Annotated in this window: 52 protein-coding genes and 1 pseudogene (2 of these 53 cut by a window edge); 30 read left to right on the top strand and 23 right to left on the bottom strand. The window is 39.0% G+C overall.

The window, feature by feature from the left end:
• From cyoA to alr, 12 genes are all read left to right on the top strand, one after another.
• On the top strand, positions 1-60 hold the end of the coding sequence (cyoA, locus tag ACP69Y_RS10940; RefSeq protein WP_425918419.1) for a ubiquinol oxidase subunit II. 1,014 nt of this gene lie to the left of the window's left edge; only the last 60 of its 1,074 coding nucleotides appear in the window; the start codon falls outside the window, past its left edge; the stop codon is at positions 58-60.
• Positions 61-63: 3 nt separating this feature from the next.
• Positions 64-2,052 carry a cytochrome o ubiquinol oxidase subunit I gene (gene cyoB / locus ACP69Y_RS10935; RefSeq protein WP_425918418.1) on the top strand — a complete coding sequence of 663 codons (1,989 nt, stop codon included), beginning with the start codon at positions 64-66 and terminating at the stop codon, positions 2,050-2,052.
• Between the two features lie 4 nt (positions 2,053-2,056).
• Positions 2,057-2,677: a cytochrome o ubiquinol oxidase subunit III gene (gene cyoC, locus ACP69Y_RS10930; protein ID WP_424619651.1), complete on the top strand. Its 621-nt coding sequence runs from the start codon at positions 2,057-2,059 to the stop codon at positions 2,675-2,677.
• Complete coding sequence (locus ACP69Y_RS10925) at positions 2,674-3,003, top strand: cytochrome o ubiquinol oxidase subunit IV (protein ID WP_425918454.1); 330 nt, start codon at positions 2,674-2,676, stop codon at positions 3,001-3,003. Before cyoC ends, ACP69Y_RS10925 begins: the two co-directional genes overlap by 4 nt.
• 10 nt (positions 3,004-3,013) lie before the next feature.
• The gene (gene cyoE, locus ACP69Y_RS10920) at positions 3,014-3,892 is read left to right on the top strand and encodes a heme o synthase (RefSeq protein WP_425918417.1); all 879 of its coding nucleotides are present in this window, start codon (positions 3,014-3,016) and stop codon (positions 3,890-3,892) included.
• Positions 3,893-4,004: 112 nt separating this feature from the next.
• Complete coding sequence (locus ACP69Y_RS10915; RefSeq protein WP_425918416.1) at positions 4,005-6,116, top strand: hypothetical protein; 2,112 nt, start codon at positions 4,005-4,007, stop codon at positions 6,114-6,116.
• A gap of 7 nt (positions 6,117-6,123) precedes the next feature.
• Entirely contained in the window at positions 6,124-6,876 is a 753-nt protein-coding gene (locus ACP69Y_RS10910; protein WP_425918415.1) for a DUF3142 domain-containing protein, read from the top strand.
• A 150-nt stretch (positions 6,877-7,026) separates the two neighbouring features.
• Positions 7,027-7,413, top strand: a complete 387-nt coding sequence (gene rpsF / locus ACP69Y_RS10905) for a 30S ribosomal protein S6 (RefSeq protein ID WP_053578020.1) — start codon at positions 7,027-7,029, stop codon at positions 7,411-7,413.
• Positions 7,414-7,424: 11 nt separating this feature from the next.
• Positions 7,425-7,652, top strand: a complete 228-nt coding sequence (rpsR, locus tag ACP69Y_RS10900; protein WP_004676982.1) for a 30S ribosomal protein S18 — start codon at positions 7,425-7,427, stop codon at positions 7,650-7,652.
• Between the two features lie 9 nt (positions 7,653-7,661).
• Positions 7,662-8,108, top strand: a complete 447-nt coding sequence (gene rplI / locus ACP69Y_RS10895) for a 50S ribosomal protein L9 (protein ID WP_131216159.1) — start codon at positions 7,662-7,664, stop codon at positions 8,106-8,108.
• 251 nt (positions 8,109-8,359) lie between these two features.
• Positions 8,360-9,805, top strand: coding sequence for a replicative DNA helicase (dnaB, locus tag ACP69Y_RS10890; protein WP_131216160.1), 1,446 nt, complete (start codon positions 8,360-8,362; stop codon positions 9,803-9,805).
• 396 nt (positions 9,806-10,201) lie between these two features.
• Positions 10,202-11,269 (top strand): alanine racemase, encoded by a 1,068-nt coding sequence (gene alr, locus ACP69Y_RS10885; RefSeq protein WP_425918414.1) that lies wholly within the window; start codon positions 10,202-10,204, stop codon positions 11,267-11,269.
• A 54-nt stretch (positions 11,270-11,323) separates the two neighbouring features.
• On the opposite strand, the gene ACP69Y_RS10880 is transcribed toward alr, so the two are convergent.
• The 4 genes and pseudogenes from ACP69Y_RS10880 to ACP69Y_RS10865 all read right to left on the bottom strand — a co-directional run.
• Positions 11,324-12,058, bottom strand: coding sequence for a peptidase (locus tag ACP69Y_RS10880; RefSeq protein ID WP_425918413.1), 735 nt, complete (start codon positions 12,056-12,058; stop codon positions 11,324-11,326).
• A 26-nt stretch (positions 12,059-12,084) separates the two neighbouring features.
• Positions 12,085-12,864, bottom strand: coding sequence for a transglutaminase family protein (locus tag ACP69Y_RS10875; RefSeq protein ID WP_425918412.1), 780 nt, complete (start codon positions 12,862-12,864; stop codon positions 12,085-12,087).
• Positions 12,861-13,463: an alpha-E domain-containing protein gene (locus tag ACP69Y_RS10870; RefSeq protein ID WP_425918411.1), complete on the bottom strand. Its 603-nt coding sequence runs from the start codon at positions 13,461-13,463 to the stop codon at positions 12,861-12,863. Before ACP69Y_RS10870 ends, ACP69Y_RS10875 begins: the two co-directional genes overlap by 4 nt.
• A 24-nt stretch (positions 13,464-13,487) precedes the next feature.
• Positions 13,488-14,921, bottom strand: a pseudogene (locus ACP69Y_RS10865) (circularly permuted type 2 ATP-grasp protein); the annotation flags it as partial.
• A gap of 367 nt (positions 14,922-15,288) precedes the next feature.
• Here ACP69Y_RS10865 and ACP69Y_RS10860 point away from each other — a divergent pair.
• Together ACP69Y_RS10860 and ACP69Y_RS10855 are read left to right on the top strand one after the other, a co-directional pair.
• Positions 15,289-16,287 (top strand): helix-turn-helix transcriptional regulator, encoded by a 999-nt coding sequence (locus ACP69Y_RS10860; protein WP_425918410.1) that lies wholly within the window; start codon positions 15,289-15,291, stop codon positions 16,285-16,287.
• A 564-nt stretch (positions 16,288-16,851) separates the two neighbouring features.
• Positions 16,852-18,522 (top strand): FMN-binding glutamate synthase family protein, encoded by a 1,671-nt coding sequence (locus tag ACP69Y_RS10855; RefSeq protein ID WP_425918409.1) that lies wholly within the window; start codon positions 16,852-16,854, stop codon positions 18,520-18,522.
• A gap of 501 nt (positions 18,523-19,023) precedes the next feature.
• Here the strand turns inward: ACP69Y_RS10855 and ACP69Y_RS10850 are convergent.
• Genes ACP69Y_RS10850 through ACP69Y_RS10835 form a run of 4 tightly spaced genes read right to left on the bottom strand, consistent with a single transcriptional unit; the run spans position 19,024 to position 22,773 of the window.
• Entirely contained in the window at positions 19,024-20,067 is a 1,044-nt protein-coding gene (locus tag ACP69Y_RS10850) for an alpha/beta hydrolase (protein WP_425918408.1), read from the bottom strand.
• A complete protein-coding gene (locus ACP69Y_RS10845) occupies positions 20,067-21,194 on the bottom strand; it encodes a YdcF family protein (protein ID WP_425918407.1) in 1,128 nt (375 codons plus the stop codon). Before ACP69Y_RS10845 ends, ACP69Y_RS10850 begins: the two co-directional genes overlap by 1 nt.
• Positions 21,195-21,201: 7 nt before the next feature.
• Complete coding sequence (gene murB, locus ACP69Y_RS10840) at positions 21,202-22,236, bottom strand: UDP-N-acetylmuramate dehydrogenase (protein WP_425918406.1); 1,035 nt, start codon at positions 22,234-22,236, stop codon at positions 21,202-21,204.
• 12 nt (positions 22,237-22,248) lie between these two features.
• Complete coding sequence (locus tag ACP69Y_RS10835) at positions 22,249-22,773, bottom strand: low molecular weight protein-tyrosine-phosphatase (RefSeq protein WP_425918405.1); 525 nt, start codon at positions 22,771-22,773, stop codon at positions 22,249-22,251.
• Positions 22,774-22,889: 116 nt separating this feature from the next.
• Between ACP69Y_RS10835 and ACP69Y_RS10830 the strand changes: the two genes are divergently transcribed.
• Both ACP69Y_RS10830 and ACP69Y_RS10825 read left to right on the top strand, forming a co-directional pair.
• Complete coding sequence (locus ACP69Y_RS10830; protein ID WP_425918404.1) at positions 22,890-24,050, top strand: iron-containing alcohol dehydrogenase; 1,161 nt, start codon at positions 22,890-22,892, stop codon at positions 24,048-24,050.
• A 188-nt stretch (positions 24,051-24,238) separates the two neighbouring features.
• The gene (locus tag ACP69Y_RS10825; RefSeq protein ID WP_425918403.1) at positions 24,239-24,676 is read left to right on the top strand and encodes an acyl-CoA thioesterase; all 438 of its coding nucleotides are present in this window, start codon (positions 24,239-24,241) and stop codon (positions 24,674-24,676) included.
• A gap of 2 nt (positions 24,677-24,678) precedes the next feature.
• Here ACP69Y_RS10825 and dnaX read toward each other — a convergent pair whose 3' ends face one another.
• From dnaX to ACP69Y_RS10800, 5 genes are all read right to left on the bottom strand, one after another.
• On the bottom strand, positions 24,679-26,784 hold the full coding sequence (dnaX, locus tag ACP69Y_RS10820) for a DNA polymerase III subunit gamma/tau (protein WP_425918402.1): 2,106 nt from the start codon (positions 26,782-26,784) through the stop codon (positions 24,679-24,681).
• A gap of 134 nt (positions 26,785-26,918) precedes the next feature.
• Positions 26,919-27,380, bottom strand: a complete 462-nt coding sequence (locus ACP69Y_RS10815) for a copper resistance protein NlpE N-terminal domain-containing protein (RefSeq protein ID WP_425918401.1) — start codon at positions 27,378-27,380, stop codon at positions 26,919-26,921.
• A 102-nt stretch (positions 27,381-27,482) separates the two neighbouring features.
• Positions 27,483-28,733, bottom strand: coding sequence for a serine hydrolase domain-containing protein (locus tag ACP69Y_RS10810; RefSeq protein WP_425918400.1), 1,251 nt, complete (start codon positions 28,731-28,733; stop codon positions 27,483-27,485).
• 93 nt (positions 28,734-28,826) lie between these two features.
• Complete coding sequence (locus tag ACP69Y_RS10805; protein ID WP_425918399.1) at positions 28,827-29,681, bottom strand: MaoC family dehydratase; 855 nt, start codon at positions 29,679-29,681, stop codon at positions 28,827-28,829.
• Between the two features lie 221 nt (positions 29,682-29,902).
• Positions 29,903-31,294, bottom strand: a complete 1,392-nt coding sequence (locus tag ACP69Y_RS10800; protein ID WP_425918398.1) for a 3-oxoacyl-ACP reductase — start codon at positions 31,292-31,294, stop codon at positions 29,903-29,905.
• Between the two features lie 241 nt (positions 31,295-31,535).
• On the opposite strand from ACP69Y_RS10800, the gene ACP69Y_RS10795 reads away from it, so the two are divergent.
• A complete protein-coding gene (locus ACP69Y_RS10795) occupies positions 31,536-33,044 on the top strand; it encodes an acetyl-CoA C-acetyltransferase (protein ID WP_425918397.1) in 1,509 nt (502 codons plus the stop codon).
• A gap of 87 nt (positions 33,045-33,131) precedes the next feature.
• Here the strand turns inward: ACP69Y_RS10795 and ACP69Y_RS10790 are convergent, their stop codons facing one another.
• Both ACP69Y_RS10790 and aceI read right to left on the bottom strand, forming a co-directional pair.
• Complete coding sequence (locus ACP69Y_RS10790) at positions 33,132-33,659, bottom strand: hypothetical protein (RefSeq protein WP_425918396.1); 528 nt, start codon at positions 33,657-33,659, stop codon at positions 33,132-33,134.
• 262 nt (positions 33,660-33,921) lie between these two features.
• Positions 33,922-34,362, bottom strand: coding sequence for a chlorhexidine efflux PACE transporter AceI (gene aceI / locus ACP69Y_RS10785; RefSeq protein ID WP_425918395.1), 441 nt, complete (start codon positions 34,360-34,362; stop codon positions 33,922-33,924).
• A gap of 84 nt (positions 34,363-34,446) precedes the next feature.
• Here aceI and ACP69Y_RS10780 point away from each other — a divergent pair, with 84 nt between their 5' ends.
• The 4 genes from ACP69Y_RS10780 to ACP69Y_RS10765 all read left to right on the top strand — a co-directional run bounded on the left by ACP69Y_RS10780 (position 34,447) and on the right by ACP69Y_RS10765 (position 38,462).
• On the top strand, positions 34,447-35,337 hold the full coding sequence (locus tag ACP69Y_RS10780; protein WP_425918394.1) for a LysR family transcriptional regulator: 891 nt from the start codon (positions 34,447-34,449) through the stop codon (positions 35,335-35,337).
• 85 nt (positions 35,338-35,422) lie between these two features.
• On the top strand, positions 35,423-36,412 hold the full coding sequence (gene tal, locus ACP69Y_RS10775) for a transaldolase (RefSeq protein WP_425918393.1): 990 nt from the start codon (positions 35,423-35,425) through the stop codon (positions 36,410-36,412).
• Between the two features lie 83 nt (positions 36,413-36,495).
• Positions 36,496-37,146, top strand: coding sequence for a leucine efflux protein LeuE (gene leuE, locus ACP69Y_RS10770; RefSeq protein ID WP_425918392.1), 651 nt, complete (start codon positions 36,496-36,498; stop codon positions 37,144-37,146).
• 134 nt (positions 37,147-37,280) lie between these two features.
• Positions 37,281-38,462: a benzoate/H(+) symporter BenE family transporter gene (locus tag ACP69Y_RS10765; RefSeq protein WP_425918391.1), complete on the top strand. Its 1,182-nt coding sequence runs from the start codon at positions 37,281-37,283 to the stop codon at positions 38,460-38,462.
• Positions 38,463-38,602: 140 nt separating this feature from the next.
• On the opposite strand, the gene ACP69Y_RS10760 is transcribed toward ACP69Y_RS10765, so the two are convergent.
• Positions 38,603-38,947 (bottom strand): DMT family transporter, encoded by a 345-nt coding sequence (locus ACP69Y_RS10760; RefSeq protein ID WP_425918390.1) that lies wholly within the window; start codon positions 38,945-38,947, stop codon positions 38,603-38,605.
• A gap of 81 nt (positions 38,948-39,028) precedes the next feature.
• Positions 39,029-40,036: an alpha/beta hydrolase gene (locus ACP69Y_RS10755; RefSeq protein WP_425918389.1), complete on the bottom strand. Its 1,008-nt coding sequence runs from the start codon at positions 40,034-40,036 to the stop codon at positions 39,029-39,031.
• 272 nt (positions 40,037-40,308) lie between these two features.
• On the opposite strand from ACP69Y_RS10755, the gene ACP69Y_RS10750 reads away from it, so the two are divergent.
• Both ACP69Y_RS10750 and ACP69Y_RS10745 read left to right on the top strand, forming a co-directional pair.
• Positions 40,309-40,752 (top strand): universal stress protein, encoded by a 444-nt coding sequence (locus ACP69Y_RS10750; RefSeq protein WP_425918388.1) that lies wholly within the window; start codon positions 40,309-40,311, stop codon positions 40,750-40,752.
• A 133-nt stretch (positions 40,753-40,885) separates the two neighbouring features.
• Positions 40,886-41,329 (top strand): universal stress protein, encoded by a 444-nt coding sequence (locus tag ACP69Y_RS10745; RefSeq protein WP_425918387.1) that lies wholly within the window; start codon positions 40,886-40,888, stop codon positions 41,327-41,329.
• A gap of 222 nt (positions 41,330-41,551) precedes the next feature.
• Here the strand turns inward: ACP69Y_RS10745 and ACP69Y_RS10740 are convergent, their stop codons facing one another.
• Together ACP69Y_RS10740 and pepN are read right to left on the bottom strand one after the other, a co-directional pair.
• The gene (locus ACP69Y_RS10740) at positions 41,552-41,764 is read right to left on the bottom strand and encodes a hypothetical protein (RefSeq protein ID WP_425918386.1); all 213 of its coding nucleotides are present in this window, start codon (positions 41,762-41,764) and stop codon (positions 41,552-41,554) included.
• Positions 41,765-42,064: 300 nt separating this feature from the next.
• Complete coding sequence (gene pepN, locus ACP69Y_RS10735; protein WP_425918385.1) at positions 42,065-44,671, bottom strand: aminopeptidase N; 2,607 nt, start codon at positions 44,669-44,671, stop codon at positions 42,065-42,067.
• 421 nt (positions 44,672-45,092) lie between these two features.
• Between pepN and ACP69Y_RS10730 the strand changes: the two genes are divergently transcribed.
• From ACP69Y_RS10730 to ACP69Y_RS10715, 4 genes are all read left to right on the top strand, one after another.
• Positions 45,093-45,356, top strand: a complete 264-nt coding sequence (locus ACP69Y_RS10730; protein ID WP_425918384.1) for a hypothetical protein — start codon at positions 45,093-45,095, stop codon at positions 45,354-45,356.
• A 231-nt stretch (positions 45,357-45,587) separates the two neighbouring features.
• Entirely contained in the window at positions 45,588-46,751 is a 1,164-nt protein-coding gene (locus ACP69Y_RS10725; protein WP_425918383.1) for a hypothetical protein, read from the top strand.
• A gap of 72 nt (positions 46,752-46,823) precedes the next feature.
• Positions 46,824-47,645 (top strand): hydroxyethylthiazole kinase, encoded by an 822-nt coding sequence (thiM, locus tag ACP69Y_RS10720; protein WP_425918382.1) that lies wholly within the window; start codon positions 46,824-46,826, stop codon positions 47,643-47,645.
• Positions 47,646-47,738: 93 nt separating this feature from the next.
• Entirely contained in the window at positions 47,739-48,632 is an 894-nt protein-coding gene (locus tag ACP69Y_RS10715; RefSeq protein WP_425918381.1) for a LysR substrate-binding domain-containing protein, read from the top strand.
• A gap of 15 nt (positions 48,633-48,647) precedes the next feature.
• Here ACP69Y_RS10715 and ACP69Y_RS10710 read toward each other — a convergent pair whose 3' ends face one another.
• Entirely contained in the window at positions 48,648-50,399 is a 1,752-nt protein-coding gene (locus ACP69Y_RS10710) for an FAD-dependent monooxygenase (RefSeq protein ID WP_425918380.1), read from the bottom strand.
• 867 nt (positions 50,400-51,266) lie between these two features.
• Positions 51,267-52,793: a TerC family protein gene (locus tag ACP69Y_RS10705; RefSeq protein ID WP_425918379.1), complete on the bottom strand. Its 1,527-nt coding sequence runs from the start codon at positions 52,791-52,793 to the stop codon at positions 51,267-51,269.
• Between the two features lie 515 nt (positions 52,794-53,308).
• Here ACP69Y_RS10705 and ACP69Y_RS10700 point away from each other — a divergent pair.
• From ACP69Y_RS10700 to ACP69Y_RS10690, 3 genes are all read left to right on the top strand, one after another.
• Positions 53,309-53,626 (top strand): hypothetical protein, encoded by a 318-nt coding sequence (locus ACP69Y_RS10700; protein WP_425918378.1) that lies wholly within the window; start codon positions 53,309-53,311, stop codon positions 53,624-53,626.
• 180 nt (positions 53,627-53,806) lie between these two features.
• Complete coding sequence (locus tag ACP69Y_RS10695) at positions 53,807-54,271, top strand: MarR family winged helix-turn-helix transcriptional regulator (protein WP_425918377.1); 465 nt, start codon at positions 53,807-53,809, stop codon at positions 54,269-54,271.
• Positions 54,272-54,421: 150 nt separating this feature from the next.
• Positions 54,422-54,886, top strand: a complete 465-nt coding sequence (locus tag ACP69Y_RS10690; RefSeq protein ID WP_425918376.1) for a MarR family winged helix-turn-helix transcriptional regulator — start codon at positions 54,422-54,424, stop codon at positions 54,884-54,886.
• A gap of 7 nt (positions 54,887-54,893) precedes the next feature.
• Here the strand turns inward: ACP69Y_RS10690 and ACP69Y_RS10685 are convergent, their stop codons facing one another.
• Positions 54,894-55,553: an SOS response-associated peptidase family protein gene (locus ACP69Y_RS10685; protein ID WP_425918375.1), complete on the bottom strand. Its 660-nt coding sequence runs from the start codon at positions 55,551-55,553 to the stop codon at positions 54,894-54,896.
• A 789-nt stretch (positions 55,554-56,342) separates the two neighbouring features.
• On the bottom strand, positions 56,343-57,671 hold the 3' portion of the coding sequence (locus ACP69Y_RS10680) for a malate synthase G (RefSeq protein ID WP_425918374.1). The gene runs 837 nt beyond the window's last position; only the last 1,329 of its 2,166 coding nucleotides appear in the window; the start codon falls outside the window, past its right edge; its stop codon occupies positions 56,343-56,345.

Below are 57,671 nucleotides of genomic sequence, written 5' to 3'. Positions count from 1 at the left end.
GCTGCTTCTGATGCTCATGCCAATGTTGAACATGCGACAGCTGCTTCTGTAGAGGAATAAGACATGAGCTTATTAGGTAAGTTAGGTCCGGATTCAATTCCACTCGATCCAATTGTATTGGTGACTGTTGCGATGATGATCCTAGGTGGCCTTGCAGTCGTTGCAGGTATCACCTACTTTAAAAAATGGAACTACTTGTGGACTGAATGGTTCACCTCTGTAGACCATAAAAAAATTGGTATTATGTATATCTTCGTATCTGTAATCATGTTAGTTCGTGGTTTTGCAGATGCGATCATGATGCGTCTTCAACAGTTCCTCGCTCGAGGTGGTGGTGAAGGTTATTTACACCCTGAACATTACGACCAGATCTTTACTGCCCATGGCGTAATCATGATCTTCTTCGTAGCAATGGGTCTTGTAGTCGGCTTAATGAACATCTCTGTACCTTTACAGATTGGTGCTCGTGACGTTGCCTTCCCATTATTGAACTCTCTAAGCTTCTGGCTATTTGCCGGTGCTGCGGGTCTAATGATGGTTTCTCTTGCGCTGGGTGAATTCGCTGCAACGGGTTGGATGGCTTATCCTCCATTATCAGGCATTGAATATTCTCCGGGCGTAGGTGTTGACTACTATATCTGGGCACTTCAGATTTCAGGCTTGGGTACGCTTTTAACAGGTGTTAACTTCTTTGTTACCATCATTAAAATGCGTGCACCTGGCATGACACTGATGGATATGCCGATCTTTACCTGGACATCTTTATGTACAGCAGTATTGATCATTGCAGCTTTCCCGGTGTTAACTGCAACTATTGCAATGCTTTCACTTGACCGTTACTTCGGTTTCCACTTCTTTACAAATGACTTGGGTGGTAGCCCAATGCTGTATGTAAACTTGATTTGGACTTGGGGTCACCCGGAAGTGTATATCTTGGTATTACCAGCATTTGGTATTTACTCAGAAGTTGTTGCGACTTTCTCGCGCAAAGCATTGTTCGGTTACAAATCAATGGTGTATGCAACTGTAGCAATCACAGTATTGTCTTTCGTTGTATGGGTTCACCACTTCTTTACCATGGGTGCTGGTGCCAACGTTAACGCGTTCTTCGGCATCATGACCATGATTATTGCCATCCCTACTGGTGTGAAAATCTTCTCGTGGTTATTCACCATGTACAAGGGTCGCATTACCTTTACAACCCCAATGCTTTGGTCACTTGGCTTCCTTGTGACTTTTGGTATCGGTGGTTTAACAGGTGTATTAATGGCAGTTCCACCAGCGGACTTCCTAGTACATAACTCGTTATTCTTGATTGCTCACTTCCATAACGTAATTATTGGTGGTGTAGTATTTGCAATGTTCGCAGGTATCATTTTCTACTGGCCAAAAATGTTTGGCTGGAAACTCAATGAAACTTGGGGCAAAGCAGCGTTCTGGTTCTGGTTCTTCGGTTTCTACTTTGCATTCATGCCACTTTATATCCTCGGTTTCATGGGTATGACTCGTCGCTTGAATACATATGACAACCCAGAATGGGATCCGTATGTGTCGATTGCATTGTTTGGTGCCGTTCTAATTGCTATTGGTATTGCATGTTTCTTAATGCAAATCATTGTTGGTTTCTTACAACGCAACAACAATATCGATCACACTGGCGACATCTGGGATGGCCGTACTTTAGAATGGGCGACATCTTCACCTGCTCCGTTCTATAACTTTGCTCATCTTCCTAAGATCAATGGTATTGATACTTTCTGGACTGACAAAGAAAATGGCATCGCATATGCTAAACCAACCAAGTATGAAGACATTCATATGCCAACCAACCGTGCGGCTGGTTTCGTTATTGCAATGCTGATTACTGTAATGGGCTTTGCTTTAATCTGGCATATCTGGTGGTTAGTAATTGTTGGATTCATTGGTGCTATCGTTTCGTTTATCGTAAGTTCATTCACTAAGAAAGTGGATTACTATGTGCCTGCTGCTGAAGTAGAACGCATTGAAAACGAACGCTATGCGATTCTTGAAAAACACTTGAAGAAGGACTAAGACAATGGCTGAAGTACTTCATCACGACAACCATGGACACGATGAGCATCATCATCACGATGATACTGACATCACAGTCTTTGGTTTCTGGACTTACTTGATGAGTGACTTGATCCTATTCGGGACACTCTTCATCGCGTTCGCTGTATTAAGCAGTCACATTCCTCTTGGTACTCCAAGTGCTAAAGAGCTTTTTGGTGATTCTTTAGGTTTCGTTTTAACTGAAACTTTCGCCCTCTTGATCTCTTCTGTGACCTTCGGTTTTGCCGTACTTGCTTCATACAAGAAAAATGTTGGCCAAGTTCTAACTTGGTTAGCAATTACTTGGGTATTTGGTGCTGCCTTCATCGGTATGGAACTTTATGAGTTCAACCACCTTGTACACGCAGGCCATGGTCCGACCACAAGTGCGTTCTTATCTGCGTTCTTTACCTTAGTTGGTACGCACGGTATTCACGTAACTTCTGGTTTGGTATGGATGCTTGTGTTGATGTATCAAATCAAGAAAAATGGTTTGACACTTCCAAACACTCGTCGTCTTGCTTGCCTAAGCTTGTTCTGGCACTTCCTTGACATCGTTTGGATCTGTGTATTCAGCGTAGTTTACTTGATGGGAGTTCTATAATGAGTCATGACCATAACTCTGCTGGCGCAGCGCACGGCAATACCAAGCAATATACAATTGGCTTTATCCTTTCAGTTTTGCTTACGATCATTCCTTTCGGTATGGTTATGGCAGGCGGTTTTGGACGTGGCCTCGTTATTGCAACGATTGCCATCACAGCTGTTGCTCAGATTCTTGTACAGTTAGTTTACTTCCTGCACATGAACTCTTCTTCAGAGCAGCGCTGGAATGTAATTGCGTTCATCTATACAATTCTTACAGTGGCAATTTTATTGGTTGGCTCTGTATGGATTATGAACTACCTTCACTACAACATGATGATCTAAACTGATTGTCATGCTGAAAAAGTATTTATTCCTGACTAAACCAGGAATTCTCTTTGGTAACTTTGTTACCACTTTGGGCGGCTATTTTCTAGCCGCTCAAGGTTCTGTAGATTTCCTTTTATTGCTTATTACCCTCCTTGGTACAACTTTGGTTGTTGCCTCTGGTTGTGTGGTCAATAATATTATTGACCAAGACATCGACCAAAAAATGCAGCGCACACAAAATCGTGCGATGGTTAAAAAATCGATTTCTGTTCCTGGAGCTTTGGTGTATTCCTTGGTACTAGGCGTGATTGGTTTTAGCATTTTATGGTTCTGGGTAAATGCGTACGCTTTTTTATTTGCAGTGATTGGTTTTGTGGTCTATGTGGTGTTTTATAGCCTCTGGACAAAACGCACAACAATTCACCAAACAGTTGTTGGAAGTATTTCTGGTGCAAGCCCACCAGTGATTGGATATACCGCTGTTAGCAATGAATTTGACTTAGCTGCACTGCTTATTTTTATTGGTTATGCACTTTGGCAAATGCCCCATTCATGGGCAATTGCAGTATATCGTTTTGATGACTACAAAAATGCAGGTATTCCGATTCTCCCTGTAGCACGTTCTGTTTTACGTACTAAAATTGAATCATTGATTTATGTTGTTTTATTTACCCTCGCCATGAATGCCTTATTTGTATATGGTTATACAAACTGGTTATATCTCGTTATTTTAAATGGGCTATGTATTTATTGGTTTTATATTGGTGTACTTGGCTTTAAAGCTGAAAATGACCAACTATGGGCAAAACGCTTTTTCCTATTTTCAGTCATTTTAATTACGATTATTAGTATCTGCTTTAGTTTTACCTCCCAAGCACCACCCACACAAATCGTATTTTTCTAAAAAAGATAGAGTTCTACTCTATCTTTTTTTTATTTTTTGCTCCTAGAATTATTTCACTACAACAATCCAGTTGCTAATATTGCAACCAAAATTATAAAGTTACTTTTTTCATATGAACTCTAAACTTAATATATTACGCCACACTATTTTTACTTCTTTATTTCCTGTATGCATTTTTTATTCGAGCTTTGGTCATGCGGGTGCTGATATTTACTGCGAACCAAGCACCATACTTCAGAACAACGAATATACTGCTTGTAATAATTTACCCGCACTTACTCCTGCCAACGACAACCAAACCAATCTATTATTATTACTCAGTGATTTAAATTTAGTCAGTATTTCTACTACAACTCAAAAAAGATCTCTTTGGGATACTAATTATAGTCATGTGCCTTTTGAAACCAAACAACTCACGTCATCTGCTCAAAATAGAGCATTCAATGCACGTAAGTTTGTGGCAACAGATATAGATCCTTATCAAGAACATTGCAATTCCATGACTAAAGGTAGTTTTGATTTTATTCAACAGGTGAAAAAGGATCGAACGATACCCAATGCTGAAAAGGATATTTTAATTCGTGAACGTAACAAAATTTCTGAATGTGAAAAACAAATTAGTTTAATTAATGTTAATCCAAACTGGACAATTAACACGCGTCAATATGCATCCTACTTAAACGCAACGATTGCTTTTTATAATACTAACTTTTCTACAGCAACTAAAATTTACTTTCTACTCACCAATGTAAGTAATCCTTGGTTAAAAGAAACAGCTCAATATATGTTAATTCGCAGCAATCTAAATGCTGCTTTTCAAAGTGGTGTTGGCGAGTATGGAGATCTTCAACGAGAGAAACTTAATCAAACCCTGCTTAAAGAGCTCTTTAACAGTATTACTCAATATCTACAGCTATATCCAAAAGGAGAATATGCCGCTAGTGCGCGTGGTCTATTACGTCGTGGTTATTGGTTAAATGGTCGACATGATTTATTGGTTAATGAATTTATATGGCAAATCAACAACCCAAAATCTAAGTTTTATAATCTTGAAATGAATAATGTTGCTTATGAAATAGATCGTCACGTTTTTCAAAATAGCAAATTTAACGTTCAAAATTTAAAGGACCCTCTCTTTCTGGCCATTTATGACTTAATGCAAATGCGTAAGCCAGAAACAGCAGATGATAAAGTCATCACATGGACACAGCTCAACAGTCAAAAAGAAGCATTCAAAAACCAACCTGAACTGTTTCAGTATTTACAGGCCAATCATTTATTCTTTATTCAAAATAAACTGCAAGAGGCCTTAAATTTACTCCCTAAAGATAATCCTAGTGCTATAAACAACTATCTGCAACTCAGTCAGATTTTTCTAAAAGGAAGAATTATTGAAAAATTGGAGAAATCTCAATCTACGCAACACTATTGGGAATCCTTCCTCACAAAAGCGAAAACAGCTGATCAACGTGGATTATTTGAGTTAACGTTATATCCTTATTATTTAAAGCAACAAAATGTAGATGCTTTTATCGGTTCAAATGCCAAAATTAAACAAGCCTCTTTACAAAAAAGCTTTATTTCTAAATCTGCCAATGAAAATAGTCTGATGAAAATCATTCAGACCACAACAAGTACAGAGCATAAGAATTTAGCCCTATACACAACCCTGAATAAATCTTTAGTCCATCAAAACTACAATTTGTTTAATCAGGCTTATGCAGCCCTACCAAGCAATGTCAACCAGTTTAATCACACAGAAAATGCTGCTGAAAAATTTCGTAGTCAGCCCCCTTTGGCCAATTTTATTTGGAAAGGGACAACCATTACCCCGCAAATCAAATGCTCCGATTTAAAAACCTTGACTGAAAAACTGGCAGACACCCCTAAAGACGTAAATTTACGACTATGTTTGGGTGAATATTTTAGAAATGAAAATGGTTATATGCTCAGCACATTCACTTATAATGAAAAGGAAAGCCCAACTTTCCAAGGTCCGATATTTACTCGTGGACAAGTCTATAAAGATATAATTAAAACTCAGCCCAATGGTGAATTAAAAGCCTACGCACTTTATCGTGCTATCCAATGTTATGCACCGTCAGGTTTAAATGATTGCCAAGATCAAGAGATTGAAAAATCCGTAAGAAAGCAGTGGTTTGATCAAATCAAACGTGATTACCCCAATACAACTTGGGCAAAATCATTAAAATTCTATTGGTAAATTGCAGATGCTACAGCAGATTCACTCGATTATTATTATTTTACTTTGTGGTTTGAGTTTAATCGCATGCCAACCGAGTCAATCTGCTTCAGCTAAAAACATGGTTGATGCCAATCAATACGCTAGTTTTTGGATTTGGGGAGATATTTCCACTGCCGCTTATTTAAAACAAGCCAAAGAGCTTTATATTTTACAAGGCGAAATCCGTTTAGATCAATCTACACAAAGCTCAATATTCACTCCTCAAGGTGTCTCAATTCTAAAAATACCGCATCAAAAAGTTTGGCTGGTATATCGAAACCATCACTTAAACTGGCAAAAATCTGAATTAGAAAAAATTTTAAACCGTATCAAACAATGGGAAAATGCGGGAAATAAAATTCAAGGCATTCAAATTGACTTCGATGCAAAGACAAAAAATCTAAAGCAATATGCCTTATTTCTTCAAACATTAAGAAAGCAATTACCTAAACAATATCAAATCAGTATCACAGGTTTACTCGACTGGACAAATATTCAAGATCCGCAAGTTTTGGATTTGCTACGACAAAATATTAATGAACTGATCATCCAAACATATCAAGGCACAAGCACAATTCCAAATTATCAAAGCTACTTAAAACGAATTTCCGCTATGCATTTACCTTATAAAGTGGGACTGGTACAAAATGGTCAATGGACTAACCCTGCCTTTATACAGCAAGATCCTCAATTCAAAGGCTATGTTGTTTTTCTATTACGCTCAAAACCACGTATATAAATTCAGTATTTCAGAAAACTGCTCTTGTAATTTTAGCTTAAAACCACTAAAATTCACGCTTCGCAATTTTTTGCGACACAACTTTAGTTGTGACTCCTTGCTTCTGACTTTTCAAAAGTTAGGGGCTGCATAAACCGTAAGGAGCTGACAATGCGTCACTACGAAATCGTACTTTTGGTACATCCAGACCAAAGCGATCAAGTTGTGGGTATGGTAGAACGTTACCTAACTCACATCAAAGAAGCTGAAGGTCAAATTCACCGTTTAGAAGATTGGGGCCGTCGTCAATTGGCTTACCCAATTAACAAAATTCATAAAGCTCACTACATTTTAATGAATGTTGAATGTGGTCAAACTACGCTTAATGAATTAGAAGAATTGTTCCGTTATAACGATGCAATCCTTCGTAATGTTATTATTCGTCGTGAAAACGCAATCACTGAAGAATCATTGCTTGCTAAAAGTGCTGAAGAAAAACGTGCGCGTAAAGCACAACGTGAAGAAGCACAACAATCTCAAGACTCTGCTGAAGCATAAGGAGAACATTAATGGCACGTTTTTACCGTCGTCGCAAGTTCTGCCGCTTTACAGCTGAGAAAGTTGCGTACATCGACTACAAAGATATCGATACTTTAAAACAGTACATCACTGAAAACGGCAAGATTGTTCCTAGCCGTATTACAGGTACTAAAGCTCGTTACCAACGTCAATTAGCGCTTGCTATTAAACAAGCTCGTTACTTGGCTTTGATCCCTTACACTGACAATCATAAGTGAGGTTGAGCTGTGGATATTATCTTATTACAACGCATTAAAAACCTTGGTAAATTAGGCGATAAAGTTTCAGTTAAAGCTGGTTACGGCCGCAACTACCTTATCCCTCAAGGTCAAGCAGTAGCAGCGACTGAGTCGAATACTGCTGCTTTTGAAGCTCGTCGTGCAGAACTTGAGAAAGCTGAAGCTGATGTTTTAGCTGCTGCTCAAGCACGTGCTGATCAATTGAACGAAGTTAACATCGTAATCACTGCTAAAGCTGGTGACGAAGGTAAACTATTCGGTTCAATCGGTACTCGTGACATCGCTGACGCGTTAACGAATGCTGGTCTTGAAGTTGACCGTGCAGAAGTTCGTTTACCAAATGGTGCGCTTCGCAACACTGGTGAATTCAATATCGCAATTCAATTGCATCATGATGTTACTGCTGAAGTTCTCGTTACTATCGTATCTGAGTAATTTTCTGCAAGAAAAAGAGCATGCTTTTGCATGCTCTTTTTTTTATCTGTAAAAATAGGCAAAATAGCTTATCCAGATTTACTAAAAGTAGTGAATACAACTTATTTTTACTGTTTTTAGCTCAATGAAATTTTCGATTCGCATTTTTTTTAAGAACAGGTATCATCTGTCTAGACGAAAATCGTTGAAAATTCACTATTCGTCCCAATTTTCAAATTACTTCTTTATCGCATTTAAAATCAGGGTTTTATATGTCACAGGCGAATGCCAATGCTATGCTTAACTCATCTAAAGTAGATAATAAAGGGAATGAGTCAGGCCAATTAAAAGAGTTTCGTACTCCACCACATAACTTGGCGATCGAGCAAGCGGTGCTTGCAGCGCTAATGACCGTGGCTGAGTCTTTCGAACAAGTGGGTGATGTACTCAGTGAAAATGATTTTTATGCGACACGTCATAAGTATATTTTTCGCGCCATTGAAAAATTAACTCAAGAAAACTCACCTTACGATGCAGTCTTAGTTAATGATTGGCTAATCAAACAAAATTTATTGGATGCTGTCGGTGGTGAAGAATATTTAATGCAACTCATGGCAGACTCGCCTTCTAGTTTTTATAACCTGGAAACCTATGCCAATAAAATTAAAGAATTTTCAACTTTACGCAGCATGATTAAAGTCAGCTCTGAAATTTTACAGAATGCTTATGACACCAAAGGTCGTAGTGTCAGTGAAATTTTAGATCTTGCTGAAACCAATATTTTTTCTATTGCTGAACAACATAATAATAATGCCAAAGCTCAAGGTCCAAAACCAATTAATGCTGTAGTTGCCGATGTTTTTGACAAGTTAAATGAATTGTCGCAAATGGAAGGCAGTATTACCGGTTTAACTTCAGGTTTTATGGAGCTGGATAACAAAACCTCGGGGATGCAATCGGGTGACTTGATTATTGTCGCTGCACGTCCATCTATGGGTAAAACCACCTTTGCCATGAACTTGGTGGAAAGTGTGCTATTTAACTGTGATCTACCTGCCCTTGTTTTCTCCATGGAGATGCCGGCAGATTCGATTGCCATGCGTTTAATCTCGGCTTACGGTAAAGTTCACCAAGGTCATTTACGTTCCGGGAAACTGGATGGTGATGAATGGTCTAAAGTGACAGGTACGATTTTACAGCTTCAAGAAAAAAATCTGTATATCGATGATTCGTCTGCCCTCCCCCCAACAGAATTACGCGCCCGCGCACGTCGTATTGCCAAAATGCATGGCGGTAAAATTGGCTGTATCATGGTCGATTACTTGCAGTTAATGAAAGTACCCGGTATGGGCGACAACCGTGTCGGTGAGATCTCGGAAATTTCACGAAGCTTAAAAGCTTTGGCAAAAGAAATGATGTGTCCGGTGATTGCCCTTTCACAGCTTAACCGCTCACTGGAAAACCGACCAAATAAACGTCCTGTGATGTCTGACCTTCGTGAATCCGGTGCGATCGAGCAGGATGCCGATTTAATCATGTTTATTTACCGTGATGAGGTTTATAACAAAGAATCCAAAGAAGCAGGCACTGCCGAAATTATTATTGGTAAACAGCGTAACGGTCCTATTGGTACGGTGCGTCTGGCTTTTGAAGGTCAATACACGCGATTTAGTAACCTTTCACCAGAGTTTTATGCTCAATATAATGATGAAGAGTAAGTAATAAAAAACGAGGTGATGACCTCGTTTTTTTAGCTGCCCATTTTTCTCCAAGTCTGCACTTTAATCCTTTTAAGTGAAACCTGATTTTAGCTCCGCATATCTTTCTACAACTTAATCAACTTTAAATATAGGAAGAGATAAAAAAGTATTATCAGCTACTGTTAATATTTTAATAACAGAACAAGCAAGGCTATCTAAAATTTAATTGAAATATACTTTAAATTAGTGTTTATTTTCAGCCATAGGAATACAATATGGCCCTCTATTCTGCTTAAGTTCCTCACTCCCTTTTGAGTGAGATCAAAAGCATACCCATAATATTCTGATTGTAGCTTATAAGTGATTGTTTCAAATTGCTGTAATGTTTCATTGTAACCCCAAGGAGTCACCAGGGTGCGCCAAGCAACAGTTTATATTGACAAAGATGCTCTGCAATATAATTTAAACCGTGTTAAACAACTTGCAACAACTGCTCAAATTGTAAGTATGGTTAAAGCCAACGCTTACGGACATGGAGTCAAAGACTGTTTAGCAGCCTTAAGTGGAACGGATGCCTTTGGTGTTGCCTGCCTCGAAGAAGCACTTGAAATTCGTGAACTCGGCTATCAACACCCGATTACCCTCATCGAAGGTATTTTCTCTGAAGATGAAATGCGGGTTGTGGTTGAAAATAACATTGAATGCGTCGTACATCAGCAACAACAACTCGACTGGTTGCGAACATATAAAAATGCTTATATTGGCAAAAACTTAAAAGTTTGGGTCAAACTCAATAGTGGTATGAACCGTCTAGGTTTTAAAGTACCTGAGATTATTGAAGTCATTAATTCCCTTAAAACGGAAGGTTTTACTTGTGTTTTAGCGATGCACTTTGCCAATGCTGATGCAGAAAATCACCCGTTAAATGAACAACAAAAAAATCAATTTCTTCAGGTTAAAGAAGCTTGTGCGCCAGTAATGGCTTCTTGCTGTAACTCAGCAGCCATTTATAACTGGCCTGAATTAAATTTTGATTTTGTTCGTCCCGGGATCATGCTTTATGGTGCATCTCCATTTGCAGATAGATCAGCACATGATTTAGACCTTAAACCAGTGATGACCTTTACTGCTGAAATCATTGCTTTAAACCATATTCAGGCGGGTGAATCGGTAGGTTATGGTTCAACATTTACTGCTGAAAAAGAAATGGATTTAGCCATTGTTTCAATTGGTTATGGTGATGGCTACCCGCGTGCTTTCCCTAAACAGAACTATGTGGCTATTAATGGTCAACAAACTCGTGTAATTGGTCGTGTTGCCATGGATATGATTGCCATTGATGTTACAGGCTTAAACGCAAAAATTGGTACAGAAGTTGAGCTTTGGGGTAAAAACCGCTTGGTCGATGATGTGGCTGAAGCCAATGGTACGATTGGTTATGAACTCTTGTGTCGCCTCAGTGCTCGCCCAATAAGAAAGTAACGTGCTGGCTCATAAAAAAACCCAAGTTTGTACTTGGGTTTTTTATAGCTATATTTAATCTAGATAATCATCTGTTGGAATAGGCAGTTTCTGCAAGCCGCGGCGTAAAGTGTCTGACCACTGTTTACTCAGTTGCCTAAAATACGGATCTTCTTCATAGATACGTTTGCCGTTAGGAATGTGTAATGAATCTTTATGATAAACGATTGTATCTAATGGCATTCCGACTGAAACATTAGAACGTAAAGTAGAATCAAACGAGATCAAACAACAACGGACTGCCTCATCTAAAGGCATTTCATAAATTAAGGCCCGGTCCAATATCGGTTTGCCATATTTACTTTCCCCAATTTGAAAATAAGGCGTGTCTTCAGTTGCACTAATACAGTTACCTTGTGGGTAAATATTATAAAGTTGCATGGCTGAACCTTTAATTTGTCCACCTAGTAGAAGACTACAATAATAATTATTAGGTTCGTGAACATCTGCTGTAACATCGGCAATCACTTTTCTTAAGGTCTGTCCCACCAACTCCGCCATTTCAAACATAGTATTGACACTATATAAGTTGGGTTCTTGGCTCAGTTCCAAGTGATTATTCAAATGACCAATAACAGCTTGTGTTGTCGCTAAATTTCCAGAAGTTTGTATCGTGATAAATCGCTCACCCTCCACACCAAAGGTATAGAGTTTACGAAATACAGAGATGTGGTCTACACCCGCATTGGTACGAGTATCACTCACAAAGACCAAACCATCTTTTAAACGTAGCGCACAACAATAAGTCATGAGAGCTCCTTATGACTTTTAAAATTTCAGCAAGCGAGCACTTGAACTATAGAATTCATCGACTCAATACCACCGCGCTCTCTTATGCCTCTTACTGGTGCAACATCCCAATAATCTCGACCGATTGCCACATAGATATGTGAATTAGGTGTAAATAACTGGTTGCTGATATCAAAACAATACCACGAATTTTCAAAAAATACTTCTGCCCAAGCATGACTTGCAAGGTGAGAGGTATTCGGTACAAATAGATAACCTGATACATAGCGTGCAGGCACGCCTAAATATTTACACATCGCAATAAACACATGACTATGATCTTGACATACCCCTTGTCGACATTGAAAGGCATCAATGGCAGAGGTTTGTACAGAGGTCTGATCAGGTACATACGGGATATAATTGAGTATAGCTTCAGATAAAACGATTAAGTTTTCACGATTAACCCGAGGCACATAAGACTCTGCAAAACTTTTCATTTCTGCATTACATAAGGTACTAGGCGTAGGTTGTAAAAACAATTTGGGATTAATTGAGCTCTCAATTCCAAATTGGGTATTCGGGTTCATCTCTACAATACCTTGCGCCATAATGGTCATCTGGCTATAAGGCTTGCGCTGCGAACTGGTAATCCAGATATTATTAAAAGCATCAGATTTAATTTCTTTTTCACCTGGCACACTCACATTCCAAGAATACACGTGCTGATGCGCATTGCTGGATGGAGTCATTTTAATATACTGAATGCTGTTACGCGCTAAATCAGTATATTGATAATGTGTTTGGTGATTAATCATCAGCTTCATACATCTACCTCAAATAGGTTTTGGATATGGTCACTGAAGTGGTAAAAATTCATACTGTCTGGATTTAACTTAAGCTGCTGCCATGCACTGTCCACGCCTTTCCAACCAATCTTATTTAACAGCTCTACTGTTTTATCAATATTCTCCAAAGTTGTGCTGCGATCCTGCTTAAGTCGAAGTTGTCGATCTAACTGCTCTATGTTCTGCCCCAAAGTAAAAAACAGGAAGATATCTTCAGATTCAGCTTCTAAAACATCCTGACATTCTCCCGCTACATCACAAATATAAGCCGCATTTTCAGTCGTATTTTTAATGAGTTGATTGAGTTCTGCATACGCTTTTGCGGAGAATATTCCCCGTAAATCTTGGACATTATCTTTGGCATGTTGAAATTGCTTGTTAAAAGATGACGGTTGTTTTGCATCAAGTAATAAAGTATTCAGCGAGCTTGCATCAAAAGCCGGCAAGCAAAATGCATGCGCATATTCCAATGCATCCTGGTTATTCTGAAATGGAAACTGACTACACAAATATTGAATACGGGTTAAATATCGACCTAACCAAAAAATATGCTGAGCATTACTATTTAATAAAATCATGACTTCTTTCCCATGGTTAGATGTTTAAGAATGAAGATTATCGACCACCCATGTGTCTTTAACTCCACCACCTTGTGAAGAATTCACTACTAAAGATCCTGCCTGCATTGCCACACGTGTCAAACCACCGGGTACGATTTCTGTCCGATAAGGTGAACTGAGTACAAAGGGACGTAAATCGATATGACGCTCTGCCACCCCAAAATCACTTATCGTTGGACAGACTGATAAATCCAGAGTCGGCTGCGCAATATATAAATTCGGTGCAGCAATAATTTTGTCTCTAAATGAGTCAATTTGACTTTTTGAGGCTTGAGGACCAATCAACATGCCATACCCACCCGAACCTTGGGCTTCTTTCACCACCAATTGCTCCAAGTTAGATAGGACATAATCCAGGTCTTGAGCTTCGCGACATTGATAAGTTGGCACATTTTTTAAGATTGCTTGTTCACCTAAGTAAAAATGAATCATTTTATCGACATATGGATAGATGGATTTATCATCCGCCACACCAGTACCCGGTGCATTTGCAATCACAACATTGTGACGCAAATAGGCAGACATTAAGCCGGCCACCCCTAAAGTACTATCAGGCATAAAACATAATGGATCTAGATATGCATCATCCACTCGACGATAAATTACATTAACCTGCTGTCTTCCACGGATGGTTTTGACATAAACCTTATCGTTTTCTACAAAAAGATCACGTGATGTCACTAAAGGCACATCCATTTCTCTTGCCAGAAAAGAATGCTCATAATATGCGCTGTTATAGCGTCCAGGCGTTAACACCACAATAAAAGGCTTATCGACATAAGCATTTTCAGCCAAGACTTCTTTAAGTAATTGCGGATATTGTTCAATGCTCAGAATATTGTTTTGCTGGCATAAATCGGGCATGAGTTTCTGACTGATTTTGCGGCTTTCTAGCATATAAGACACGCCTGAAGGTGTTCTTAAATTATCTTCCAGTACATAAAACTCGCCATGACGGTCACGAACAATATCAATTCCGCTAATTTGACTGTAAATTTTACCTTTTAAGTCATGTGCATACATATGTGGCTGATAGGCTTCATGCGTCAGCACTTGTAATTCAGGCACAATATTGGCTTTTAAAATATCTTGCTGATGGTAAATGTCGTGTAAAAACAAATTCAGCGCGTGTACCCGTTGTGCACAGCCCAATGCGACTTCATTCCATTGCTTTTTCTCAATCACCCGTGGAATGAGATCATACGGAATCGTTCGTTCAATCCCTTCTGACTCCCCATAGACTGTAAAAGTAATGCCCTCATACAAAAAGTGATCTTTCGCTGCTTGGTTTAATGACTTTAATTCATCAATCGTATGTTGTGATAACCAATGTTCAATCTTGTTGCAAGTTTCTCCTGATACGGTTTGATCATCTACTAATTCATTAAAAAAATGTGATTTAAACTGTTGAAATAAGCCATTATTTTTAGAGTGGTTGTTAACTTTTACTGCGATTGGCGTAGGAGTATCTGTCCCCAAAGTATTAGGGAAATGTTCAATCGTAGAAACTGGAGGTATCCGATCATTTTCTTTAAACATATTACCCTCATAATTGTTATCTATTCTTAAATAGTGCAAAGCAAAATATATGCCAATAAAAAATCCTTTTATCGTTTTTCTATTTACACACTAAAGTTATGTACAATCAATGGCATTTTGAGACTTAACATGTTTCAAATTATTGACAGAGAGGTAGAAAAATTTGAGAAAAATATTCAGTTTTTTTATTGTTTTCCTGATTTAATGCAGCTATAAACAATCTACTCGATTTTTAATGTTAGTTATGTCTTCACAAGAAAAAGAAACGTCCAACAGCCTATACCGACAGTGGCAAATTTTATCTCGTCTTTCTACTGGAAAGTGGATGGGTACCCGAGAATTACAAGAAATTCTGCAACGTGAAGGTATTGATATCAGCTTGCGTACTATTCAGCGTGACTTAAATCAGATCTCGCTGCGCTTTCCTATTGAAAGCAGTAAAACTGTACCTCAAGGCTGGCGTTGGCGTTCAGATGCACCCATTCAAAGCTTACCGCATATGACCAGTTCTCAAGCGGTGACCTTTATGATGGTCGAAGAACATTTAAAACACTTGTTACCCCCTAGTCTGATTGAGGAAATGAATCCCTGGTTTGACTTGGCACGCCGTAGCTTGTCCACCCAAAATAATGTTCGACAATGGATTAATCGGGTGCGTATTGTTCCGGCCACTCAACCTTTAATTCCGCCTGTAGTCGATAAACTGGCGCAACAAGCAATTTATGAAGGTTTACTGCAAGACAAACAACTGGAATGTGTTTATCAGGGGCGTAGCCACTTAAGTGAAGAAAAAACCTATATTTTAAACCCCTTAGCTTTAGTACAAAAAGGTGCAATTATTTATTTAATCTGTACCCGCCATGATAAAACTGATATTCAAACTTTTGCCCTGCACCGTTTTAAATCAGCTATTGTTTTAAATTCACGTGCAATGCATCCGGTTAACTTTGATATTGATGCTTATATCGATTCTGGTGCTCTAGGATTTAGAGTCGACTATAACCAGCCGACCGAAAATATCGCTTTAAAACTTACCATGACTGAAGAAGATGCTCATTACTTTGACGAAAGCCAACTCAGTAAAGACCAGACCATCCAAAAACTGGACCATGGTTTAGCCCAAATCACCGCAACCGTACCTTTTACTTCACAGCTGGTATGGTGGTTAAGAGGATTTGGCAACAAGATTCAGCAGATCGAACCGATTGAAGTTTCGAATGCAGTTCGTCAAATTACTGATTAAATAAAATAACTGAAATAAAAAAGTCCCAATGATTGGGACTGGAGAATATTTCTATTTAGATCTATTTTTTATTATCGTATTGTGGCTTCAAGAACATCAGGCTTTATTTTCTCACCCCACCACAAAGCTTGATGGCTATGGATCTCATTTATGGAGTGAAGAACATTGAGCTTTAGCACGCTAGATCTCCACTGTTATATCGGATTGATTTCATCGTCATATGAATTACCTCTGTTGCTAACGTAAAATCAATGTACTCCATAATCTAAGTATTGAGAAATCATAAGATCAGAAGCCTTAAGCAGATTTTTTATTAAGCATTTATTCTGGATTTTAATTATGCTCAATTCATATCCAATACAATCAAACCCCTCTTAACTTATTTTTTTTAGAATAAGTCTTTTATTTAAATTCAATAATTATTTAATAAAATAATTAATAATGACCATATTGACCTACTGTTGGCCATTTCTAGCACCAGCTTGAGTTTTACAAATCAGAACTTGCAGCATGTACGCAAAATAGGCAAATTCAATTGATTCATAATAATTTGGAAAAACTAGAATGCCAGGTCCCGTTCAGATTGTTAGACATAAGCTTTTAAATACTTTTTTCTCACGTTACTCAGTCTGGTTCACTTTTATTTTCACTGCCCTTACCATTAGCTGGTTCCGGATTGTTTACGCTCCACATTATATTTATTATTTTATTTCCGACACCTTGCTGAATTCTTTATGGCTGATTTCAGGCGTACTGAGTTTAGTCGGCTTATATGATGTCCTGCAAAACAAGCATTCAATCCTAAAAAACTATCCGATCATGGGACATTTCCGCTTTATTTTTGAAGATTTCCGCCCCGAAATTCGCCAGTATTTTATTGAAGCCGATCAAGATGCCCTGCCATTTTCCCGGATGCAACGCAGCTTGGTCTATCAACGCTCAAAGAATGAAAATGCAGATAAACCCTTCGGTTCGATTATTAATGTCTATCAACAAGATTACCGTTTTATTACCCATTCCATTACCCCCTGCAAGCCTGCCCATCCTGACAGTTTTCGGATTCAGATCGGTAATCATCAATGTCAGCAGCCTTATAGTGCTTCGATTATGAATATCTCTGCCCTGAGTTTTGGCAGCATGAGTGCCAATGCGATTCGCGCTTTAAATTTGGGAGCGAAAATGGGCAACTTTTATCATGATACAGGTGAAGGCAGTATTAGCCCTTATCATCTGGAAAATGGTGGAGATATTGTCTGGGAACTGGGCAGTGCTTATTTTGGCTGTCGTACTGTAGATGGACACTTTGATCCTGAAAAATTTACCCGACAGGCCCTTTTACCGCAAATCAAAATGATTGAAATTAAGTTATCGCAAGGGGCAAAACCGGGTCATGGCGGTATTTTACCTAAAAGCAAGATTTCAGAAGAAATTGCCCGAATTCGCGGTATTAGTCGCGATCATGACTGCGTATCTCCTTCAAAACATTCAACCTTTAATACCCCCATCGAAATGATGCATTTCATTCAGCAACTGCGCGAGCTATCTGGTGGTAAACCGGTTGGGTTTAAGCTGTGTATTGGTCAGCCCTGGCAATTTATGAGTATTGTTAAAGCCATACTGGAAACTAAAATTGTGCCCGACTTTATTGTGGTGGATGGTTCTGAAGGTGGCACAGGTGCAGCCCCGATTGAACTGATTGACCACGTGGGTACGCCTTTACGCGAAGGCTTGCTATTTGTGCATAATACTTTGGTTGGTGCAGGTTTGCGTAATCAAATTAAAGTCGGTGCGAGTGGTAAAATTATCAGTGCTTTTGATATTTCCAGCAGCATGGCGATTGGTGCAGATTGGGTGAATTCAGCACGTGGATTTATGTTCGCAGTCGGTTGTATTCAAGCGCAAAGTTGTCATACCAACCAATGTCCCGTTGGTGTTACAACTCAGGACAAAGAGCGGCAAAAAGCCCTGCATGTTCCAACCAAAGCCGTACGTGTATTAAATTTCCATAAAAATACCATGCTGGCTTTGTCTGAAATGATTGCTGCGGCTGGACTAAAACACCCAGCGGATATTAAGGCTCATCATCTGGCGCAACGGATTAACGACCGAGAAATCAAAAATTATGCGCAATTACACTTTTGGTTAAAAGAAGGTGAATTGCTCAGCTGTGAAAATAAAGATGCTGAAAACTTTTACTTTCGGATGTGGAATTTAGCGCATGCTGAGAAATTTTAACCCTGCTTTGAGTGATAGATATGCGGGTATTTAGCAAAAAAGAGCTTATAACGACTAATCTCGATTGATCGTTATAAGGTTTTCAACCCACTCTTTAGCATTTTGATCATTCACGAAGAAGTCTTACTATTTTTGAATCAAATGTCTGAAGCTCATTTGTTCCTTGCGAAACAGTATTTCTTATTCGCCAAATGAGAAGCCTCAAAATATATTTTGAGTTCGCAAAAAAAGCATCTTGCGGTGCAATGCACCTCACCGCAAAACCTGTTCAATTTCTGCACTTAAAATAACTTTTTGCAAAAACAGTTTAGATAAAATACCTCTGCTTTGCCTTGCGCTACAAACAAAACAGTGTTTCGTTTTTGCTCAGGTTGCGGATGACATGTCCGTATATCAAACACTCAAACACTATGTGGAATTTAAAAAGAAAAGCCAGCTCATTATTTAACTGACTTATCTTTGCTCATACGACCTTTTTTGATTCACTGATTTTTATGAAATTTAATAATAACCATCTGAACTTTGTGCATGTAAAAATGCCGGAATGAGTCCAGTCAATGCCGCACGAATATCCGCACGTTCATTGATTAACTGATGTGAACCTTCTTCAAGCATCAACAAGGTCTGCAAACGGAACTTGCGACGAATAAACTCAATGTTATAACGCCAGTCCACAGTTTGATCTTGGGCACCTTGCGCCAACCATACCGGAATACGGCATGCTGGACGTGCCTCCATTTCCTGCATCCATTTGGACATGGCCAAAATCCAGTCCATACCCATCATACGTGGCTGCAAAGGATCTTTTAAACGCACAAAGCGTAGAAACTCTGGATTGTGGTTATTGCGTCTAAAATGACGTGGCACTTGACGCTTGATCCGTCGAATAATGCCCAAACCCACAGAATTATGCCACCACGCCGATTTCGCAGGTCGAATCAGTGGAGAAAGTAATAAAACACGCTCCACATATGGATTTTCACGACGCTCCGCAAACTCTAATAGATGATGCAGCAAAATAGCACCACCGGTACTCTGGCCAATTCCCAACCATGGTTTGGGTAATTGACTGGCATTTTTAACATAGTGATAAACAGCATGTAAAACCTGCTGATAATGATCAAAGTTCTTGATGTTTGCGGGCGAACCATCACTTAAACCATGACCAGGCAAATCATAGGTAATGACACTAAAACCCTGTTCCAGTAATTCGCGAATAATCGGCTGGTAAATACCGCTGTGTTCCAAATAGCCATGCAATAAAAATACGGTTCCGCGTATTTTATTAAAAGCAATATTGGCTAAATTGGGTTGGAATACCTGTACATGCAATTTAAACAAAGGCATTTGCACATAGCCTTGCCAATGCTCACAATCCAGCAAATGCAAACCATATAACTTACGATAAGCCTGGATTTCCACTGAAGGTTGATAAGGCTTACTCAGGTTTAAGGCTTCAAGCAGTTGAGGTGTGGTTTCTCGACTCGGCACCGGCAAATCCAGCTGTTTTAAAATAGTTGGATTTAAAAATGGGATATCTGGCATTAAGGCACCTCCCGACAATCACTGGAACCAAACCAGACATCACGAATCGTGGCTAAAATTTCATAATTGGCACGGCGGCTATGATCATAATTTTGTTCGCTTGGACGCCAGTGTGTCAGACGTGTCGGCATAGGTGCTTCAACAGGTACAGTTTCAATCCCATTTAAGGCAAATAAACGACGCGTACGCGGCATATGATAACGGTCGGTAATTAATATCACCCGTGGTGCTCCACCCTTTTTTTGCAATAATAACGAGCTAAACCGCGAATTTTCGCAGGTATTCATGCTTCGATCTTCCAGTAATTTCGCGTCTACCTGATGTTCTTTCAGCCAGCGCTGCATATACGGTGCTTCTACACCACTGAGTACAATCGGCAGTTGATATTCTTTTTCGATGGCTAAAGTTTTTTCTAAGCGTAGGCGTGTATAGTCGTTCACCACAATATCTTTGCCATTTTTATCCAAAGTGAGTCCGCCACCCAAGACCACAATCGCATAAGGTTTTGAACTTTGCAGCGGGGGTTGTTCATTTTGTTCTTGAATCAATGCGATATCTTGGTAAATGGTTTCATCGACAGGTTCTTGAGCGACTTGTTCCTGTTCAATTTTATGCGTGTGAAGAAATTCTACATATTTTTCCATCAACGCCTTATTTTCAGTGCTGTTCAAATCCAATAAATCTTTAACTGCTTGAGTAGGATCTTCTTGTTCTATCTCATTATCCATGGGTTTTGCAAGCAACGGAATACGCGGCTTTTCCTCTTGCTCATTTTCTTGCTGTTGTGCGTCCTCAATCATGTGTTGCAAGGCTTTATATCGCGCTTGAATCACCGTCAAATTCTCTGAATTATGGCTTTGGATCGCTTCTTCCATCAACTTTAAATAGGCTTGTCGAGCAATCCATAATCTAGATCCTGGCTCCAGACTTTCATGTTCACTCAATGCAGCCATTTGTTGACTTTTCGCAGCAACCTGATTGACTTCAACTGGAACAAAACTATTCAGGGCTTTCACCACCCAGCCTGAATAAAATGGCGAATAAATCAAAACCATGAAACAGCCGAAAAGAACAAATAACACGGATGCTACTTGTACCAATCGAACCATCCAATGCGATTTCACCATAATTTTCTTATTCCAAATGTGAGCGAATTAAACCTGTTTCATCAAACAATACCGGTTCAGGTTCTAATAAAATGTTAAATTTTTGCTGAACATCCTGTTGTACGGCATGATAAGTCGCTTTTACATCCGCCAAGGTCGCCTGATCATAATTTACTAAAACCAAGGCCTGTTTATGAAACATCCCCACCATACCCAGCTGCTTACCTTTCCAACCCGATTGATCAATCAACCAACCTGCTGCAATTTTAATGCCACCTTGAGCTTGAGGGTAATGGGGTAAATTCGGAAATGATAGTGCTAAATGGTCATAAAGCTGTTCTGAAACAATCGGATTTTTAAAGAAACTTCCTACATTCGCATATTCTTTTGGATCTGGTAATTTGCTTTGACGGATTTGAATCACTTGTTTTTGCAAGTTTTCAGCAGTCTGTTGATCGCCTACGGCTTGCTTGAGATCACCATAATTCAGCATCAAATGTGCGTGCTTAAGCAATTTAAAAGTCACATGAGTAATCACAAAACGATTCGGATCATCTTTAAAAATACTATGCCGGTATGAAAAATCACAATCTGCAGCAAGAATAATGCTAAATTTTTCTAATTGGCGGTCATAAACCTCAACCGACTCAATAAATTCACCTGCTTCAACCCCATAAGCCCCGATATTTTGTACCGGAGAAGCACCCACCAGCCCCGGAATAAGCGCTAGATTTTGCAAACCGTATAAATGATTTTCTGTCGTCCATAGTACAAAGTCATGCCAGACTTGCCCTGCGCCTACACGAACAGTCTTGCTATGTTCATCTTCAGCAAGATATTCAATACCCTGAATATCCATATGAAGCACGAGCGCATGAATATGTTCAGGTAGTAACATATTGCTGCCACCAGACAGAATCAGAACGTTTAACTGCTGCTGCCTGGCATAATTTAAGGCATCCACCAATTCTTGTTGAGATTGAACTTTAAGGTAATGCGATGCAGTTGCATCAAGACTTAAGGTATTAAAAGGCTTAAGTTGAATTTGAGTTTGAATATTCATGTGCTTAAACCTTTATTTCACATCTATCTGTTGTTTGAACTGTTGTTTAAAAATAGTGACCCACGCCAAACTACTCGACTCACACTGATCGAGTACACGCTCAAAACCCTCTACCCCGCCATAATATGGGTCTGGCAAAGCTTGCTTGAGATAAGTTTGATCATGTTCACTCATCAATGCAATTTTTGCCCGAATTTGACTTGCACCATACTCGCTATGTGCTTGTACTAAAAGTGATTGAATATTCGATAAATTTTCATGATCCATTGCCAGAATCAGATCAAATTCAATGAAATCTTGAGGCTTTAATTGGCGTGCACGCAAGGCTGATAAATCATAGCCACGTTTTAACGCATGTTTCTGACTACGTTCATCAGGTGCTTTTCCGGGATGGTAATTACTGGTTCCAGCTGAATCAATCACAATATCAAGTTGTTTCTTATCACAAAAATGTCTAAGAACAACTTCTGCCGTGGGAGAGCGACAAATATTTCCTAAACACACACATAACACCTTATATGGCGTTTTGGATGACATAACAACCTCAATAACTACTTTATTTTCAGATGCCTTATGTTAAGTTATTTATAGGAGGAATCCTATAGAACGCTAAAACAATAATCTTGAATTTGATATAAAAAAGGATGCAATAGATGAGCCATTTTCAATTTCAGACTGTCTCGAATATTATTTCAGGGCTCGGCTCAATCTATGAGTTAAAGCAATTATTCCAACAGCAATCCTATAAAAAGCTGTTATTGGTAACCGATGCAGGTATGATTCAGCAACAATTACACTTACCGATTATTGAAATTTTAGAAACCATTCAACTTGATTATGTGATTTATTCTAGCGTTCAAGCGGACCCACCCGAACATATTGTTCTAGATGCAGTTCAATTCGCGAAAAATGAAAAGACAGATATCGTGTTAGGTTTTGGGGGCGGCAGTTCATTAGATGTCGCAAAAGTGATCGCCATTTTGGCACATCCCGAACAACAACAAATGTTGCAAGATCTGTACGGTATCAATAATGCTAGAAATCCAAGACTGCCATTATTTTTAGTTCCAACCACGGCAGGTACGGGTTCTGAAGTAACGCCTATTTCTATTGTTACCACCGGTGAAACCACCAAAACCGGGATTGTCTCTCCAGTTTTATTTGCTGATGTCGCCATTTTAGATGCGACCTTTACCCAAAACTTACCGGCTCACATCACGGCGGCAACAGGTATAGATGCAATGGTGCATGCGATTGAAGCCTATACATCAAAAATAAAAAAGAATCCCTACGCAGATATGTTAGCCAAACAGGCATTACGTTTACTCAATAACAACTTAAGCCTGGTATTGGCAGATGGACAGAATTTAGCAGCACGTCAAAATATGCTGGTCGGCTCAATGCTTGCCGGTCAAGCCTTTGCTAACGCTCCAGTCGCTGCGGTACATGCACTGGCTTATCCCTTAGGTGGGCATTTTCATATCTCGCATGGGCATAGCAATGCTTTGGTCTTAACCGAAGTTTTAAAGTTTAACGCCCCTAATGCAAAACAACTTTATGCTGAATTGATGTGTTGGATAGATCCAAAAAGTACCGGCAGTACAGATGGTTTATGCGATTTATTTATTGATCATATGCAAAATCACCTTGATAAAAGCGGCTTGATTTTAAAACTAAAAGATTTAAATGTGCCGGAAACCAAGCTTGAGCAATTAGCCAATGATGCCATGTTGCAAACCAGACTTTTACAAAATAATCCGCGTGAACTCAAATTGCAGGATGCCCGATACATTTATCAAGCTGTTTATGCATAATTTGTATTTTATTGATCTTAATATTATTTTTAAGCGATTTTTTAATGTAATCGAAAAATCTTATTAATAAAAAAGCATATCGCAAAGTCATTTACTTACCCGTAGATGACCTTGCTTTTAACCTCTTGCATTCATTTATTTTTAACAGTACAACTGAATATAAATGATCGATAGAAAATGAAATCACAATGAAGCAAATACCCAAACAACGTGCTGATTTCTCATACTTCTTACCCATACAAACGCGCTGGTCAGATAATGATATCTATGGTCACGTCAACAATGTTACCTATTACAGTTATTTTGATACTGCAGCCAATGCCTTATTGATTGAAAAGGCAGACTTTGATATTCGATCTTCCCCAGTCATTGGATTGGTGGTCGATTCAGCCTGCAGTTTTTTTCAGGAACTTTCTTATCCTGAAATTATTGAGGTCGGTGTAGTGATTTCCAAACTTGGCAATTCATCCATGCAATACGATTTAGCGATTTTTAAACCATTTCACGATGTCGCCTCTGCACAAGGTCATTTCGTCCATGTATTTGTTGATCGCCAGACACGAAAAAGCACCCCGATTCCAATCGAAATGCGGGATGCTTTATCTCAATATTGTGTGAATGAATAAACTTATTTAAGCTGGATATTCTGTATTTCACCATCAAAGTTTTGCAGAATATCCTTCACCGCTGCTTCTGCATGAAGTAGCTCTGAAGCACGTGCATAGGCTCTCTGTTTACGTTCATTCTGCATGTTATACGGCGTCGCTGTTTCAACTTCAGCATATTTGACCTGAAAATGAGTATTCGGCCATTCAGTTTTCAAAGCTTGCTCTAATGCATGTTGTAACTGATTTAACAACTGTTCATATTGCGGTGGAATATGAAATAACGATTCGCCATCAATCTGACCCGTCATCACACCTTGTTGTGCCAATTCCTGTACCGCGGGTGATAATGTGCTATTTCTAAACCAGTATTCCCACTTATCTATCGTCCAATCCCCTTCAAGCTGTTGAGGGCTTAGTCTTAAAATATCTTGTGGCATTAACCCGGAATCTTGTGTGGATACAGCTTTAACCGCTACTTTAGTTTCTTCAAGACTCGGTGGTTCTAATTCAAGAACCGGCTCATCGATAACTTTGACTGGTGCAACTTCAACGTGCACAGACTCAATCGGCATCTGTTCTTGGCTTAACAATAAATCTTCCGCTTGATCTACCACAGCAATATTATCTTGAGGCTTTGCAGTTTCAGTATCAAAAGCATCATTTAACGGTGCAATTTCATCGAATAGAAAATCATCACTGCTCGCTTCTGCTTGATCAGCGTTCTCTGTTACAACATTAACCTCATCATTCGACTCATCTAAATCGAACAATGCATCTTCCGCAGCAGGATCAAATACAATTTGATTCGAGCCTGTTGTTGAATTCGGCTCTATAACCTCAAGCATCGGTTCGTCCAGGAAATCATCCGAAGATGGTTCATGAATCTGCGTACTTACTGATGATTGAATTTCAGAAACGGGGGCTGCTGGTTCTTGATATTCTTCAACGTGTGGTTGTGCATTTTGTACGGGCGCTTGAAAAGCGACCTGTGGTGCTTGTTGCTGAAGCTGCTGTGGTGCCGACACCAAAACTTCATTCGGTTGTAATGGACGGAACGCGAGTAAGCGCAATACGCACATTTCAAAGCCTTGTTCTTGTGTCACTGCAAGTTGCAGATCGGCACGACCTTTACATGCCACTTGATAATATAACTGCAAATCTTGCGCTGAAATGATCTGCGATAATTGCATAATTTTTTTATTAATTTCAGCACTATATTTCAAGCTTAAATCTGGTAAATATTGCAGTAAAGCCAGTTCATGCAGCGTTGAAATCAACTGATCTAAAACCAGCGAAACATCTAAAGCCTGTTGTCTAAATTGCATCAACAATTCACTGACACGCTGCTTTTGATTTTGATGGATGGCTAAGACCAGATCATAAATAATGGTTCGGTCAATCAAGCCCAACATCTCTTTAACATCTTGATGCTGAATTTCGCCCTGACCATACGCAATCGCCTGGTCAGTTAAAGACAGCGCATCACGGAGTGAGCCTTGTGCAGATTCAGCAATTTGCCAGATTGCATCCTGTTCTGCCTGAATTTCTTCTTTCTGTAAAATATGAGTCAGATGTTCAGTAATTTCATCCACTGCCAATGGACGCAAAGTGAACTGCAAACAACGAGAAATGACGGTAATCGGCAGCTTTTGTGGATCGGTCGTCGCAAAAAGGAATTTAACGTGTTCAGGGGGTTCTTCTAGTGTTTTCAGTAACGCATTAAATGAATGCGTAGACAGCATATGCACTTCATCGATAAGGTAAACCTTAAAACGACCCTGCGTTGGTGCATACGGAACGTTATCCAGTAGTTCACGAGTATCTTCAACTTTGGTCCGTGACGCCGCATCAATTTCAATCAAATCGATAAAACGACCTTCATTGACTGCGGTGCAAGTTGCGCACACTTCACACGGCGTAGAGGTTACACCCGTTTCACAGTTCAAACACTTTGCCAAAATACGCGCAATCGTGGTTTTACCTACCCCACGTGTGCCGGTAAATAAATACGCATGATGTAAACGACCACGTTCTAAGGCACTGGTCAGTGCTCGTGACACATGGTTCTGTCCAACCAGTTCAATAAAATTGCGTGGACGATATTTACGCGCAAGTACTTGATACATGTATGCTCCTATTTACAGGTCTAAGCATACTGTTTTTTTGACTAAGAGTGAATGAACAATCTGCAAAAGCTTTCAATCAAATACGAGATAAGTAGAACTATTTTTCCAATATTGCGAGAATCTCAAGAAATTAATTATCCATTCTTTTCTAAAATAAAATCATCTTCGGAATTATAAACATTCCCCGTCTGATCTTCCAGAATTTCAAGCAGTTGCTGATCTAAATCCACATAGATTAAATTGCGGGTCTTGACCTGTATTAATTCCAGTTTATTTTGATCGGGATTACTAAACCGGAAATGACCTTGAATGGTTTCAATCTCATTATGGCCACTTAAACTTTCCCGTTTTAAAGTATAAGTCCTGTCCGGATTGAGCACTAAATCTACAGCCATGCCCGGACATTCCTCGCAACGTGAAATACAGCCCATGCATGGTGTAGTGCCTTGATATTCCCCGACCCATTTCGCAACCGTAACTTTTTGCTCGGAAACCTGATCAACTTGCTTGTTATTTTCACTATTTGACTGGGTAGAATCCTGGCAACCCAACAAGACAGAAGAAGCAATCAGGGGAATAAGAAGCGGCTTTTTCATCAGGACAACCCAATGTAGAGATTTTAGTGTAAGGAAAATATCACATTTTTACCGAATTTACGCCTTCAGAATATGCGCTAACATTTTTAAATGATATACCGTTTAAAACCATCCCTTACGCCCTGTTAATGCTGCATCTGCGCAACGTAAAGTTGCTTGAGTTAAACCCCACAGACGATAATCACCCGCAATCGAACCTGTAGCAAAATTATGAGTATAAGCAAAACTTAAATGACGTTCCGGATCACACCACGCCCCAGAACCATTGAAGCCCATATGCCCAAACCCTCTTGATGATTTCCCTAAGGTTAAAACCCGATGATAGCCCAAACGCCAATGCATAGGTAAAGGCATAATACGGTCACGCTTGGTATATTGAACTGCACTCAAATTTTTAAAAATATTTGGGCGAATCAATTGCTGACCGTTCCATTCTCCACCATTTGCCAGCATGGCATAAATTTTCGCCAGACTATTTGCAGTAAAAACTCCATTTGCAGCAGGAATTACGGCTTTTAAACCTTCATCGCTAAAGAAACTGAATTTTTTCATTCCCTTGGGAATCATAGCATCCTGGAAGTCTTGGGGGTTTTGTCCTGACCACTCAACTACTTTGTCAAATAGTGAAGCTTTTTTGGGTTGCGGTTTTGCTTGCAATGAAGGCTTTGCTTCTGTTTTTAATTTTACCAATGGTCTTGCAACCCGAGCCAACTCAGCTTCAGCAATACCAAAGTACGCCCCATCTAATGCCAATGGTTCAACCAAATACTGTTGCATTAAATCTGACAGCGGTTTTCCTGTGGCCTTTTCAAGCGCGCCACCCACTTGCCAGCCAAAAGTTAAGGGTTGATAAGCTGCATCCACGCCTAATTCAAAACGTGGTTTTGCTTTTGCAATGACATCAAGCATATGTGACCAGTCTGCCATCTCCGATGCATCAGCAATATGATTGCGAATGTCATACAAACCACTTTGATGGCTCAGTATATATCTTAACGTGATTTTCGCTTTACCATTCTGTGAAAATTCAGGCCAATACTGTGCAACCGGCGTGTCGTAATCTAAAAAACCTTCGCTCACTAAAATATGAGCCAGTGTCGAAAGTACACCTTTACCCGTGGAATAGCACACGGACAGAGTATCGGATTGCCAGTTTTCAGTTGTTGATTTTTTACCTGTGTAAATATCAACGACTTTTTGCCCTTGGAAATAAACGACTAGGGCTGCCCCACCTAAATCTGTCCGTGCATCCTGCATACGGCTAAATTGTTTGGCGAGGTCTTTAAAACGCTTATCCACCTGACCTTGATAATTTTCTGTATTGGCGAAGATATATTCTTTTATTTTGTTCATTAAACTGTGCTTTCCCTAAACCAGTCATTATTTGTTATTTACCCGAAGCTTAAAATAAAAAAGCCTAAATCAGCAGTGACTTAGGCTTTGCAATTATAGAGCTTTAATACTACCCAATACATGCGGTTTTTGGTTCTTGGTATTTCGAATCAGGAATTCGATGTCTTTACCTTTATTGGCAGTTAAAAACTCAACTTTAGATGGCAAGTACATTGGCAACTTAAACCATACATCTGCTTCATAGCTGTCTGGAAGCGTTAAGCTTGCCAGTGCTTTGGCTTTGCTCCACATGCCATGGGCAATAGCTTGTTTAAAACCAAAGGCTTTTGCGGTAATGGCATGAATGTGAATCAGGTTAAAATCACCCGAAGTTAAAGCATAACGGCGACCGGTATTCTCCGATACATTCCACTCTGCTTGCACTTCATATGCAGGTACTTTTGATTCAGCGACTTTAGCTGCAACTTTGCCATTGGTTTTTTGGCGCGCAAGATAAGTGGTTGTACCTTCCATAACCACTTGATTGCCTATTTTTGCAGTGGTAATGAAGTCAAACTGGACGCCTTTGTCATGTGCTTGTAATTCACCAAACTTGCAAGATAACGTCAGCTGTTCATTTACCCCAACTTTACGGGTTTGCTTAATCTGGTTACGAATATGCACCAGCCCTAAAATCGCAAATGGAAACGCTTCTTGCGTCATCATGTGCATTTGCAGGCTTTGAGACAGCACCGCCAAATAAATGGCTGGAATATAACCGTTATTCTTAAAGCCACAAACTTCATTGTAAGCTTTTAAATGTTTTTGATCGACCTTGAATGAATCCACCACATATTCAACTTGCGGTAGTACTTTTTCACCCTTCGGCTTTTTAAAAATTAGGCCTTGAATCACTTTCGGATAGGCTAAATAAGGTTTTGGAAGTTGACTAAAATGGCGAGTATTCATTCTGGACCTTTATAAAATTCTTTCTTATCTGAAAAGTCCTCTCTCCCTTGAAGGGAGAGAGTTAGAGAGAGGGTAATTATTAAAATAAGTTACCTCTCCTATCATTAATCCCTCCTTGCGCAGCAGTGCTGCTCACACTTTAAAAAGGGAGGAGTTCTCCATTATCTAAACTTTTGGAGAAAGTCCTTCTTTAATAAAGGAGAAATGAGGACGATTTTAAATTAAGCACCCAACAAGCTTTGACCACACACACGAACCACGTTGCCATTTAAACCTGTAGAAGCAGAAGATGCAAATAATGCAATCGTTTCAGCAACATCGATAGGTAAACCGCCTTGACTCATCGAGTTCATGCGGCGACCTGCTTCACGAATCGCAAATGGAATTGCAGCAGTCATTTGCGTTTCGATAAAACCAGGCGCAACAGCGTTAATGGTTACGCCATTTTTCAATATTGGTGCAGTAAATTTCACTACACCAATTACACCCGCTTTAGATGCTGCATAGTTGGTTTGACCCAAATTACCTGCAATACCTGAAATTGAAGATACGCAAACAATACGACCATTGGCATTAAAGCCGTCATTTTCAAGCAAGTAATCATTCACACGTTCAATTGCAGACAAGTTGATGTTGATGACCAAATCCCATAGCTCAGGCTTCATGTTTGCCAAAGTTTTGTCACGGGTAATTCCGGCATTATGAACGATAATATCCAGACCACCTTGAGCAGCCGCAGCGGCTTTAATTTTTTCACCAGCATCATTGGCTGTGATATCGATTGCTAAAGTCGAACCACCAATTTCACCCGCAACACGATCAAGATCCGCCTGTTGTTGTGGCACATCCAAACAAATGACATGCGCGCCATCACGTGACAATACATGTGCAATTGCTTCACCGATCCCACGGCTCGCACCCGTGACTACTGCAGTTTTACCTGCCAGCGGTTTTGCCCAATCGATATCGACAGTTTCAGCTTTAGAGACACGAATAACTTGACCAGACACATACGCTGAACGTGGAGACAAGGCAAAACGAACTGTAGATTCAAGATTGGCTTCAGCGCCTTCATCGACATAGACCAGCTGCGCAGCAATACCTTTTTTAAATTCTTTACCCACAGATTTTACAAAACCTTCAAGCGCACGTTGTGCAATCGCCTGTTTTACTGTTTTTGCAGTTTCAGGGGTAATACCGACAACCACTACACGACCAGAAGTCTGAATTTGGCGTGCAATCGGATTAAAGAAGTTATAAAGCTCTTTGAGTTGTTCAGAATTTTGAATACCCGATGCATCAAAAATCACAGCTTTAAACTTAGATTCTTTGTCACCTTCATTGAACGCACTCAGGCTTAAACCTGTTTTTGCTGCAGCTTGTTGTAATTCAGTATTGTTGCCTGCATAGCTGTTGGCGTGAATGTTTGCAAGAACTTGCGCAATTGAACCCGATAAAGTTGAAGATGATGCAGCACCAAATAAAACTGCTCCCTTAACGACCGGAGTGGCCGACTCAAAACGGTCTAAAGAAATCGGTGCTGGCAAACCTAAATTTTTAATGACAAATTTACCAATAGGAGATTTCGCGAATGTTTGGTATTGGTCAGTCATGTTTATTATCTCTCATACAAATTAATTTTTGATGGGTTTGAAGATATTCTTTTAACTTCAATATGATGTTTAGAGTCTTATATTTCAATACATCCATCAGTTTCTATAGAATCATACTTGAGTTAAACCATGGATGTCTTGACCTGAATGCTTTGTATAATGTCATTGTAGTCAATTCAGCTATTTTTAGATTGTGTTAATGTACACGCCAAGAATACTGTAAAATGCTTGGAAAAGCCTTATGAGCAATACCACTCAAGAAAATCCAACAGTTGAAAATTCTGCGACGGAAACTGTGTCAAATACATCAAAAAGTACCGCGCGTACAACTAAAAGTTCTGGCACTGCCATTAAGTCAGCAACCAAGACGACTCGTACCCGTTCAACGTCGCCTCGTGGTAAAAGTACTGCTTCAACTCCAAAAAAATCTGAATCTACCACTCAAACTGCTGTTTCACAGGATAAATCCATGAGTCAAAACACTGTTCGTCGCGTTGCTATTATCGGTGGTAACCGCATTCCTTTCGCTCGTTCAAACGGCGCTTATTTCACTGCCTCTAACTCAGACATGTTTACAGCAGTATTGAATGGTCTGGTTGAGCGTTTTAACCTGCAAGGTCAACGTCTGGGCGAAGTCGTTGCAGGGGCAGTTTTAAAACACAGTCGTGACTTTAACATGACTCGTGAGTGTGTGTTAAACACTGAACTTGCTCCAGAAACACCTGCTTACGATATTCAGCAAGCATGTGGTACTGGTTTACAAGCTGCGTTCCTTGTTGCAAACAAAATTGCCTTGGGTCAAATTGAAGTGGGTGTTGCAGGCGGTGTAGATACCACTTCTGATGCACCAATTGCGTTCGGTGACGGTTTACGTAAAGCTTTACTTGAATTGAACATTGCAAAAACGGCTAAAGACCGTTTAAAAGCGTTAACTAAAATTAATCTGAAAGATTTGATGGATGCCCCTAAAAATGGTGAGCCACGTACAGGTCTGTCTATGGGTGATCATCAAGCAATCACAGCGCTTGAATGGGGTATTGCTCGTGAAGCACAAGATGAACTTGCTGCATCTTCACATCAAAAAATGGCGGCAGCTTACGAAGAAGGTTTCTTCGACGACCTGATTACACCATTCTTAGGTCTAGAACGTGACAATAACTTGCGTGCGGACTCATCTGTAGAAAAACTGGCAAAATTAAAGCCTGCTTTTGGTAAGGGCGATGCACGTACCATGACTGCGGGTAACTCTACTCCGCTGACTGATGGTGCTTCTTGTGTACTTTTAGCTTCTGAAGAATGGGCGAAAGCCAATGGTCATGAAGTTCTTGCTTACTTAACATTCCAAGAAACTGCTGCAGTAGACTTCGTTGAGAAAAAAGAAGGTCTATTGATGGCGCCTGCTTATGCAGTTCCACGTATGCTTGAGCGTGCCGGTATCACCTTACAAGATTTTGACTATTACGAAATTCACGAAGCTTTTGCATCACAAGTGCTTTCTACATTGAAAGCTTGGGAAGATCCAAAATTCTGTAAAGAACGTTTAGGCTTGGATGCACCACTCGGTTCAATTGACCGTTCTAAATTAAACGTAAAAGGCTCATCTTTAGCAGCAGGCCACCCATTTGCAGCGACTGGCGGTCGTATTATTGCCACTGCAGCAAAACTGATTAACCAAAAAGGTTCAGGCCGTGTGCTTGTTTCAATCTGTGCTGCGGGTGGTCAAGGTGTAACAGCGATTATTGAAAAATAAGCTCGCTAGGTCTTTCTGAACAAGAAGCCCTCGGAAGTTAAACTTCCGAGGGCTTCTTAATTTTATAAATTGACTAGAATTTAAAGCTTATCGTGTAGCACGATTCCAAGCTTCCTTAACTGCAATTCTAGCTTCATTCCACGTAAGACGAGACAGTCCCTTCTCATGATCCCATTTAATTTTTAGATCGCTTTCAACATCTTCAAAACGCGTATTTGATTCATATTGAGGGCGGGCTTTATAACCAATTCGATAAGCATTTTCATAATCTCGCTCATAATCTAAGTCTGAATAAGTGGTAAGCGTTTCTGCATAGTAAGGAGTAGTGTGCGCTGTTTCTCTCCAATAGGCCTCTTCTTCGGTCGGGTTAACTGCTTCAGCAGCTCCTTTACCCGCTAAGCCACCGACAACTGCTCCCACAGCACCACCAACTATTGCTCCAACTGGACCACCCATTGCTCCAACTGCTGCTCCAGCGACTGCACCTCCAGCTGCACCCACACCAGTTCCTACTGGATGTGCACCTGGCTCACCTGTAATTGGATCTGCATTCAAATCATCTCGAGCATCTTTAGGAAGGTTTTTTACAACGTCACGATCAAAATTGTCATTCATCTTCGTATTATCCTTTTATCATGCTTTTAAAATTAGGTTTAAAATAACTTTTAAGAAAAAAATATGCACTTTTCTCATATTTAAGCAGTGCAATATTTAATATAGAGGAGATGAGACCGCTTATATGCTTCAAAATGTCAGTTTTAAGTTAAGGTATGTACAATGTTGTATATAAAACATTTCACTCTACTTACCTAGACCGATAACAATTATTTTTTGAATATATGCTATTAAAAATAATTATTTACTTGTATAGCAATAATTAATTCTCTATAAATTGCTGATGAGTTCGCTTAAGTCTTAGATGATTTTCAATAGCGTCATAACACCATTGGAAAATAAAGGTATATACCAAAATACACATGGTCATACTTAAATCGAGCAAAATAGCCTGTCCAATGCTCATCTCCAAAGCATAAGCCACCATTGGAATGGTGGCTAACATCAGCCCACCTTCAAAACCGATCGCATGCAGAATACGCACACCTACCGTCCTTTTTAAATAACGCTTGGCTTCAAACTTTTCAAAGAAATGGTTAAAAATCATATTCCAGAATACTGAAGTTACTGCCATCACAACACCAAGTGTTCCAGTCACCTCCATCGGCATATCAAAAATAAAGCTCAAGGCAATCGCAATGATAACCAACAGGATGATTTCATAGCTCAGCGCATGGACAATCCTTCTTTTGGAAATCAACATTTTAATACTCATTCATTTGGGTAAATGCATTTTATTTTGATATTATTGATTAATTGAATTAGATTCTTTCAAAAGTTTTGATAGATGAATATTAACCAAGAACAACTGATTATTTTTAAGACTGTCATCGAAAGTGGTTCATTTTCTGCTGCCGCAAGAAAGCTGGGAAAAGTTCCTTCTGCGGTGAGTATATCGATTGCCAATTTAGAGATAGATTTGAATTTATCGCTATTCCAACGTGTTGGACGCGAGCCGGTTCCCACGCCTCAGGCGCTTACCTTGTATGAAAAAACAGAACAACTCTTAATCGAAATCAATCAATGGAAACAGCATGCTTTTGCTTTAAGCGAAGGCTTGGAATCTTCTTTAAATATTGTGGTGGTAACCGAACTGTTACACACTCACTGGACAGATTATATTTCACTGATTGAAAAACAATTTCCGGAACTGCAAATCAATATTTTTTCAGCACCGCAAGAAGATGCTTTAAAAATGCTGCTCAATCAGACGGCACAATTGGCACTAATGTTTGAACGTGAACAATTGGAAAGTCGTGAACAGTTTGTCGAACTTAAACGTGAAGCGTTGGTGCCGGTAGCCGCAATTGACTCGCCGTTAGCTGCATTTGAACAAGTAAGCTATGAGCAAATTTTGCAAAACCGGCAAATTGTGGTGGCCAGTCGTGACCGGACCATTAAACCTGAATTGCTATTTTCAAAAAAATACTGGCGTACTGACAACAATCATTCCGCCTGTTCCATGATTATGCAAGATTTGGGTTGGGGGGTGTTACCTTTGGAAATGTTGAATCAAAATCCTCATATTAAGCAGCAACTTAAAATTTTAAACTTTTTAGATTTCAGTCCTAAATTTGAATATTTTGTTGATTTGGTTTGGAGTCGAGAAAGTCAGCTGGGTGCGGCTGCTCATTTTTTGATTAATCACATCCGAAATTCGCGGAAAAACACAAAATAGACAGGCCTTATACATGCTTTTTACTTGGGTTAAAAGCAGATTGTGATATAACCAATGCAGGGAAATAACTTTAAGAACTAGACCAATGACTCAATCTGCCTTAAACCAATTAAAAAACCTAACCACACTTGTTGCCGATAGTAGTGACCTTTCCGCTATTGAAAAATTCCGTCCACTGGATGCAACCACTAATCCTTCTCTAATTACAGCGGCTGCAAATCAGCCTGAAAACAAGCAACTGATTGAAGATGCATTTGAACAAGCAAGGTCTGAAGATTATAACGGTGATCTTTTAGTTGAACGTACGATTGATATACTTACGGTCAAGTTTGGAGTTGAAATTCTTAAGCTGATTGAAGGTCGTGTCTCGACTGAGGTTGATGCGTCTTTGTCTTATGACACCGATGAAACTGTCGCTAAAGCCAAAGAACTACTTGCACTCTATAAAGCCTATGGCATTGACCAAAATCGTATCTTGATTAAAATTGCTTCGACTTGGGAAGGCATTCAAGCGGCTAAAATTTTAGAAGCCGAGGGCATTCACTGTAACCTCACTTTATTGTTTGGTTTACATCAAGCCCAAGCCTGTGCAGAAGCCAATGTAACGCTGATTTCACCTTTTGTCGGTCGTATTTTAGACTGGTACAAGAAAGCAGAAAATGTAGATCATTACCCGATTGATAAAGATCCGGGTGTACTTTCAGTGAAACAGATTTACCATTTCTACAAACAGCACTGTATTAAAACGGAAATTATGGGCGCAAGCTTCCGAAGTATTGATCAAGTTCTCGGATTAGCCGGCTGTGACCTGCTTACGGTTTCGCCTAACCTTTTGGCAGAACTTGAACAAGATCAACGTGAAGTCGTCCCTCAACTTTCAAACAATCATGCACAAGCCCATTGTCAGCGTATTGTTACAGCTTTAACCAAAGAAACCTTCAAGCAACAAATTGAACATGACTTGATGTCTTCGCAGCTTTTACAGAGCGGCATTGACGGCTTTATTAAAGCGCGTGATCAATTAAGTACATTACTTCGCCATTCTTTTGGCTTAGATGCTGAAATACAAGCTTAAAATACCAATATTGCGCCATCGAAAAGCCGATTTTGTTATAGTGAACAAGTCGGCTTTTTTCATTGTTTGAGAGTGTATTTATTGTGTTCGGCATAACCGATCTTCCTACCTATATTATTGGCACAACCTTAATTGTGCTGTTGCCGGGACCCAATTCTTTATACGTGATGTCTATTGCTTCACGTTTTGGCATTAAAGCCGGCTATAAAAGTGCCTTTGGTGTTTATACCGGTGACCTCATTTTAATTTTACTCACCGCACTTGGCGCAGCTTCATTACTGCATGCTTTCCCGTGGTTATTTATCTTACTAAAAATTATTGGTGCCTTTTATCTCAGTTATTTGGGCATCAAATTGCTCATAGCAGCCTATCACACTTGGAATGCTGTTCACTCACAGAAAGAAATTGCAATCGCTGAAAAAAACATTGAGCAATTGCAGCCATTTAAAACTGCACTCACGATTAGTATTTTAAATCCAAAAGCGATTCTGTTTTATTTGTCCTTCTTTGTTCAGTTTGTAGATCCTGCTTATCCATACCCTGCAATTACCTTTACCGCCCTTGCCGTAGTATTACAGATCATTAGTATGAGTTATTTAACTGTGCTGATTTTTTCAGGTGCAAAACTCGCCACCTATTTTACTCACCGTTATAAAGTGACTGCATCCTGTGTTGCTGCTGTTGGAATTTTATTTTGCGGTTTCGGATTTAAGCTTGCGACAACGACTTTGTAAATTTCGAGTCCTGTTAAATAATTAAACCTATAACAACGCTATTTATTATTTCAATTATGCCTTTGCGCTTAAAAATGAAAGGCGTATGATTATTACGCTTTTCAACCATTAAAAATGATCATTGCAAAGGATTTATGCAAAAATTTCTTCAAGACTTTTCTATTCCTGCTGTATTTGCAGGTTTCATTACTTTTCTGATTGGTATTAGTGTTTCTGCGGTTTTAGTGATTCAAGCCGCGCAAATATTAGGTGCGACACCAGAACAAATCACCTCCTGGTTTTGGGCATTAGGCTTAGGAATTGGAATATCGGGTTTAATTTTATCGTGGAAGTTTAAATATCCTGTTGCAACCTCTTGGTCTACTGCAGGGCTTGCACTCATTTTAGCGACAGGTAGCGGCTACAGCTTATACGAAGCCATTGGTGCATTTTTTATCTGCGGGCTACTCACTGCAATTTTAGGCTTTTTAGGTATCTTTCAGAAAGTCTTATCCTATATTCCGCAAAGCCTAACCAGTGCTATGCTTGCTGGGGTATTGCTCAAATTTGGCATCGCACTTTTTGCCAGCATGCAAAATGATTGGGGTTTTATTCTTTCACTTTTGGCCGTTTACATTCTATCTAAACGACTGTCACCACGTTATAGCATCGTGATTACGGTCATTGCCGGGTTAATCCTTTGTCCCCTGTTTATGCAGTTTCATACCCCAGTTTTACAATGGAGCCTAGCCAAACCTGTATGGATGATGCCTGAATTCACCTGGTCAGCTCTTTTTGGGTTAGCCCTGCCTTTATTTGTGATTAACATGGCATCTCAATATTTGCCGGGAATTGCCATGATCAAAAGCTATGGCTATCAACCGCATGTCAACCAGCTTATTGGTTGGACCGGGATCGCTCAAACACTGTTTGCGCCTTTTGGTTGCTATAGTGTCAATATTGCTGCCATTAGTGCTGCAGTCAGTTTAGATGATCAAGTGCATCCAGATCCTCAAAAACGCTATATTGCAGGAATAAGCTGTGGCTTTTTTTATATTGTGATGGGTATTTTCGCAGCAACACTGACCAGCTTACTTATGTCATTTCCACACATTTTTATTGTGGCTCTTGCGGGGATTGCTTTGTTTGGCACTATCAGTCACAACATTGCCATTGCCTTTCAAGATGTTAGTGAACGAGAGGCTGCTTTAATGACCTTCTTATTCAGTGCTTCAGGCATACAGTTCTTCGGGATTGGTTCCGCGTTCTGGGGATTATTATTTGGTTTTGCAGTGTCAATCATATTGAAGTTTAGGGCACAGCCTTCATCCAAATAACGTAGGTTCTCACAACTTATATCCCTGAATTGGGATATAAGTTATTTTAGCTACTGGTATTTTTCCTACAAATTTCGGTATTTGATCGCCCGATCATTTTTAAATAAAGTTATTTTTTAAAATGAAGTCATTTTTTAAAATTAATGTCCTACTGATTTAGAAAAGACATTCATTACAATTACACCACCCACAATCATGGCTATTCCAATCACAGCAGGCCCATCCAGACTTTGCCGGAATATGAAAAAACCAATTAAAGCGGTCAAAATAATACCAACTCCTCCCCATATGGCATAAGCAATGCCTAAAGGAATAGTTTTAATCACCTGAGACAATAAATAAAATGAAATGACATAAAAGATAAAAACTAAAAGGCTTGGACCCAATTTAGTAAAACCTTCAGATTTCACCAAAAAAGTTGAGCCTGTCACTTCAGAAATAATGGCTAAGGCAAGTAAAGCATAGGCAATAAAAACAGGATTCATATCCGCCTCCTAAAACTATACTCATCAAAAGAGTAGCTCATGTATTTTAATAAAATTTTTCAAATAAAATGACAGTAAGCCTTATTTAAAAACTGAAGGACTATATTTTTGAATAAATTGAATAGTCTGTTGAAATGTCTGCTGACTGGCTTTTTTACTCATTATGAATTGATATTCATGTACTAAGAACTCTTTGGAGTTTGGATAAAATACTTCGGTAACAGGTATGTTCTGATTCATCAAAGCTTTTACAAAGGGTACAGATTGTGTGTTGGTTAAAAAGTCTTTATTCCCGCCACTAATCAATACCGGTGGATAATTCGCTGTTAAATATTGAATTGGAGATATACCCTTTAAAAATTCTGCATCGTCTTTTTTATTGCCTGTATAGGCTTGAACCAGGTTAAATATGCCCCACTGGATTAATTTCAATTCATCTGGCGCAGTATTAACAAAAGCATTCATATCATAAATACCGCAATGTAAAATCAGGCCTTTAATCTGGGCACGTTGAATCAATGGCCTAACACCAGACTGCTGAGCAAAATCTGGATGACTGATTAAAGCTGCATAATGACTGACTAGATTCGCACCTGCCGAATCACCCGCCAAATATAATTGATTGGCATTAATATGATATTCCTGCGCATGCTCGGTTATGAATTTTAAAGCCTGATTAATTTGTAGCAGCTGATTTGGATAAGTCACTTTGGGTGCAAACTGATATTGCACTGAAACCACGTTATAACCTTGGTTAGCTAAGAGTTTAAAATAGCCACGTGCATGTTCTTTAGAACCTGAAACCCATCCACCCCCATGAACCCAAACTACGGTTGGACGTGGCTGAAGTTGCATCACATTTTTAGGCTGATACACATCCAAGGTTAATGAGGGTTGCTGCATATACATAATATTTTTCTGCACCAAAACCTCTTGGGGTGCATATTTATCAATCATCTTCTTTTGCATATTAGTAGAAGCATTAAAAACACTTGCAATCACTTTGGTACTACTTTGTGTATTCTGACAACCGCTACTGTGTAGAGCAGCAATTAAACACAGACTTAAACCGAAAAATTTTGAATACACAGGCTTCCCTTATTGAACTTATTTCGCCTGCAATTTGTTGGAGACGGTAATATTTTTGAGCATTTTAATACTTGTCTAAACATTTAGAAATATTTATGTAAATGTTGAGTTTTCAACTCAGAATTATATGCAAAACAGAACACACTTATATGCATGATTTTTAAATAATTTAGTGAATTTTAAATCATTTATCACAGTCTAAATTGATCAAAGCATGACAATGTGCTATCTATAATTAATAGCTACATAATAAACACCAAGGAACAAGTCTTATGTCTTATCAAAATATTTTAGTCCCAGTTGACGGTTCTGACATTTCATTATCTGCAGTTAAAAATGCAGCTCAAATTGCCCAAGCTTTTGGTGGTCAATTAACATTAATCAGTTTAGTCACTGAAGATCCGTTTTCTGATGCAGACTTTTATTATCCATCTCCCATTATGAAAGAATATTTCGTCCAGGCGTATGCCAATGCTGAAAAAGCATTGAAACAGGCTCAAGCCATTGCCAGTGAAAATGGTGTTACTGCCAACATTCAGGTCGTTAAAGGCAATGTCTCTGAAGAAGGGATTATTGAAACTGCAGAAAAATTAAAAATTGATTTGATTGTTATGGGTTCACATGGCCGTAAAGGTTTTCAAAAGTTCTTGCTGGGGAGCTTTGCTCAAGATGTTTTAAAAGGCACAAAACTTCCTGTTTTAATTGTTAAAGAATAAGGATTTATCAATAAATCCTGCAGTTGATGTAGGGTTTATTTGGGTCTTTTAATGATCCTCGCATTTATCATAATGACTGACTATCACAATTAAAAAATCTTTCCAATTCAGCTATATTCATAAGGATAATTTCATGACCTATAAACATATTCTGGTTCCAGTAGATGAATCTCCTATTTCTTATGCAGCTGTTGAACAAGCATTATCTTTAGCCAAAGCGCTCCATTGCCAAGTCACGATTACCAGTGTGATTGCTGTAGATCCATTTGTCGGTGTGGACTTTTATAAAGTCGCGCCTGCGATTACAGATTACTTTATACAAGCTGAAAAAAATGCGCAGTTGCGCTTAGCTGAGATCAAGCAATCTTTTATTCGAGATAGCATTAATGTAGATACCAAAATTATTCGGGGTGTCTCGCCTGCTGAAGGAATCATTCATGTGGCTGATGAAGTCGGTGCTGATTTAATTATTATGGGCTCGCATGGTCGTACAGGATTTAAAAAATTAGTGTTGGGAAGTGTGGCGCAAGCCGTACTGACCCAATCGCCTATTCCGGTGCTGATTATAAAAGTTTAACCATAAGAGTCCCTAGATTTAGGGACTTTTTAACCAAGAGTTAAAGTAAAATATTGTTTTAATCATAGTCTTGCCTTATTCATTTTATAGTACGTGTCTCACTATAAAACAATAGATTCACTTCTAATGCTCAATAAGCCTTTTATTTAGCTTTGTATTTCTAAACCTACCGAAAAAATTCTTAATCCTTTTACAGCAATACTTCAATAATGGGTAAAAAATTTATTTGGAAATGTGTTGATGCAAGGTTTGAAGATAAATTTCTGCTTCAATTTTGCTGTCAAACGTTTTTTGATACGTGCCCATTGCTTGAATATTATTCGGCGTATATTCAATCACCACAATAAAATGTCCATCATTTGTACTTTTTGAAACTCGAATCGCAATAATATGTTGGGAGTTTAAATAAAAACCATCTTCAATTTTAACTAACAAAATCAATCTCCAGTCTACTTAATAAAATGACAGACTTAATCCAATGGCAATCTGCCTAAATAACAAAAGCTCATCTTGAGATGAGCTTTAATAGCATTATTTTACGCTATAAACGTGATTTAATCGACACTTTAAAAATAATCATTCCATAGAAAATATGTCTGATCCTTTTATCTTTTTAATTTAGTTATTCTAAACACCTGATCATTTATTCTTCCGTAAAATTACATTCTAAAATAAAAAAGCCTTTTCTCGGTTTTAATCAGGAAAAGGCCTTTAAGTCATTTAATGAAGGCTAAGTTAGATACTCAACATACCATTTAAAGTTTCCACTACATTTTTAGATTTCACTTGTGGTTTTAAAGCCTCTAGTGCAGTTTTTACTTCTGTCCGTTGTGGCTCTGCCAAGGTATACCAGCGAGAAAGCACTTGCAGTAAACGTGAACCCACAATCGGGTTTTTCTCATCCAGATATTTAGCCAGATCAATATAGTGTTGAACACCAAAACTCCAGGTATTGACTGGGTTGGCATTTAAACCACCACTCACTGAACGAATACGGTTTGGTGTACCCAAATCATAATCCGAATGTGAGGTTAGATATTTGATGGTTTCTACATTTGCTTTCGGATGCGCTGCTTGAACCATAAACCATTGATCTAAAGACAAGGCTTCATCTTCAAAGCGGCTGTAGAAGTCTGCCAACACTTCTTGGGCTTGTGGTGCATCATTCCAAACCAGGACTTTGAGCGCACCCAAACGTTCAGACATGTTGCCTGTGTGATATTGCTCATAAGCCAGATCAAAGGCAGAGGCATCACCTTGACGTGCAATCATACTCAGCATGATGTTTCTGAGTGCACGAACACCCATCGCCTGAGAGAATTCACTTTGATTATCTGGATCTAACTCTAAGTAAATCTCTTTACAGAATGCACCCAATTCACGTGCCAAGGTGTCTAGCAAAGCATTACGCTGTTCCTGGATTTTGGTAGGACGATAATCAGCATCAATACGGCTACCTAAATAACCTTCGGTCGGTACATCAAATAAACGCGAAGCCAATAATGGATCTTTTAGAATGACTTCAGGCAAGGTGTTTTTTATGGCTTGGATATAAATATCAGCATCATGACCGTTTAATAAAATACGTTCCAGCAAAGTTTGAGTGGCTTGCCATTGGTTGAAACCGTTGGTTTCATGTTGCAACAAGAATGCAAGCTCTTCGTCCGTGTAGTTGAACTCAAGATTGACCGGTGCAGAGAAATTACGCAGCAATGAAACTACCGGTTTGGCGGTTACACCGGTAAATTCAATAGTTGTCGAATCTGTATCAAATAAATACACGCCATCTTTTACAGCATTTTCAAACAGTGCTTCAGATTGCAACGTATATTGCTCACCTGTTTCCGCATTAAATAGTGCCAAAGCAACAGGAATTGGCACAGCTTTTAAGTCTGGATATTTAGGATGATCTTTTAACGATTGTTTCAAGCTTAAACGATAGGTTTGTTTCGCAGCATCGTACTCGCCTTTTGCTTTCAGTTTAGGCGTACCCGGTTGGTTGTACCAAATCAGGAATGCAGATAAATCCACACCAGAACCCGCAGTCAATGAAGAAATCCAGTCTTCAACCGTTACTGCCTGACCATCATGACGGCGGAAGTATTCGTCCGTGCCTTGACGGAATTTTTCTTTGCCAAGCAAGGTCGCCATCATGCGGTTAATTTCCGCACCTTTTTCATACACAGTTGCTGTATAGAAGTTATTAATTTCAACAAAGTGATCTGGACGTGGCGGATGCGATAACGGACCTGAATCTTCAGGAAATTGGTGCGCTTTCAAAACGGCAACATCATCAATACGTTGTACTGCAGCGGACTGTAAATCTTCCGAGAAAGACTGATCACGGAAAACGGTTAAACCTTCTTTTAAGCACAGTTGGAACCAGTCACGGCAAGTAATCCGGTTGCCAGTCCAGTTATGGAAGTATTCATGCGCAATCACAGACTGTACCCGCATAATCGCAGCATCAGTGGTGAATTCTTCATCGGCAAGGACACATGAAGTATTGAAAATGTTTAAGCCCTTATTTTCCATTGCACCCATGTTGAATGCACTCGTCGCCACAATCATATAGTTGTCCAAGTCATACGGACGACCATAATGTTCTTCATCCCATTGCATTGAGTGTTTGAGGGCTTCCATGGCAATGTGACATTTTGGAATATCTTTTTCTACCGCATAAATTTCGAGTGCGACGTTACGACCTTCCGAAGTCACATAAGAATCTTTTAGTACCGCCAAATCACCAATCACGCAGGCAAACAAATAGCTTGGTTTCTTGGTCGGATCTTCCCAAATGGTATAGTGACGACCTTCACCCGCTTCACCCGCTTCCATCAAGTTACCATTAGCTAAAAGTACAGGAAATTTTTTATCCGCTTCAACACGCGTAGTAAAGATAGACAGGACATCCGGACGGTCTGGATAGAAAGTGATTTTACGGAAACCTTCTGGTTCATTTTGAGTCACGAATAAATCGCTGCCCGCCTGATATAAACCTTCAAGTTGGGTATTGCTTTCAGGATGAATGACCACTGCAGTTTCAAGAATGACTTCATTTGGTGCATTGGCAATCACCAACTGTTCAGCATCCAATGTGTAGTCTGCTTCGGTTAACAGCTTACCGTTTAAAGTAATTGATTTTAATTCCAGGTCACGACCCAGCAGCACCAAATCCCCCGCTGTTTGGCGTTTCATCACCAATGTTGCATTAACATCGGTACGATCTGTATGAACTTGAATATCTAAGTTGATTGAATCAACCAAAAAAGAGGGTTTTTGATAGTCTTTTAAATAAACAGTTTGGTCTGCTTCAACCACTGGGTTTGCCGCGATATTCATATTATGTCCTAATCCTGCCGTTCGTAAGCCAAAACTTTGTTATTGTGAAACGTTTCGATCATACGACAACTTTCACAATCTGTCTGTGCGATTGATTTGAGTTATATATGGGCACATTGCTCACAATTTTCAATTCACTCGGTAAACATCCGTACAATTAATATTTCAGTTGCCTACTTAACATACGTGCAGTTAAAAATTATGCGGCATTACTCAAATAGCTTTCAGCAATGTAAATAGAAAATAACTGTATTTTGATATCTCTTTATATTATTTGAGCAAGATTTAACTGGCTTATAAACTGGCTTAACTCAAAGTGACAGATATTTTCAAGATGACTACATTTTGAGCACGTTTCTTGCTTGTATATATTTGTGTAAAGCGCACTATAAAATTAAGTCAAAATTAAAAGAGGTGTCCCATGTATCTAAAAGAACATATTGTCCGTGTGGAAAATATCAAGACCATGCAAACACTCGATGCTGCCGGAATTGATCACAAAGTGATTGCGATGTTTATGAGCTGTGAAGGTATTCCGATGCAATCGCCCGATATTTGCGCAATTTTGAATAATTACGATTCATTAGGCAGCAAAAAAATTCCATCTAAAAAGGTTCAGGCTTTAATTCAGGCAAAGCACTTAGGCGAGGAGGATGAGTCATTACCTTGCCCTGCTTCTTATTAATTAAAGAATTTAAATCCCCCCGATATTCTCTGATCTTATGGAGATGGAAGATTTGCTTTTCCATCTCCAGATAAATGAACAATAAATGCTTAGGCTATTTTTCAGAGCAAAGTTGGCCCATATTTTCCTGCTCACATTTATTATTCATTCAGCGCTATTCAATCACGTTACAATAAAAGAGATGTGTATAATCGTTTGAATGATTAACCAGACTTGTGATTGACTTTTTCCATGCTCCTTCAGATTCTGCAAAAACAGTTAGATGAAAGTACATCATGCCCTTTGTGTCAGGCATCCATGTTCTGGATTGAAGCAGAACAGTACGATCAAGCGCTTAATTTTCATGAATGTAGTCACTGCCAGCATCGAGTTTTTCAAGACGGACGCACCAACTGTCATTGTGACAAATGTCTAGTCAATCGAAAAAAGATGCTCACTGAAACGCGTCTGCAAGAACAACGCAAACTTAAATCAAAAAATAAAGATACGGTTGAATACCGACTGGATCAAATCAGTTTTCTGAATAAATTATTTTTACTGAGTATTTTGGACAATCAGGTTCAGGAACACACCACGCATCATGAATATATTGATTGGGAAAGCATTAAATACCATTCCATTACCCCGAACTATTTGTTCCAAAATTATTTGGTCAAGCAATTGGTAAAAGAACAAATCCTGATTGCCAAAGATTTTGCCGTTGAGGCACATCATTACTATGTCAATGTGCGTTTGGATGGATATTCTGAACCGAGTCTTTTTAGCATTACCCAGCAACTTCGCAACTGGTTTTATGAAAATTTAACTATGGGTGTGCCCTTTAAAAATGCCGATGAAGTTAAAAATGTGCTTTATTTAGCGCTGTATCAGGAAATTATTCAGTTTGCCCAGTTTTATTGCCGGACTTGGGGCATTCAAATTGCCGGAAATAACAGTTTTCAAACCTTTTGCTATCGCCTAATGGATTCATTGGCTGTGGGGCAAATTTATTATCTGGTGCAAACTGCATTGGAATATTTGCATCAACAGAAGGTCCTGCAAACACGGAATGAAAACTTTATTAATACCAATTTATTAAAGAAAACCTTACAGCAATATCGTGAACGCGCCGTGACAGAAAAATGGGAAACATCCACCCTGCCGCGTCCTCACAATATTCCTTTTAGCAAGATGAGTGAAATCCTGTTTTTCCGCTTTCTCGGCTATGATGAAAGTATTTTTTTCCAGCCGATTTGGCGGATATGGAAAAAGATTGAACCACGCTTAAGCTTCTATTCGCAAAAACGCTGTATGTATTGTGGTTCTAATGAGCTTACTGTCGATTATGATGCTGAAAATTATGTGACCTTATGCTGTCGCACCTGTAAGCATCAAGACCACTATTTTACCCAATAAAGTTTCACCCAATAAACGGTGATCAATATGTCTAGTCTCACCAACCCTCTATCTAACTTAAGGAATAATCCTATGGATCAAACTTCAACATTGGTCGGACATATTGTTGAAGCATGGACACAGTTGCAAACGGAGCAGCCTTTAGTGCAATGCATTACCAATAGCGTTGCAGCCAATTATGCAGCCAATGTTTTGCTGGCCGCCGGTGCTTCTCCTGCCATGATTGATAATCCATTCGAAGCCGAAAGTTTTACCACTATTTCCGCTGCGCTCAGCATTAATCTGGGCACACCAACCAATGAACAGATGCAGGCGATGCAAATTTCTGCACACACGGCGCAGCGTACCAATACCCCTTGGGTGCTTGACCCAGTCGGCTATGGTCCAATTTTAAAATGGCGTTCGGATATGGTGGATGAATTACTGCAATACAATCCAACGGTTATTCGTGGTAATGCTTCAGAAATCAGCACCCTTGCAGGCAATCAGGTGTCATCCAAAGGTGTCGACAGTACTTTAGACAGTGCCGATGTGTATCACCAGGCAAAAGTGCTATTAGCACATGCTGAATGTATTGCCATTTCAGGTGAATCTGATTTTATTTTAAGCAAAGAACTTGATGCCGTGATTCAAGTCAATGGTGGCTCTTATTTACAACCGAAAGTCACCGCGACTGGCTGTGCGCTCGGTGCTTTAATTGCTGCTTACTGTGCCGTAACCACACCGACTATTGCCACTATTGCTGCACATACCCATTTTGCCATTGCAGGAAAATTGGCGTTTGAAAAAGCACAAACGATTGGTCAGTTTAATGTTGCATTTATGGATTACATTCACAGTCTAAATCCAGATTTAATTCAACAATATGCTGATATCAAAATACTGGAAATCTAAGCCATACCCTTATCCGTATTGATAATTCTGTACAGATCTTTATTTTAGTTTTCAAGCAGCAGCGTAGAATCGTTTTACAGCAGGACATACTCAATGGAACTTAGACATTTACGTTACTTTGTGGCTTTGGCTGAAGAACTCAATTTTACCCGTGCTGCGCAAAAACTCTGTACCGTTCAACCTTCCCTCAGTCAGCAAATTAAAGATTTAGAGGAAGAAGTGGGTGTACAACTGATTGACCGCAGTGCACGCAAAATTGCTCTGACTGCAGAAGGTCAAGGTTTTTTAAAATATGCCCTGGAATCCATTAAATACGCAGAACTTGCCGTCGCTCATGCACGTCAAATCGCCAATCAAGGTCAGCAACAGCTGTTTATTGGCGTATTGCATGTTGCGGAAATGACCATTATTCCTCAAATCATTCAACGGGTTCGCGCTCAATTTCCACAAGTCGATCTTAAAATTAGGAGTTTATCCTGTAGCGAACAGGTCCAAGCGTTAAAAAATTCCGAACTGGATTTAATTTTTAGTCGCGTGTGTATTGATGATCCGGTGTATACCAGCACGATGCTGTTTGAAGAAAAATTATTATTCGTCGCCCATCAAAACTATATTGCCCATCGTAAGATTCAAGACTTAAGGCAAATTCAAAACGATGACTTTATTGTCTGCGACCAGCTATTTTCGCCATTTTTCTACCAGCGAATTGAAGAGTTCACGCAAAAAGAAAATTTAAGACTGCAATATAAATATCAAGTTACCAATGCCTTACAGCATATTAATCTCATTAATATGGGTTTGGGTTGGAGCTTTATTCCTGAATATGCACGGCAGTTACTCAACTCGAATGTACAGTCGATTGAACTGAAACAGAACTTGCCGACCTTACCGCTATATGCCAGTTATCGAACAGATGCTGAAAATCCGATTTTGCAATTTACCGCAAAAATCATTCAGCAATCTGTTCAACAGCAAGTTTCAAAATAACTTTTAAAACCTGCATTAAGCGATTTGATAATTCATTTGTTCGAGCACATGCGTTAATTTCTGCAAGGCGATTGCTTCATCATACAATGCTTCCTGATGACGCCATGCCACATAACCATCTGGTCGAACCAGCAACATGCCTGCTTCAGCAATTTCACAGGTTTTTTGCCAAATACCGTAAACATCTTTCACTTCTTGCCCAATAGTCACGACATTCAAATAAGGCAGCTCTAATTGATCAGCTGCCTGTTTCCACGCATTACCGGATAGACCAGTCACCAAGGTTAATTTGCCATTCCCCACAATATCCAGGGTGGAAACCTTTTGACCATTTTTAGTATCAATTAACCAGCAATGTGGAATTTTCGCTCCAGGACGAGAGCTTGCCTGTAAATATAATTGTGGATCAGCTTGCCATTGTTCTTCACATTCATCCTCTAAAACTACAGCAACCGATTGATAACGCTGATTCAGCTCCACACCTTGTGCATTAAACTCAAAGTTTTTAATCTCTAAGGCATAATTTAACTGAGTACGTAATTCAGCAGCATCTGCTGTCGGTGCATTCAGTCGATCTAACAATTGTTGTGTGGTGGCAACACCTTGATCAAAACCAAAAACATCTTTGAGATGCTTATAATCCATTCGAGACTGGTTGGCACGTGCAACAATTTGCTGTCCAACCGGTACGCGTTCATCACTATAAGAGCTCAATAAATCTGCCTTCGCCCAATCTTTAATCACAAAAGCCAGTTTCCATGCCAAGTTAAATGCATCTTGAATGCAGGTATTTGAACCTAAACCACTGGATGGCGGATGACGATGTACGGCATCGCCACCACAGAAAACCCGACCTACAGAGTAGTGTTTTGCAAAAGCCTGATTTACATACCATGCCGATACATTTTGAACTTCAATATCGACATCATCCGTACCAATAAAAGTATGAATACGCTGAATAATTTGTTCTTGAGTATATTGAGGTTCGCCTTGAGCAATGTCAAAACCCCAGCCTGCAATCCAGTCATTCCACGGAGAAATGGCGCGCAGCAAGCCCATACCAATTTCACCAAAACCCGCAGCAGGATTGACAATCCAATGCAAAATACTTGGGCGATGTTGCACATACTTAGTCAAGTCAGCTTTGAAACGCACATAGGTCGTACCCGCACGCGCCATCTGACCTTCAATCGGAAGACCGATTTTTTCAACAATTTTAGAGCGTGCTCCATCCATACCCACCAGATACTTAGCACGAACCGAATATTTACGGTTTTCCAATCGGTCTAAGAACCAGACTGTAACACCCTCATCATCTTGTTCATGATCTAAATATTCAGTGTTGTAAAATAGATTTGCACCACGTGCGACTGCATGTTTGACCAGTAGTGCTTCCATTTCTGGTTGCACCAAATCGAATAAAGGCGAAGGACTTCCCTTTACATAATCACCATGCCGTAAATCGCCTGTTCCCCACGCCTGAATACGGGCAATTTCTTCGCCAATCAAACTGGTCGTGATCATACTCTCCCCCATGTGTTGCCATGGGGTCGCTCTGCTTTTGGCCTCTTCTTCTAAATCAAATTCACGCAATACTTCGACTGCACGCTGATTGGTAATGTGTGCACGTGGAGAATTTGCCAAGCCATTAAACTGGGTATAAAAACGGACTGAAATCCCATAAGTGGCCAAGGCTAAAGCCGTCGTGGCACCTGCAGGACCTGTACCAATCACCACAACATCCGTATCAAAAGGCTGATTTGACATCACATTTCCTTATTCAATTCACTTAAATGTGCATATCCAAATGATTGGATGTGCTTTTATTGAACTATAAGGAAAATATCGAGTTTATTTAAAAACTATCACAACTAACTATAGCGATATGCATCTGAGCTATAGAAACTCAAAGGATGCTGATATTTTTAAGCGTGATGAGCATTTTTGCCTATGCTTTCTTTATATAAAATACAAACTGAGAAATTTAAAGTAGAGGGTTCAGCCAGTCTCTAGAGAATAAAATTTAATACACTTTCCAGCCTAAAAATAAATGCAATATGGTTTCCAAAATCGTTTTTTAAATCCAGTTTACAGATACACAGCAAACCCATGTCATCAAAATAGTCAGGTACATGTTGCATAAAAAAATTGATATGTGGCGTTGCCTTAGTTCTTAAACGTTGAATGTCTGCAAGCATCGTTTGCTGCATTACACTTGGATGGACAAAAATATCTTCTCGGCGCTTTTATACCTCCTTTTTAACCTGCTAAATCATATTTAAAACTTTTAAATATTCCTCAGACATCTACCTTTCTTCACAGAGAAAAAAATCTGAGATCTTTTTGTCATACGCATTAACCTAATTTAACCCTTGTTTCTATATTCCGAGATTCTTATTTTCAGCATTTTATTGATCTTAAATATCCCTAAAAATAGCGATTTTCAGGATTGATTAAGTTACTTGCGCTCTTCATTTTAATAGCATCAAATCAGAATTTAACTTATTCCTACCTTTGAAAAGCTAAATTAAAATGATAAAAAACCCAACAGCACCTGTCTGTTGGGTTATTAAAGCGGTTAAAAAGAAAACTGCAAAGATATTAATATCTTTTCCCAGTGTCCTTAATCACTTTCTAGCGATGCACAATTAAAACGGATTTAATTCGATTATCATCCAATTCTGTCACCTCAAAGTGCACCCCCTGATACTCAAGCTGAGTACCTAAGTTCACTTCTCCATGAGTTTTATCTAGAATTAGACCTGCAAGACTGATATAGCCTGCATCTTCTTCGACCAAATCCATCATGCCCAACTCTAATTCAAGCTGATATACATCAAGCATGCCGGATGCTTTCCAAGTGTGCTCATCAATTTTGACTAAATCGAGCTGTTCATCCGCATCTGGGAATTCTCCGGCAATGGCTTCAAACACATCTAGCGGAGAAATCAAACCTTGTACATTACCAAATTCATCACTGACTAAAACCAATGAGCCTTTAGAAGTACGTAAGGTATTGATCGCATCGATCACTTTCATTTTTTCAAAAATATAGATCGGGCGATGGCGTTTGATTAAAGCTTTAAGTTGTTCGTCATCTTCCAGTACATCTAGAAGCTCTTTGGCACGAACCACACTCAAGACCTTGTCCAAGCTGCCGCGACAAACTGGAAATAAGCTGTGCGGTACAGCTAGTACCTGTTCACGAATTTGTTCAGGCGTATCATCAATGTCTACCCAAGAAATTTGATTTCGCGGGGTCATGATCGAAGCGACTGACCTTTCTGCTAGGGTTAGTACCCCACCAATCATATAGCGTTCTTCATCGGCAAACGCTTCTTGAGCTTCAAAGTGCTGAGCACTGTCAGTGACAGTTTCCATTTTTCCGCCCATCAATTTCAAGATGGAATCCGCAGTACGGTGGCGCAATGGAATCTTTGATTCGTGCTTTGTAGTATTACGCTGAGTAAACTGATTGAAAGCTTCAATCACAATCGCAACGCCAATACCTGAGTAGATATAGCCTTTTGGAATATGGAAACCAAAACCTTCGGCAATCAAGCTAATACCAATTAATAGTAAGAAGCTTAGACAAAGAATAATTACGGTTGGATGACGATTTACAAAATCAGTTAATGGTTTGGAAGCAAGTAACATTACGGCCATAGCCACAATCATCGCTACCATCATTACATAGATATTGTCGACCATACCAATGGCGGTAATCACCGAATCTAAAGAGAATACAGCATCTAACACTACAATTTGTGCTACAACTGCTGTAAAACTTGCATAAACAACATTCGTTGTAATTTTAACTTCAGGTTTCCCTTCCATTCTTTCGTGCAATTCGCTTACTGCTTTATACAGTAGGAACAAACCACCAAATAAAAGAATAAGATCTCGACCTGAGAATGTCCAATCAAAGACGGTAATAAGCGGTTTGGTCAAAGTGACTAACCAAGAGATGGCAAACAATAAGCCCAGGCGCATGAATAAAGCGAGGGAAAGACCCAATACACGTGCTTTATCACGTTGTTCTGGAGGAAGTTTTTCTGCCAAAATGGCAATAAACACTAGGTTATCAATACCTAAGACAATTTCTAAAACAATAAGGGTAAGTAAACCAACCCAAATTCCCGGATCTAACAAAAACTCCATTAGTTTACATCTCCGATTCCATGAATTTGGTTAAAAATAAACGTAGACCTGCACGGCGACGGATCCATAGATATGCCCTGTTCAACAATAGATAAATTAATTATGCATAATCTACAAAATTTGTAATTAAATTTTTATATTTTTAATCATAAAAGTGCCAATCTGTATAAAACATATACTCACTTGTGTGACGTATCTCATCTATTCGTCTGAAGTTTTGATTCGGATCTAATACAAACTCAAAGGTTATAACCACTAAAATTTAAAAAATACAAATGATGAAAATGCAAGTTATTGTTTTTATGAATTTTATTACAAAATTTACTTGACATATATATTATTTTATTTAACTTATGACCCAAATATCAGAAATTTTTTGTTAAAAAGATCAGTTCCCAAAGCTATTTTTTTCACTAGAATGAAATACAGCCAAGATTTTTTCATTCAATAATCGATAGCTAAACTTAGATGCGCAAACCTCTAATCCAATCAAAAAATTTACAGGATTATTTGCTATGGCCAATGAAAAAGCATTAACCTTCAATAAAACATCGAAAACAATTGCTAATACTAACGATGGAGGTGCATATCCTCATCTAGATTCATCATGTGATCAGCATCAAGTTAAGGTCGTGGTCACTCATAATAATCAAAAGTTTGAAATGTTTATGCCTGTTGTTTTACAACACGCTACTCCTACGGCAATGTTATTTTCAGAGTCCTTTCAAAATTCTGAAGTTGAACAAGAAGTACTAAAATTCGCCCAGAGTATTGTAGGATTTCATCAAGATAAAGACAGTTACCCCCTGTCTCTTCTAGACGATCACAGTTAATTTTGATTCGTATAAGAAATTTTATAAATAGTAAGTTTCCATTGCATTATGAAAAACTTAATATATATTAATTAGCGATAAAAATAATTCAATATGTATTGCGAATCTAAATGGCTTTAGAATAAAATGCTCTTCAATGAAAAATTATAATTACAACAATGAATTAGGGGATCGTTTACCATGACCAAAAAATTCAGTAAATTTTTACCTTCTCCGGAAAATTTTAGTTTAGAAAATTTTCCATATTATTGGGTTACCCAAGTACATGCTCAATACGTCCAGAACGTCGATCATGTATTAAAAAAATATGGTTTAGATAATTCTCGTCGCCGAATTTTGCTCTCTTTAAAATCAAAACCGCATGCAAGTGTATCTGATCTTTCTGAAATGGTCGTATCCAAGATGTCAACGACCACTAAAATTGTTTATCGCTTAAAAGATGAAGGATTAGTAGAAACGTATTCATGTGAAGATGATGCTCGAATTACTCGTGTAGTGTTAACGGACAAAGGGCAACAAATGACCCAAAAGATTAATGATCTTACTAATGTGGTTTTAGAACAATCTTTTGATGGCTTAACCCCCTTACAAATTGAAAAAATGATGGAAACTCTTAAGCATATTTTCAAAAATTTAGCGCATTAACTTAATTTTAATCTAAAAAATTTAATGAAGAGTTGCTCTCTTTGCTTTAACTGTAATGACTATTACAAAGAAATTTTAGTCAAAATTTTTAAACAACATAGTTACAATAATAAAATACAATTACAACAATTAAAAACAGGAGAAACATCCATGACAAAAAAATATAGTAAATTTTTACCTTGTGTAGAAAATTTTAGTTTAGAAAATTTTCCATATTATTGGGTTACTCAAGTACATGCTCAACATGTACAGAACGTGGATCATGCCTTAAAAAAATATGGTTTAGATAATTCTCGCCGACGAATTTTGCTCTCTTTAAAATCAAAACCTCATGCCAGTGTGTCAGATCTATCTGAAATGGTCGTATCCAAGATGTCGACAACCACCAAAATTGTATATCGCCTTAAAGATGAAGGATTAGTAGAAACCTATTCTTGTGAAGATGATGCCCGCATTACTCGTGTAGTGTTAACGGACAAAGGGCAACAAATGACCCAGAAGATTAATGACCTCACCCATGTGGTTTTGGAACAATCTTTTGATGGCTTAACCCCCTTACAAATTGAAAAAATGATGGAAAGCCTTAAGCATATTTTCAAAAATTTAGCACGTTAATCTAAATTTAATCAAAAAAATTTAGTTGAGGAGTTATTTTCTCGATTTTTACTTTGGGTACATGTGAACATTCAAATTCATTTTCAGGAAACCCTTCAACAAATGATCGGATATCCGGAGACTTCCAACTCAGCCATTCATTTAAACGCTCGTGAGGAATTACAATCACTGAGCGTTTAATATTTCCAGGTTCATGAAATTCTTTCATCATGGGATGGTCAATTGCGTTCATCGTAAGCATGGTAGCTGAACGAATCACTTCATCCCCAATCTTACAAATTTCGTAAAGTGCAGCAATAAAAACAGCTTGACCATCTTTCCGACGTACACCCCAACGTTGGGCTTTATGATCAAAATATTTGGACTCGTAAAACTCAGCCACCGGAATGACACCAAATTTATATTTCGTTAATGCATTATTGAAAGTAGGTTTCTGAAACAAGGTCTCATTGCGGGCATTATAGGTTTTACTTGCAATCGTTTTATCCTCTGCCCATTTCGGTACGAGACCAAACATTACTTTACGCCATTCAAGCCCTTGTTGTGATTTAAACAACAAAGGCAAATCATAACCTGGATAGGCTTCTTCCGGATATTCAAAAGGAACTTCTGGAAGATTTAAATCCTGTAATTGTTTGAGCGTTAGTGGTTTGAAGTTTGCACACATAGCATAGGTATTAAATTAAACTGACTTATTATAGCTTTAACTATATCAATGATTCTGTATTAGGTCGTTGGGAATCGTTAGCCAATGTGTACAGCATAATTCTTCCCAAGTCCGCCTCTCCCTTAAGATGTGATAAACCAGAGTTTTTCTCACCCTTAAAAGATACATTCGCTTAAGTCTGCCAATGTAATCAAGATAAGCACTGTGTTATACCCTGAACCTAAGATTTATTATGACCTAATCAAAATTAACTGTTCACTTTTTCGATGACAACAAGATAGGCTAGTAAATTAAAAATGAAATTGCTATGTCCACCACGACACTTTTAATCGCAGCAATATACGCAAGTTGAGCTTCATCAACTTGTGCTTTAAATGGATTAAAGATCAATTCCAAAATAGAGAAAGCGACAATCATAAATAATGAAATTTTTAGTGTAATTGGTAAATATAAGGCAATAAAACGATTTAAAAAATTCTATCCCTGTTCACCACCATTAATCTTAGATATGGCATGGGTTCAACTGATCAATAAGCCTAAATTGATGACAAATCCTGCCAAACTAATTTTAAGCTACTCAGCCCCAGTCTGACTTAAAAAAACTCAATAAAATCAAAATACCGCTGACGAGATAATAATTTTTAAATTTGGCTTGAGTAACTCAGTTTTGCTTTAAATCGTCAATCAATTGATCGGTGTGCCAAAAATACATGATTTATACTCCATTATTATGTATCGATCCTATATAAAAAAGCCTCACAAGGAGGCTTTTTTACTCGGTTCACAGGATTAGTCGCCTGTATAACCTTTTAATTTCAAACGTGCTGCATGTAATAGAGGTTCTGTATAACCTGATGGCTGTTCACCACCTTTAAAGATCAAGTCAGAAGCGGCTTGGAACGCAATGTTATTTTCAAAGTCATTCGACATTGGCGTGTAAAGCGGATCATTGGCATTTTGCTCATCCACAATTTTCGCCATACGCTGCATTACTTCTTCAACTTGCGCACGCGTTACGATACCGTGACGTAACCAGTTTGCAACGTGTTGAGATGAAATACGTAAAGTTGCACGGTCTTCCATCAAACCAACGTTGTTGATATCGAGAACTTTAGAACAACCTACACCCAAATCAACCCAACGAACCACGTAACCTAAAATACCCTGACAGTTATTTTCAAGTTCTTTGGTTTTCTCTTCTTCAGACCAATTAGTGTCTTTCGCTAAAGGCGGAGTTAACAAATCATCTAAAGGTAATGCATCAGTCGCCAACAATTCTTGCTGACGGCTTGCTACATTAATTTGGTGATAATGAATCGCGTGAATGACCGCACCTGCAGGTGATGGAACCCATGCACAGCTTGCACCTGCTTCTGGATGTTCAGTTTTGGTTTTGTACATGTCAAGCAACATATCTGGTTTTGGCCACATGCCTTTACCAATTTGTGCTTTACCACGTAAGCCTGCTTTCAAGCCAACCATCACGTTACGGTTCTCATAAGCCGGGAACCAGATTTGAGATTTCACTTCGCCTTTACGAACGAAAGGACCAGCTTCCATGAAAGTATGAATTTCATCACCGGTACGATCCATGAAGCCCGTGTTAATGAAGATGGTACGGTCTTTCGCTTGAGCGATACAGTTTTTCAAGTTTACGGATGTACGACGCTCTTCATCCATGATACCGATTTTAAGCGTTTTAGCTGGTAAGCCTAATGCTTGCTCAGCACGTTCAAACAGTTCAACCGCAAAAGCAACTTCTTCAGGACCATGCATTTTTGGTTTAACGATATACATCGAACCTTTACGCGAGTTCTTGATTTCGTTTTCACCTTTAATGTCTGCAAAAGACAATAATGGTGTAACCAAAGCATCCATGATGCCTTCATAAATTTCCGCACCATCTACAAGAATGGCTGGATTGGTCATCAGGTGACCCACATTACGAAGAAGCATTAATGAACGACCGTGAATAGAAGTCACACCACCAATCAGGTTTTTATGGGTGCGATCTTTATTCAACGAACGGGTAACCGTTTTACCATTTTTTGCGATTGATTCTTCGAGCGTGCCGCGCATTAAGCCTAACCAGTTACGGTAGCCTTCTACTTTTTCTTC

It is taken from the genome of Acinetobacter sp. TSRC1-2 (genome assembly GCF_049895885.1).
Taxonomy (GTDB): Bacteria; Pseudomonadota; Gammaproteobacteria; order Pseudomonadales; family Moraxellaceae; genus Acinetobacter.
This window is presented reverse-complemented; position numbering and strand designations above follow the sequence as displayed.

What these genes read in the sequence shown, in the direction of transcription:
- cyoB (WP_425918418.1), top strand. Translation starts at nt 64, where the DNA reads ATGAGCTTATTAGGTAAGTTAGGTCCGGATTCAATTCCACTCGATCCA.
- cyoC (WP_424619651.1), top strand. Translation starts at nt 2,057, where the DNA reads ATGGCTGAAGTACTTCATCACGACAACCATGGACACGATGAGCATCAT.
- cyoE (WP_425918417.1), top strand. Translation starts at nt 3,014, where the DNA reads ATGCTGAAAAAGTATTTATTCCTGACTAAACCAGGAATTCTCTTTGGT.
- ACP69Y_RS10915 (WP_425918416.1), top strand. Translation starts at nt 4,005, where the DNA reads ATGAACTCTAAACTTAATATATTACGCCACACTATTTTTACTTCTTTA.
- ACP69Y_RS10910 (WP_425918415.1), top strand. Translation starts at nt 6,124, where the DNA reads ATGCTACAGCAGATTCACTCGATTATTATTATTTTACTTTGTGGTTTG.
- rpsF (WP_053578020.1), top strand. Translation starts at nt 7,027, where the DNA reads ATGCGTCACTACGAAATCGTACTTTTGGTACATCCAGACCAAAGCGAT.
- rpsR (WP_004676982.1), top strand. Translation starts at nt 7,425, where the DNA reads ATGGCACGTTTTTACCGTCGTCGCAAGTTCTGCCGCTTTACAGCTGAG.
- dnaB (WP_131216160.1), top strand. Translation starts at nt 8,360, where the DNA reads ATGTCACAGGCGAATGCCAATGCTATGCTTAACTCATCTAAAGTAGAT.
- ACP69Y_RS10880 (WP_425918413.1), bottom strand. Translation starts at nt 12,058, where the DNA reads ATGACTTATTGTTGTGCGCTACGTTTAAAAGATGGTTTGGTCTTTGTG.
- ACP69Y_RS10875 (WP_425918412.1), bottom strand. Translation starts at nt 12,864, where the DNA reads ATGAAGCTGATGATTAATCACCAAACACATTATCAATATACTGATTTA.
- ACP69Y_RS10870 (WP_425918411.1), bottom strand. Translation starts at nt 13,463, where the DNA reads ATGATTTTATTAAATAGTAATGCTCAGCATATTTTTTGGTTAGGTCGA.
- ACP69Y_RS10860 (WP_425918410.1), top strand. Translation starts at nt 15,289, where the DNA reads ATGTCTTCACAAGAAAAAGAAACGTCCAACAGCCTATACCGACAGTGG.
- ACP69Y_RS10855 (WP_425918409.1), top strand. Translation starts at nt 16,852, where the DNA reads ATGCCAGGTCCCGTTCAGATTGTTAGACATAAGCTTTTAAATACTTTT.
- ACP69Y_RS10850 (WP_425918408.1), bottom strand. Translation starts at nt 20,067, where the DNA reads ATGCCAGATATCCCATTTTTAAATCCAACTATTTTAAAACAGCTGGAT.
- ACP69Y_RS10845 (WP_425918407.1), bottom strand. Translation starts at nt 21,194, where the DNA reads ATGGTGAAATCGCATTGGATGGTTCGATTGGTACAAGTAGCATCCGTG.
- murB (WP_425918406.1), bottom strand. Translation starts at nt 22,236, where the DNA reads ATGAATATTCAAACTCAAATTCAACTTAAGCCTTTTAATACCTTAAGT.
- ACP69Y_RS10835 (WP_425918405.1), bottom strand. Translation starts at nt 22,773, where the DNA reads ATGTCATCCAAAACGCCATATAAGGTGTTATGTGTGTGTTTAGGAAAT.
- ACP69Y_RS10830 (WP_425918404.1), top strand. Translation starts at nt 22,890, where the DNA reads ATGAGCCATTTTCAATTTCAGACTGTCTCGAATATTATTTCAGGGCTC.
- ACP69Y_RS10825 (WP_425918403.1), top strand. Translation starts at nt 24,239, where the DNA reads ATGAAGCAAATACCCAAACAACGTGCTGATTTCTCATACTTCTTACCC.
- dnaX (WP_425918402.1), bottom strand. Translation starts at nt 26,784, where the DNA reads ATGTATCAAGTACTTGCGCGTAAATATCGTCCACGCAATTTTATTGAA.
- ACP69Y_RS10815 (WP_425918401.1), bottom strand. Translation starts at nt 27,380, where the DNA reads ATGAAAAAGCCGCTTCTTATTCCCCTGATTGCTTCTTCTGTCTTGTTG.
- ACP69Y_RS10810 (WP_425918400.1), bottom strand. Translation starts at nt 28,733, where the DNA reads ATGAACAAAATAAAAGAATATATCTTCGCCAATACAGAAAATTATCAA.
- ACP69Y_RS10805 (WP_425918399.1), bottom strand. Translation starts at nt 29,681, where the DNA reads ATGAATACTCGCCATTTTAGTCAACTTCCAAAACCTTATTTAGCCTAT.
- ACP69Y_RS10800 (WP_425918398.1), bottom strand. Translation starts at nt 31,294, where the DNA reads ATGACTGACCAATACCAAACATTCGCGAAATCTCCTATTGGTAAATTT.
- ACP69Y_RS10795 (WP_425918397.1), top strand. Translation starts at nt 31,536, where the DNA reads ATGAGCAATACCACTCAAGAAAATCCAACAGTTGAAAATTCTGCGACG.
- ACP69Y_RS10790 (WP_425918396.1), bottom strand. Translation starts at nt 33,659, where the DNA reads ATGAATGACAATTTTGATCGTGACGTTGTAAAAAACCTTCCTAAAGAT.
- aceI (WP_425918395.1), bottom strand. Translation starts at nt 34,362, where the DNA reads ATGTTGATTTCCAAAAGAAGGATTGTCCATGCGCTGAGCTATGAAATC.
- ACP69Y_RS10780 (WP_425918394.1), top strand. Translation starts at nt 34,447, where the DNA reads ATGAATATTAACCAAGAACAACTGATTATTTTTAAGACTGTCATCGAA.
- tal (WP_425918393.1), top strand. Translation starts at nt 35,423, where the DNA reads ATGACTCAATCTGCCTTAAACCAATTAAAAAACCTAACCACACTTGTT.
- ACP69Y_RS10765 (WP_425918391.1), top strand. Translation starts at nt 37,281, where the DNA reads ATGCAAAAATTTCTTCAAGACTTTTCTATTCCTGCTGTATTTGCAGGT.
- ACP69Y_RS10760 (WP_425918390.1), bottom strand. Translation starts at nt 38,947, where the DNA reads ATGAATCCTGTTTTTATTGCCTATGCTTTACTTGCCTTAGCCATTATT.
- ACP69Y_RS10750 (WP_425918388.1), top strand. Translation starts at nt 40,309, where the DNA reads ATGTCTTATCAAAATATTTTAGTCCCAGTTGACGGTTCTGACATTTCA.
- ACP69Y_RS10745 (WP_425918387.1), top strand. Translation starts at nt 40,886, where the DNA reads ATGACCTATAAACATATTCTGGTTCCAGTAGATGAATCTCCTATTTCT.
- pepN (WP_425918385.1), bottom strand. Translation starts at nt 44,671, where the DNA reads ATGAATATCGCGGCAAACCCAGTGGTTGAAGCAGACCAAACTGTTTAT.
- ACP69Y_RS10730 (WP_425918384.1), top strand. Translation starts at nt 45,093, where the DNA reads ATGTATCTAAAAGAACATATTGTCCGTGTGGAAAATATCAAGACCATG.
- ACP69Y_RS10725 (WP_425918383.1), top strand. Translation starts at nt 45,588, where the DNA reads ATGCTCCTTCAGATTCTGCAAAAACAGTTAGATGAAAGTACATCATGC.
- thiM (WP_425918382.1), top strand. Translation starts at nt 46,824, where the DNA reads ATGGATCAAACTTCAACATTGGTCGGACATATTGTTGAAGCATGGACA.
- ACP69Y_RS10715 (WP_425918381.1), top strand. Translation starts at nt 47,739, where the DNA reads ATGGAACTTAGACATTTACGTTACTTTGTGGCTTTGGCTGAAGAACTC.
- ACP69Y_RS10710 (WP_425918380.1), bottom strand. Translation starts at nt 50,399, where the DNA reads ATGTCAAATCAGCCTTTTGATACGGATGTTGTGGTGATTGGTACAGGT.
- ACP69Y_RS10705 (WP_425918379.1), bottom strand. Translation starts at nt 52,793, where the DNA reads ATGGAGTTTTTGTTAGATCCGGGAATTTGGGTTGGTTTACTTACCCTT.
- ACP69Y_RS10700 (WP_425918378.1), top strand. Translation starts at nt 53,309, where the DNA reads ATGGCCAATGAAAAAGCATTAACCTTCAATAAAACATCGAAAACAATT.
- ACP69Y_RS10695 (WP_425918377.1), top strand. Translation starts at nt 53,807, where the DNA reads ATGACCAAAAAATTCAGTAAATTTTTACCTTCTCCGGAAAATTTTAGT.
- ACP69Y_RS10690 (WP_425918376.1), top strand. Translation starts at nt 54,422, where the DNA reads ATGACAAAAAAATATAGTAAATTTTTACCTTGTGTAGAAAATTTTAGT.
- ACP69Y_RS10685 (WP_425918375.1), bottom strand. Translation starts at nt 55,553, where the DNA reads ATGTGTGCAAACTTCAAACCACTAACGCTCAAACAATTACAGGATTTA.